The organism is Bradyrhizobium sp. Ash2021 (genome assembly GCF_031202265.1).
Classification (GTDB): Bacteria; Pseudomonadota; Alphaproteobacteria; order Rhizobiales; family Xanthobacteraceae; genus Bradyrhizobium.
The window spans coordinates 57,672-114,715 of the sequence record NZ_CP100605.1; the positions used below are offsets into that span (position 1 = coordinate 57,672).

A 57,044-nucleotide genomic window follows, 5' to 3' on the forward strand; every position below is an offset into this window, starting at 1 on the left:
CCGCGCACTGCCAAGTCCCGCTCTCGCAAGACGCGCGTCAGGCAAAGCTGGAACACCTTGCTCCGCCGCGTCAGCCGCTGGCGAGGCGCGCGCTTGGTGCGACGGACGCTGCCCGCAGCGCCGCGGGCGGTTCGGATCGTTTGCCTCGCGGCGCTCGTCCTCGCGGCATTCTCGCTGACAAACCTCGTCTATCACGTTGTCCGCAAGCCGAGCGAGCTGCTCTTTTTCGTCGGCGGGGCGCTCGACAAGGAACCGATCGAAACGTGGCGGCGGTACGAACCGCTCTTCCACACGTATTCCACCAGCACGATCACGCCCGAGCTGCTGGCCGCGTTGGCGCAGGTCGAAAGCACCGGCAATCCGGTGGCGCGCACCTACTGGCGCTGGCAGCTCACCTGGAACCCCTTCGCGGTGTACAAGCCCGCCTCCAGCGCTGTGGGCATGTACCAGATGACCGATGCGGCTTACGCCGAGGCGGCACGCTACTGTATCCGAGGGAACGCTGTCGTAGATACCGACTGCGGGTTCACTGGCCTCTATACCCGCGCGGTCCCGAGCCATGCCATCGAGCTCGCGGCCGTGTACCTGGACCACAATGTCGCGGCCGTTGTTGCCCGCGCGCCAGACGCGGCGGCAAGCCCGCAGCAGAAGCAGGATCTCGCCGCATTCATCCATCTCTGCGGCGCAGGTCCCGCCTCGGCCTTCGTGCACCGTGGTTTTCAGATGATGGCCGGCGAGCGCTGCGGCGATCACCTCGTCGCGGCCTATCTCGCCAAGGTCAATGCGATGAAGCGGCAGTTTCTGCGCCTTGCTGCCAACAGCCGGAATTAGCGTCAAATGGATGTGTTACAGTGCCAGCCCACCCAATCAGGCTGACGCGACCCGGATGAACGTCCGGTAGTCCGCGTGATCACGCCGCATTGAGCACGCCTGCCGATTGACGTTAACTCTCATGAGCTTTGTTGGTTGTTACTCGGCTTTCGAGGTTGAGGTGTGTTAATCGGCCTGGGGTCCCGACGCCGATCGGCGAGCTAAGCTATTGATCTGCCTAGCGGTGAAGGGGCGCATTGCCTCATCAATAATGTTACCGGAGAACTGACCGTCAGGATTAGGGCGGCGATACCGAATCGGATCGGTGTCGCCGATGGCAGGACGGATCAGCATGGGTGCGCGGCGCGAGATCACGGCGGCGGTGGTAGACCGCTATCGATCTGCGGGGCGGGCAGATAAGGGGCGCATTCTCGACGAGCTTTGCGCGGTGACGGGCTGGCATCGCAAGCACGCGGTTCGGGCGCTTGCCATCCATGTCGCAATTTCGCCGGAGGCCCGGCGGCAGCGAAGGCCGACCTATGGCGCCCCTATCAGGGATGCGCTGGTGGCGCTGTGGGAGGCCTCGGATCGGATCTGCGGCAAGCGGCTCAGGGTAATGATTCCGACGTTGCTGCCTTCGCTGGAGCGGCATGGCCGGCTCAAGCTCGACCATGCCGATCGAGCGCTGGTGCTCGGCGTCAGCGCAGCCACGATTGATCGCCTGCTGGTCGAGACCAAAATTGCCGCAGCCGGCGGTAAGCGCCGGCGGGTCGGCTTTTATTCGGCGGTACGGCGTGAAGTTCCGATCCGGACGTTCAACGACTGGCACGATCCGCCGCCGGGGTTCTGCGAGGTCGACATGGTGGCTCATGGCGGCACATCTGTAGCTGGCTCGTTCATTCAGACGTTGACGATGGTCGACGTCGCGACCGGTTGGACCGAATGCATGCCGTTGGTGACGCGCGAGAGCGGCCTCGTCGTGCGAGCCATGGAGTGCGCACAGAACCTGTTTCCCTGGCTCATTCGTGGCGCCGACTTCGACAACGACAGCGCGTTTATGAACGATGTCGTCGTGCCCTGGTGTCGCATGCAAAAGATCGAGGTGACACGCTCGCGCGCCTACAAGAAGAATGATCAGGCGTTCGTCGAGCAGAAGAATGGCGCGGTCGTCCGGCGACTGGTGGGATACGGTCGCTTCGATGGCGTCGAGACGACACGCGTGCTGGAACGCTTGTATGCCGCATCGCGGCTGCACACCAACTTCTTCCAGCCGTCCTTCAAACTGAAGGACAAGCGACGCGAGGGCGCGAAAGTGATCAAGCGCTATCATGTTCCGGCCACGCCCTATGCGCGCGCACTGGCGCATCCGAAGTTGAGCAAAGGCGTCAAACGGCGTCTTCGAGAGCTTTATCGCACGCTCGATCCCGTGGCCCTGCTGGCCGAGATGAGGGACGCCCAGACGGAGCTCGGCACGCGCGTCGGCGCCCGAGCGGGCAAGCTCGCGGCAGCAGCCAGCCCACCGGCTCCGGCAACGAACGCGGCAGCGTTCGCGAAGGGGCTCGGCAATGATGTGCATCTGGGGGAGCAGCGCATCATCCATCGGCGCATGCACAAGCCATACAAAAAGCGCATGAAAATGCCATCGATGCTCGATCCGCACCTCGCCGACATCGAGCGCTGGCTGGCGGCCGAACCTCGTCTGACCGCGCTGGCCATCCTCGGTCGTCTCGCCGAACACTCCCCCGAACAATTCGGGCCGCCGCAGCACACCATCGTGCAGCGCTTGTTGCGATCACTCAGACGCAACGCAGCCGAGGTGATCATCCCGCGCATGGCCGGGGGTACGGCACCGGCCACCATTGGTGATCCCGGGACTGGGGCCGGCGCTGCGTGTGATGGGCACTCCGCGACGTCCCCAGTCCCTCCGATCCTGCGAGCAACGACGCAACCTCGGCCCGGCCGACAGTCGGAGCTACATCCGTCAAGCGAAAGTAACATCCTCAGATGAGGCAATACGAGGGGTCACTCTTGGACGCTTATTCACATTCTAACGAATGAAGCTCAATATTGAGCCGCCGCGCTGGGAGGCGAACATGCGCAGGTATTCGGCTTCGTTATTGCTCAATCGAGTACCGCGCCTTTCATGAGAAATCCTGTCCGCTGAACGACCTCGCGAACCATCGCTCCATGGCTGCACTGGACGATGTTCTTCCGAATGCGCAGAAGCGATGGGCTAGAGATTTGGGCCACGGCTGGTGCTGAGTATCACCGGAACTGTTTGCTGCCACGGTCGGCGCATGGTGTCGGAACCGCGCGCTACCCGGCGAACTCATGAATCACCCCCCCAAGTAGGCCAGAACAGCGTAGCAGCGCCTTCCTCAATCATCGTAAGAATACCGCGCACTCTGACGATGGAACGGTTACCCGGCGGACCAGGCCTGGTATCGCGCCTTGTTTTCTTCGTTTGGCGGATACAGCCCCGGCAACGGAACTCCCTTTTCGATTTCGCTCATGATCCAGGATTCCAGTTTTTCCTGCTCAACACAGAGTCCGATCACGTCGTCGGCGAACGCTTTCGGAATCACGACGGCGCCGTCGGCATCAACGACAATGACGTCATCAGGAAATATCGCAACGCCACCACAACCGATCGGCTCCTGCCAGTTGACGAAGGTGAGGCCCGCGACCGATGGCGGCGCTGCGGCCCCGTCGCACCAGACGGGCAATCCGGTCCCCAATACGCCCGCAAGATCGCGCACCACGCCATCCGTGACCAGAGCGGCAACGCCGCGCTTCTGCATTCGTGCGCACAAGATGTCGCCGAAGATACCTGCGTCCGTGACGCCCATGGCGTCAACCACGGCGATGCAGCCCTCGGGCATCGCTTCGATCGCGCTGCGCGTCGAAATCGGAGAAGACCATGATGCGGGCGTCGCCAGATCTTCCCGCGCCGGCACGAAGCGGAGCGTGAAAGCCCGGCCCACGATTCTCGGCTGACCGGGTTTCAAGGGTTTGGTGCCTCTCAGCCACACGTTTCTGAGTCCTTTTTTCAGGAGCACCGTGGTGATCGTCGCCGTCGTGATCGACTTCAGCAAGTTGAACTGCTCTTTATCTGTCTGCGCCATTTAAAAACCTTTCCTTGATCGATGTGCCAAAAGAGGGATTTGCCGCCCGCCACCGACGCGACGTCAAAACGCGAGATCGTGGGTTGGAACTACTTCCAAAGCCGAATTTCATGAACCTCGGGGCGACAAGCGAACGCTTGCCGATTAGAAATTTCCGGCGCGCTTATCGTGTCGCGCGAGCCGGGCCAGCAAGTAGTCCACTTCCTCGCGAGCCGTCTTGCTCAACGCGGTGCCCGGCTTGCGCTGTGTATCCGAGGCGATCGCGCCGCGCTTTTGCAGAATGTACTTCCGCACGGCAAGCCCGATGCCCTGCTGCTGCTCATACCGGATAAGCGGCAGATGCGCGTCAAACAGATCGTGCGCACGGTCCCGATCGCCGGATTTGGCATGACGCACGACGTCCACGAGCAATTCCGGGAAGGCATACCCGGTCATGGCGCCATCGGCTCCGCGCTCCATTTCGAAATCCAGAAACAGGCCTCCATTGCCGGTCAGGATGGACACCTGCCGCATCGAACCATCACGCTCGAATGAGCGGAGTGCGGAGATTTTCTCGAGACCCGGCCAGTCTTCATGCTTCAGCATGATGCAGGAAGGATGGTTCTGGACGATCTGGCGAATAACCTTTGGAGTCATGACGACAGATAGCGCCAAGGGATAATCCTGAATGACGAACGGAACATCGTCGCCGATCGCTTCCACCGCCTGCGCGTAGTATCCGACGATCTGATCATCCGTCTTCAGCGAGGACGGCGGCGCGATCATGACACCGGCCGCGCCGTGATCCATTGCGACCCTGACAAGAGAGCGCATTGCGGAAAATCCAGGTGCGGAGATGCCGACAATGACCGGAACTTTTGTTCGCGACATCACCCGCCTGGTGATGGCGAAAGCTTCCTCCTCGCTCAACTTTTGCGCTTCGCCTAAAATGCCGAGGATCGTAAGGCCGTTGGCGCCACGCTCCATATAGAAGTCAGTCACCCGATCGACTGACGCCATATCGACGGCTCCGGTCGTATCGAAGGGTGTGACCGCAATCGAATAGACGCCCTGGAATGTTTCGGCTTGCTTCATCGCCGCTCAACCTCTTTGTTAAATGCTGGGGATCAAGCCGCCGTCGACCCGAATGACGGAGCCGGTTACGTAGGACGAGCACTCACTGGCCAGGAACGCGACCACATTGGCGTATTCCTGCGGCTCACCATATCGTCCCATCGGAATCGAAGCCGTGCTCTCGGCCGCCACCTGATCCGGGGCGCGCCCTTCGCGTTTCGCTTTCTGCTCATCGAGAAATTTGATGCGGTCGGTCGCGATGCGGCCAGGCACGATGATGTTGGCGGTTACTCCATCAGACGCGATCTCCCGCGCCAGCGTTTTGGACCACCCAACCAGGGATAGCCGCAACGCGTTCGAAATTCCGAGATTTGCAATTGGCGCGACGATACCGGACGACGTGCTGGTAATGATGCGGCCCCATTTCCTTTGCCGCATGACTGGCAATACACGATCGGTAATCGCGATCACCGACAGCACCATGTTTTGAAAGCTCTTATTCCAGAGCGCCGGGTCTTGACCAAACGCCGTCGTTGGCGGAGGCCCGCCTGTATTGTTGACAAGGATATCGACCGGACCCCAGTGAGCCTCGATCGCTTCAATCTTCGGATTGATGTCCTGAAGGTTGGCAAGATCCCACTCCAACCCGAACGCCTCACCGCCCTGCGGCGTGATTGCGCTGACCGACCGGTCCAGCGCGGCACGATCGATGTCGCCGAGCACGACCCGCGCTCCCTCCCGGACCAACGTCCGCGCGATCGCCGAGCCCAAGCCGCCGGCGGCGCCGAGAACGAGCGCTGTCTTGCCATTCAAACCAAGGTCCATATTTCACCTAACTCCACACTTCGACGTTTGTTGGCGCGTTGCATCGGCGTGTCGCCTCGCGATGCTCCGAATAAGGGGATCTGACAGGAGTCCAGCCACTCGCAACGTCGAGAAGGCGCCCGGTGACCCTCAGCGCTTGCAACCAAGCTGCTGCCGGTCCTCCCACCGCCCTGCCGAGGTCTTGACGATCGCCTTGTCGTACAGGTAGGCGGTCGTGCAGGTGTGTTGGGGCGTGAGAAAGAGCCGATCTCCGACCTTCAGGCCCTCGGCCTCGACGATGGTGTGCTCCTCGCTCATCGACACGATGCGGCCGTCCCAGCGGAAGCGCTCCGACAGTGGCTTGTCAGGCGAGATGGCCTTGGACCCGGCGTCGAAAGTTGCCGTTCCCGCATGAACCGATATCACCGTCGTGAGCACAAAAGCCGCCTGCTCCCATTCCAGATCAGACAGCTCAATATCGTGTTGCGCGCTCGAATACGTCCAACTGCCCGGGGATACATAGCGCACCAGGTCGCGCGGCCAGAGATCGAAAGTATAGCTGCCGCCGGCCACCAGATCGGCATCAACCCCCTTCTGGCGCAGCACCGCCTGCAAATTGGCAATTTTTTCGGCGTTGCTCATAACCTGGCGACGACGCGCGTCGCGGTCGCCTTTGATATGTCCATCATAGGCGTGCCAGCCCGCGAAGCGACCGATATCATGGAGCGCGAATGCGAGATCGAGGGCCGCGGCTGTCATTGGCGCCCCGGTTCGCCCCATGCCAGGATCGAGGTCCACCCGCAGGTCCACATTGGTGTAATTGTCGCCTAACTGGGCATTCCAGCTGTCCAAACCTCGCTTGGAATCGACCATGCCGGTCAAGCGCGCGCCCTCATTGTTGCGAGCGCACGAGAGAAACCGCGCGACATTGGCCGGATTTACCGACGGATAGGCCCAGGTGACGTTCTTCGCGCCAGCTGCCACAGCCATTTCTACTTCGGCCGGAGTAGCGCACTTGAATGCCTCCACGCCCAGATCGAGCAACAACTGAACGATCCAAGGTGCGCGATGCGTCTTGACGTGAGGCATGAGTCGCTCGACGCCTCCGCACGCTTCGATCGTCCGCTTCAGGTTATGACGGATACCTTCTTCAAAAATGACAAAGCAGGGCGTCGAGACGTAGTCGTCCGGAAGCCGGTATTGCGGTGGCGAGATCTGGTTTTGATCAAGACGGCTATCCACTAGTTCTTCTCCCGTTCAGGCTTTCACAGGTCAACCGATCCGGATGTCACGCGAGCGGCCCAAAAAGTCCCTGCATTGCTGGCGGCTGCTGAACGCCGAAGTTACGAAACCCGCGATATCACAACCGCCTTGTCAGGCTCCCGCTTCGTCTTTGACTCGCGAAGCCACAACATCGGCCATCTCTTCAAGCAGGCTCGCATGCTGGTCCCACGGGATTCGATCGACGCTCATTTGCGGCCGCCCAGGACTATCCACACGGCTGTCATCCACCGCCTGCCCGGTTTCGACCGCCGCGGATAGAAAACGGTGATCCATGACGCGATTGAAATGACGTAAGAGATCGGGACGCAGTTTCGGACTCATGCAGGCCATGGTGGCGAGGAGTCCATAGCCCCCCCAATTCGATACCCCGGCAACAATAAGGTAGTCGGCTGGCGTCGTTGCGGCGATCACGCTGCCGTTCGGAATCTCGCGCTCGACGATGTCCTTGGGCAAAGACCCCATGCCAATCTCATTCCCGCCATCTCCGATGCCGATAGTAAGCCAACGGGGCTTCCAGGTCGGATCCTCGAAAAGAAGATGGAGCGGCGCGGTTTCACGGGACATATCCCAGCCGTGCTCGCGATGAGGCTTTCCGTCCGATGCCGGCGAGACCCTCTCGATCGCAATGAGATGAGTGAGCGGCCGATCGCCTTCCTCGAGAAAACGCCGCAAGCGACGAACCGAGCTTTCCGCCGTCGAGACGACTTCAAGATTGACGGGCGCAGGAAGGGCGTCAACCACGGCCCACACCGCCTTCGCACATGGCGCATCGGTGATCACGGTAACGGCCACGCCGGCACTGGAGAGCCCGGCAGCCAGATGCGCCATTCCTCCCAAACCGTCTGTCTCCGGCGACGGCGGCGTAGCGTGCTTGATATAGAAACCGGTGACGATGCCGACATGCGCGTTGGGCGTGTTCAGGATCGACTCGGCCGCCCTGCCAAGATTCCCTTTCGCCCATTGCGTCATCCGGACGATGTCGCGCTTGACCTTGCGTCCGACGATTGCCTCGATGCGATTGACTGACTCGTTCATTGCGTAGCGCCTCCAAATATATCCTACGTATATCCAATCTCATGAAATGCACAAGCCGGCCGCCCTGCATTTTGCTGCAAAAAGATGGAGAGCAATTACTTAAGGGGAGAGCGGCGCCGCGGCGTCCTTGCTGCATGTCGACCATCGTCAAACGAGCCCGCGCGCCTTGTTGCGGGCTCGCTTTTGCGCCAACTCAGATCTCAAAGAATTTCAGACGCGTACTTGTCGTACAACCGCTGCACTTCGCCGTTAGCGGTAATGTAGCCGCACCATGTGTCGAGAAAGTTTTTCCAGGCGACATCACCGTATCGGATCATCCACGTGTTGGGACGCTTATCGAAAGGCTTGCTGGAATCAATGATCGCTGCCCAGTCCGGGTTGCGCTTCGCAAGAGCGTATGCCTCGCTGTCGCCGACGATACACGCATTGGCGCGGCCGGCGCGCACAGGCTCGGCAGCCATGGAATATTGACCTGTCACCGCAATAAACTTTGCCTTTGGAAAAAGGCGCGGCATCCGCTGCTCGTCGCTCGATCCCCCGTTTACGGCGATCGTTACATCCGGATTGTTGAGATCGGCAGCGGACTGAAACTTGTCTGCGTCTGCCTTGCGGATGATCGCCAGGCTTCCCTTTGACCATAGAGGCCCGACATAGTTGCATACCGTCGCACGCGGCACCGTATAGGTCGCAGACGAGCCAAACAGATCGTAGTCACCCGAACGAAGCGCAACGGTGGCATTTGCAAATGTCACCTCGTGCCAATTTACGGTCATCTCCAGGTCCTTTGCCAAAAGCTCGACAAGTTCCTTGTAAATTCCTTTCAACTCCCCGGTTTTCGCGTCCTTGTAAAACCACAACGGCAGCTGCGCGAAGCCTACCTCGAGCGCCCCTCCCTTCTTGATCTTTGCCAATACGGACTTGGCGTCGACCCCTGACTCAAGAAGTTGCGAGTTCGCCTCGCGCGCCATGCCTGCGATAGTCGCCGCCCCCGCGCCGGCGGCCAATACTCCTGTCAACAAGTTGCGCTTTGTGACGTTCAAGAAATTCTGCATTGCCTGCTCCTAGATGTCTGCACCCAGCAGGCCGTGCAACGGCCTGATGTGATGTCATCGATGATTTGCGATTCCGAACTTGGTTTGAAAGTGAACGTAGGCGTAGTTGGCGGCTCTGGAGATGGTGAAGATAAGCAAGAAATACACCAGCGCGATTGTGCTCAGCACTTCTATCGGCTCGTACCACTGATTCACGATCTTGAGGCCCTGGTACATCAAGTCGGAAATCGCGATGACCGAGACCAGCGTCGATGACTTCACGACGACAGCAAGCTGATTGATCACCACGGGGGCAACAACCAACGCGACCTGAGGCGCCTCAATGCGAGACATGATGCGCCATCGACTCATTCCGACCGCCAGCGCTGCTTCGCGCTGACCTTTCGGCAATCCCTCAAATCCCGACCGGAACGTTTCAGCAAGATATCCGCTTGACTGCAAAGCCAACGCGATTATTCCGGCCCCAACAACGGTCTGCGGAAATCCGAAAACCTCCGGCCATACATAGTTGACCCACAGCAACTGCACTAGAATTGGTGTCGCGCGACAGAATTCGATGTAGCCGACCGCGACAATCTTCAAATAGCCGCCCCGCAGTCGAATGAAGCAAGCTACCATGCCGAGCAGCAGCGCCAGGAGGAACGCCCAAAAACAGACGTACGTCGTAACCCAAAGCCCAGAGAGGAGCGCGTCTATATTGGCTAAAACAAAGCGGTTGAAGTTTTCTATCATTGACGCCTCACGCCCATCCCCGACCGCGCCATTTCTCTGTAAGCTGCTGGAGCACCTGGGTCGCAAGAATAATGACCGCGCAGTAGAGCAGCGCTGCACCGGTATAAAGCGGGACCGGCCGCATCTCGGCGACGCTGACCATCGAGACCTGGTACATAATGTCCTGCACGGTTATCAACGACACGATCGTCGTTGATTTGAAAAGCGACACCAGTGAGTTGATCGCCTCGGGCAGCATCCTGCGCACAGCCTGGGGCAGCATGATCCGGCGCAGCATCGTAAAACGCGACATTCCGAGAGAGAGCGCGGCCTCGGTCTGGCCGGACGAGATGGACCGCAATCCCGCGCGCACCGTCTCCGACATGAATCCGCTACAGGCGATTCCGAGTCCTATGACTGCCGCTGCGTGAGGGCTGAGTTTGAAGTGGGTACCCAGCATCTTGCCGATGATAAGGGGGAGAACGAAGTAGATCCACACAAGGAGCACGTACTCCGGCGTATTTCTAAAGAATTCGGTATAGGCAGTCGCCGCCCATCTCACGGCAGGGCGCTGGCTGAGGCGCGCTGTTCCTACGACGAACGCGATCAAGACGGCGAGAATTGCGCTCTCAATAAAAATATAAACATTCTGCTTGAGTCCAGTCAGCAGCGTTACGCGATACTCCCAAAACAGGGCAGGGTTAAGCGCATCGTGAAGGGCGGCAAACATGATGACTAGCTAAGCGCCGACGATATGAACTGCTGGCAACGCTCGCTGGACGGTGAGCCGAACACCTGGGCGGGCGGGCCGTCCTCTTCAATTTGACCATTGTGAAGAAAAATCACGCGATCGGACGCGTCGCGCGCGAACCCCATTTCATGCGTCACCACGAGCATCGTCATCCCTTCGCGCGCCAAGTCGCGCATAACCTCCAGCACCTCGCCCGTCAGCTCCGGGTCAAGTGAAGACGTTGCCTCATCGAACAACATCACCTTGGGCTGCATTGCCAGCGCGCGTGCAATCGCCACCCGCTGCTGCTGGCCTCCCGACAACTTCGCCGGATATTGATCTTGCTTGTTCAGCAGATTTACCTTGGCGAGAAAATGCCGCCCGATATCTGTGGCTTCCTTGCGAGGCATGCGCTTGACCTGGATCAGCGCCTCGATCACGTTTCCCAGCACCGTCATGTGCGGCCAAAGGTTGAATTGCTGAAAGACCATGCCGAGCTTGGTTCGCAAGCGCGCGATGTCCTTGAAAGCAGGCCTCGCCCCGCTCCGCCCGCCAGACGTGGTTCCAGCGCTGATCGATTCTCCATCGATGACGATGTTTCCGGAGGTCGGACGCTCCAGGTAGTTCAAGCAGCGCAGAAATGTACTCTTTCCAGATCCACTCGCTCCGATCAGGCTGAGCACAGATCCCGCGGCCACATCGATCGAAATACCTCGCAGCACTTCTAACTCTGCGAATGACTTATGGAGGTCCTCCACCTGAACAATCGGCCGCACCTGATCCACGACTCCCCCCCAATAACCGGAGCATCCACCATCCGCGCGCCAACGACATGCGCACCCAATCTCATTGGCCCGCAATGCGGCTTGACTATTCCAGGATATATGTCACATATATTGTTGTCAAGACGCCGAAATAAGCAGCGTTGCACCATTTTCTCTCAGTCTTGACTGAACAAAGAGCACATCGGGCAACTGAAATTCATGCGAGATTGACCGCTCAACAGAAGGCATGAAGCAAACCAAACCGAGTAAGCAGTGTAGAGAGTGTGGCTGAGCGGGCAGCCGCATTGGCTCGACATGAAATTGTCTGTGCCGCTTCTATGAGGTCCTCTTACAGGGCCTTTCGATCTCAGCGAGGAACGTAATGACGCTTTCTAGAGCCGAAGACCTGCTACCGACCGGGGGCCACTACTCGATGGGACTGCGCGCGGGCGACTTTGTATTTACGGCAGGCCAGACTCCACGAGATCTCAAACGAAATGTGATAGGGAGCAATATAGAAGAGCAAACGGTTGCGACGCTTGAAAATGTCCAGCGCGTCCTGTCGGAATTCGGAGCAACGCTCGATAACGTCGTCAAGGCAACTGTGCACCTCGCAAACCTGGCTGACGCATCCCGGTTCAACACTGTTTATTCTCGGTATTTTCCGCAGACCAGACCCGTCCGTACCGTGACCGGCAGCCAGCTCAACGGAGTTTTGGTGGAGATCGATGTGGTGGCGTTCCTTGGCCCGACGGCAGACACGAAGGCCGTAAACGAGAAAAACGCCTGAGCTGCGGATTGGCATGAGCCCCTTTCGCAAGTCCAAAGCACTCATCAACCGGAGTTGTTCCCCGCTCACTTGGACCAAGCGGGAAATCTGGTTGTCGCCTCAAGATTTGAGTCGTATGCGAAGCCGCCAAGGGCAAATCGAAGACGAAAATCTAGAAACTCATTCATGACAGGGTTGCGATGAAACGGTTGAAAAATGGCGCCAAACCTTCGGTTCGTCGAAAGACAGCCCGCGGCGCCGTTACCTCTCCCTCTAAAGCCACCGTTCCTTCGGACGCGAAGAAGCGTCGCAATGCGTCACAAACCGAAGCGGCGGTTGATCTCATCCGATCAAGAATTATCGATATGAGTCTCGAACCGGGGAGCAAGCTGGACGAGCCGCTTCTCATCAATCATTTCAAGCTCGGCCGCACGCCAGCTCGGGAGGCGATCAACCGACTCATTGCCGAGGGCCTGGTCAATATCTTTCCAAATCGCGGGGGCACGTTCGTTCGCGGGTTAGACTTCGGCGAGATCGGCGAGGTTCTCGTCGCCAATCAGCTGGTTGAGTCCGTTCTCGCCCAACTCTGCCGGTTTGACGATCCCGGCCTTGTGCAGGACCTCGAAGAAATTCAAGCCAGATACACTGGCGAAGTTCGAATGAAATCGTTCCTTGGTATTACATCCACTAACCAAGAGTTTCACCTCAGAATGCATCGCTCGATTGGAAATGCCCTCTTCTATGAATTCGCGCTGTCAACCCACCGCCACGTGAGACGGTTGCTCGTTCTGGTTTATAAAATGGAGAACACCAAGAAGAGCCTGCTTGAGTCACGACTGCAGATCAACTTGAACGAACATCTGCAGATCATCGACGCCATTCGTCATAGTGATCGCGGCGCATTGAACGAGTTACTTCCCGCCCACGCCCGGCAGACACAGACCCGACTCCAGGAAATTCTGAACGACAAGACGGTTCCGCCGCTCTCGCTGGATCGGTTAACCAGCGACATCTTTGGCATGATGCCGTTCTCAAAAGCTACCCGAGGTTAAACGGAAACTTCGGGATCAGGGTGTTGTCTCCTGCACCACGTCCGCCAGATCGGGACTGTCTTCGTCGCCAGCGGATGGTCTCTTGGCCGCGTCCCGCGGGACATGTACCAAGATCGTTGGCAGGTCCGGTGATCGAGGTCACAGCGTCAGTTTGCCGCAATCTTGCCGAAGGCTGCCCGAGCGCGTGGAGCTGGCAGAACTTTCGCACCAAACTTGAAGCTTGCCGGCGCGATTGTCGAATAGCACCTCATTCGGCAAGCGCTGACTGTCCATATCGACCGTATCAAGATTGTCTGCTCCAACTGTCGCAAGACTGTTAACGAGCGGGCACAGCGACTGGAACCGGGTTAACCAGGTCCAGTGCCTCCACTGCATCAGGCTGATCACCTTCGATAGCAGCTCGGAAGACCCGAACATCAGGCGCCCTTTGAAGGCGGCGCGCGCCTTTCGGATAGCAGCGGAAGAGGCGCTTGTGCTGGCGCGACTGGCCGCCCAGGCGCCTAAGCCAGATTCCGTTCATGGAGCCGCCTCATGCAACGGCGATTTGGTACGATCTGCCGGGGGCCTTGGGACTAGGCGCGGGAAAAAAAACCGCTTTACAGCGGGCATCAGGCGCATCGTGTCGGTGGGCGTAGCAACCAGAACCAGTGGTAAGCCGTGCCTCGACGGGCTCAGCGGGCTCTAACCAACGTCCGCTTCATCCCTCAACAACGGACATCCCGCTTGTGAATTGGGATGTCGGTTTCGTGCCAATGAACGAACCCGCTCTCGCGGGAGGGTGCGGCGGCGAGGTCGGGCGCATTGCGTCTGGCACAGTAATCATTTGATCGAACGCGGGTGACGGGCGGGCGCTCCGTCTTGAGGATCGAGGGGTCAAGCACTCCAACCTCTAGACAGGAGCCCCCAATGAGCGAGAAGCCCATCAGCCCGCTGCGCCAACGCATGCTCGAAGACATGAACATGCGCAGGTTGGTGCCCGATACGCAACGCGAGTACATCCGTGCCGTCAAGAGGCTCGCGACCTTTCTCGGCCGTTCCCCCGACACCGCGACCCCGGAAGAGCTGCGCGCGTTCCAGCTGCATCTGACCGAGAACGGTGCGCAACCACCGAGCATCAACGCGACCGTGACTGCACTGCGGTTCTTCTTCAAGGTGACGCTCGACCGGCCGGAGACGACGCGCCATCTCGTGTTCGTCTACGAACCGCGCAAGCTGCCACGCGTGCTCTCGCCCGAAGAGGTGTTGCGGCTGCTGGAGGCCGCACCCGGGCCCAAGCACAAAGCGGCGCTCAGCGTTGCCTACGGCGCTGGTCTGCGCGCCATGGAGGTCGTCGCACTGAAGATCTGCGACATTGATTCCAAGCGCATGATGCTCCGCGTGGACCAGGGTAAAGGCCGCAAGGATCGCCATGCCATGCTGTCACCGCAGTTGTTGGAGCTGCTGCGCGACTGGTGGCGCATCGCGCATCCCCAAGTGTGGATGTTCCCCGGCCGCGACCGCATCAACCCGATGACGACGCGCCAGCTCAATCGGGTCTGCCACATGGCCGCCGGGCGTGCTGGACTGCCCAATTGGGTGGCACCGCACACGCTGCGACACAGCTTCGCCACGCACCTGCTCGAGCAGAACATCGATATTCGTGTGATCCAGCTTCTGCTCGGAAGGGCGGCATACTGCCCGCGAACAACAGGCTGAAGCACGCATCACTTACCGATTTCATCCTCGCTTCGGCGAGACGGTAGGCGTTAGGCGGCGGCTTGAGCGAGGCGGCGCCGCGTTTCTCGTTGTGCACCAACTTGACGGCACCTTTGCCTGCCTTCCGGCGTGGATGACTGACGAGGCTACGTCCCGGTTCGAGATCAGCGTTGAGCCGCATTTTCCCCTGGATGTTCTTTGCTCCCTACGCAACGAGGTCGATGCGCTTCTAGGCTTTCTGGCGTCCGAATCAAAAACGGAGCGACCAGACAATGACGCACCGATCCGAGAATCTCCAGACAAGCCTGTTCGAGGCCGAGCGACCGTGCGTCGAACTGCGTGCAGCTCAAAAGAGCGAGCTCGCGATGGTCATCGAGGTGCTGCTGCGCGAGATCGCAGCGGCGCTGGCAATGGCGGTAAGCGGGGGGAGCGGCGATGACCAAGATCACGACTGAGCATCTCGCCCGCAACGCCTGCGTCTACATCCGGCAATCGACAGCAGACCAGCTCGCGCATAATCATGAGAGCCGACGGCGCCAATACGGCCTCGTCGATCGCGCCAAGCAGCTTGGCTGGAGCAACGTCGAAGTCATCGACGACGACCTCGGCCGCTCCGGCGGCGGCATCGCGCGTCCCGGCTTCGAGCGGCTGCTTGCAACGATCTGCGACGGCCGTGTCGGCGCTGTGCTCGCGATCGAGGCGTCGCGTCTTGCCCGTAATGGCCGCGACTGGCATACGCTGATCGAGTTCTGTGGATTGGTCGGCACGCTCATCGTCGATGAGGACGGAATCTACGATCCTCGCCATCCCAACGATCGGCTGCTGCTTGGCATGAAGGGCACGATGAGCGAGCTTGAACTCTCGATGTTCCGCCAGCGTTCGCAGGAAGCGCTGAAGCAGAAGGCGCGCCGCGGCGCGCTGGTCCTCGGTGTCGCCGCCGGCTATGTGAAGATCGGTCGCGATCGCATAGAGAAGAATCCGGACAAACGCGTGCAGCACGCCCTGCAGCTGGTCTTCACCAAGTTCGCCGAGCTGCAAAGTGCAAGACAGGTGCACATCTGGCTGAGAGAGGAGTGCATCGAGCTGCCGGTCAAGTCGCGCCAAGGCGAGGCGCACGGCGTGGTGTGGCGACTGCCGGCCTACAACATCGTACACAACATCCTGACCAATCCGATCTATGCAGGTGCCTATGCGTTCGGGCGCACGACGAGCCGTGTGAGTGTCAAAGGTGGACGCAAGCATGTCCGGCGTGGTGTGCAAAAGCCCATGGCCGAATGGGATGTCTTGATCAAGGATCACCACGCGGCCTATATCACCTGGGACGAGTTCGAGCACAACCTCGAGGTAATCGCCAACAATGCGACCGGCATGAGCAGCGCACTCGCTCGCGGAGCAGCTCGTAAAGGCGAGCTGCTGCTGCCCGGACTGCTGCGATGCGGCCACTGCGGCCGCAAGCTCCATGTGCACTACAGCGGCAAGATCGGCCGCTACAATTGCTACGGTGCGCGTACGAACCACGGTGCCGCGCGCTGCATTTCGATCAGTGGCTTGAGCATCGATGCGGCGATCAGTAACGAGGTCCTGCACGTCCTGAAGCCGCTCGGCATCGAAGCAGCACTCAAAGCGATCGAGGCGCAATCGCGCACGACGACCGCGGCCGAGCGCCAGCTGGAGCTGTCGCTGCAGCAGGCGTGCTACGAAGCCGCGCACGCGCGCCGACAGTACGACGCCGTCGACCCGGCAAACCGGCTGGTCGCCGGTGAGCTGGAGCGCCGCTGGAACGAGGCATTGCAGGCTGTCGCAAAGCTTGAAGGAGAGATCGCCGCCCTGATTGCGCGCCGTCCGCCGCGGCTCGGCGAGCCGGAGCGCCAGCAATTGGTGGCGCTCGGTGCTGATCTGGAGCGCGCCTGGTTGCATCCCGCTGCAACCGCCGCAACGCGCAAGCGTATCCTTCGCGCGGCACTCACGGAGATCGTCGTGCGCAAGGACGGCGCAATCATCCATGCGGTCCTGCACTGGCAAGGCGGCGACCATACCCAACTGCAAGTCAAACAGCGCCTGAATGCGGCCGGCCGGCACAATCCACGCATCCCCGACGACACAATCGCACTCGTGCGTGAGCTGGCGCGGCTGATGCCTGATCGGCAGATCGCGCGCCTGCTCAATCGCACTCGCGTCGAGACCGGGCACAGCAATGCCTGGACGCAAGAGCGCGTGCGCGGCTTCCGCAATCACCACGACATCGCCGTCTTCCGCGATGGTGAGTGGGCGGAGCGCGGCGAGATTACGCTCGAAGCGGCAGCAAAACTCATCGGCGTCTGCAACATGACGGCGCTGCGTATGCTCCGCCGCGGCGACATCAAAGGCCGACAAGCTTGCGCGGGCGCGCCTTGGGTGATCAGGGCCGAGGACTTGGCAGGTTTCGCCAAGGGAAAGCGTCGGAAGCCTCCGCTAACACAAAATGCCACGCAGCACGCCTTTGACTTTCAACGAGTTAGCCGAGGTGCATTATGAATCATGACTGCTCGGGCATTCCAAGCTCGACACCACGGCGCGTTACACCCAAGTGGCCACCAACATCATCCGTGAGGTCATGAGCCCGCTGGACAGGCTCACGCCACTGGTGCCGAAGAAGGACGAGCCGCCAGCCTAACGGGCCCACATGGCCCGTCCAGCTCTGGAGGTCGCGGACGTCTTCCGCGACCACGGGGCCGCGTGGCGTCATGCCAACCGCGGTCACGTGAGCCTTCTCCAACTCAAGGTGATGAGCGCCATCGAGAACTGCCGCACGGCGGCGCTGGGCGGACACGTCGCGCGCTGCGAGGATTGCGCCCACACCACGATCACCTACAACAGCTGCCGCAACCGGCACTGCCCGAAGTGCCAGGGCGCGGCAGCGCGCCAGTGGATGGCGGCGCGCGAGGCCGAACTGCTCCCGATTCCCTACTTCCACGTCGTCTTCACGCTGCCGTCGGCGGTTGGCGACGTCGCCTACCAGAACAAGGCCGTGATCTACGATCTGCTGTTCAAGGCCTCGTCGGAGACGATGCTCAGGATCGCGGCCGACCCGAAGCACCTCGGAGCCCGCATCGGTATTGCACACCTGGGGCTCGGCAATGACCCATCATCCGCACCTGCACATGATCGTGCCGGGCGGCGGGCTCTCCATCGATGACAGCCGTTGGATCTCATGCAAGCCAAACTTCCTGCTGCCCGTGCGCGTTCTGTCGAAGCTGTTTCGGCGGTTGATGCTAGAGAAGCTTCTGGCAGCGCACCAGGCGGGCAGGCTGCGGTTCCTCGGCTCACACACGCATCTGGCCGATGCCAAGACGTTCGCGGCGTTCCTCGCTCCACTCAGCAAGAAGCGCTGGTTCGTCTACGCCAAGCGGCCGTTCGCCGGTCCGAGAGCCGTGCTCGCCTATCTGTCACGGTATACGCACCGCGTCGCCATCTCGAACCATCGCCTGATCGCAGCCGACCAACGCAGCGTCACGTTCAAGGTCAAGAATTACAGGATCGAAGGCCCCGGCCGGTACACGACGATGACGCTCGACGTCGGCGAGTTCATCCGCCGGTTCCTCATCCACGTGCTCCCCAAAGGCTTCCATCGCATCCGCCACTACGGCCTGTTGGCCAGCGCGAATCGCGCCGAGACGATCGCGCGAGCGCGCGAACTCCTGGGACTGGCAACGCCTGCAGCGGAAGCGGCGATCGAAATCGATGCAGCGGCGGCGCAGCCACTCGCCCAGCCTTGCCCCTGCTGCGGCGGCCGCATGTTCGTCATCGAGACCTTCGACGCCGGCTGCCAACCACGCTACCGGCCGACGGCAATGAGGATCGATACCTCATGAGCGAAACCGCAACATTCCGCACCCGAACCACCAAGGGCTTTCCGCGCTGGTCAATGACCAGATACGCCGCCGCTCGGCCGAACATCGGTCCGGCATCGCATTCCACACCGCGTGCATCCCCGAAACGTGTCGTCAACGCGGCTCAATCAAAGCCGATCAGCCAAACCAGCCGGCGCAATAACGTCATCCCCGAGCCCAGCCGACTTCCGCACACCCACATCCGCGCGATCAAATCTCCATAGGCCGCGGCAGCCGTCTCACCCAACCTCACGCGCGTTCCTTCATTGGAGGCTTTCGGACGACGGCCCCGGTGCAAGCCGCATCGTCCCGGATGGCCGTCATCCGAAACCCTTCACACAACCAGACTCTTGCAGCGCAGCAAATACCGGCCTCATTCGATCACCTCGTCGGCGCGGGCGAGCGGGGTTGCCGGCACTTCGAGGCCGACTGCCCCTGCGGTCTTGAGGTTGATGATTAGCCCGTATTTGGTTGGCTCCTGTACGGGCAGACCGCGGGGTTTTCCCCTCGAAAAAATACCTTCTTTTATCGGATTTCCGGCGTTGAATTCTCCCCGCCGTTACTACATGTCCTATAGCCGCGCGATCAGCTCCCTTGGCGGTTGAGAGCGGTTAGGCTCGGCGCCGTAATAGCCGCAACAGCGACGTCGGGCAGCCTCAGATCAAGGAGGCTGTTATGCCCTTCCAGATACTCAGGATTGAGTATGACTGTGCGGGCAACGTAGCTGCCCGCCAGACAACGAAGCCGGTCTTCGAATTCGATGAAGATGCTCTCGCTCTGGCAGAATTTGATGCCTGCCGGGCAGGAGATGAACTCGAATTTGACCCACAAAAAAACTGCTGGCGCACGACGACACCGACGGGAGGTCGACTAGAATTCTGCGTTGAAGAAATTAAGACCTAGTACCCTCTGAAGGCTTCTCCAAGTATTGACGTAGTAGATGCTGTAGTCCCCGGTCGGAGCGTGATGCATCATCTCGACAGAGCCGCGCACAACTGCGTAGAGTCCACCGGGTGCATCGCCGGCGGCGTAAATGCGAGCGCCATCTGGAAAATTCCGCATTACGGATTGCTGCAGAATGGAAGACTGTCCGAACTGTTGATGCGCTCAACCTCCTCTTTGACGCGTTCGATTGTTGGCGTGCTCTGTTGCCCGCGACGCATCAGGACGATTCCCTGAACGATGTCATTGTCATCGTCTTTCCCCGCGATGCCCAAGCGAGGCTTGTTACCGACAATGACCGTGGCCACGTCGCCTACCAGAACCGGATTGCCACCCACCTGGGCCAGCATCGTGTTCTTGAGATCGTCAATGGAACGAATAAGACCGACACCGCGGACCACCGCCGCCTGCAATCCTAGCTCCATAACATTGCCGCCGACATTGATGTTGCTGTTGTTCAAAATTTGCAGCAGCTGCGGCAGCGTGAGCCCATAGGCGACGAGTTTGTTGAAATCGACTTGCAGTTCAAACGTCTTCGTTGTCCCTGTCGCAAACCTAATACGACTGGCGATGAGGTGCGAATCGAGTGAAGCTTCTGCCCGATGATCGCGCTTTGCAAACTGATCTGGTACGGGCTGATTGGATTGTTCCGATCGCGAGCCTCGCTGGAAATCGAGATCCTGGTGCTTCGCCACCAACTCAATATCCTGCGGCGTAGTTCACCGAAGCGGCCGATCCTCGGAAGGATCGACCGGTTTGTATTTGTTGGGCTGTATGGCCTGGCTCCTAGCGTGCTGAGCGCCTTGGCCATTGTCAGACCAGAAACCGTCATTCGTTGGCACCGCGCAGGTTTCCGCTTGTATTGGCGATGGAAATCGCGGCCTCGTGGCGGCCGCCCGAAGGTGCCTGTGAACGTTAGGCAGTTGATCCGGGACATCAGCATCGCCAACCCGCTCTGGGGCGCTCCAAGGATCCACGGCGAACTCCTCAAGCTTGGCATCGAGGTCGGGCAGACGACGGTTGCCAAGTACATGGTTCGGGGGAGACGACCTCCGAGCCAGGGATGGAAGACGTTTCTTCGCAACCATGCCGACGGCGTTGCGTCGATGGACCTGTTTGTGGTGCCGACGATCTCATTCCGACTGCTCTACGGCTTTTTGGTTCTGCACCATGGTCGCCGTGAAATCCTATGGATTGGAACGACCGCGCAGCCGAATGCCGAATGGCTCGCTCGCCAACTTACTGAAGCCTTCGGGTGGGAACACGCGCCGCGATACATCATTCGTGACCGGGATCGCGCATATGGCGATATTGTGGTCGGCGACTTCGATCAATGGGAATTCGAGATCGTCCGACCGGGCCGCGATCACCATGGCAGAACGGATATTGTGAAAGGCTGATCGGCTCGATCCGACGCGATTGCCTTGACCATGTCGTCGTATTTGGCGAGCCGCATCTTCGGCATTTACTTCGATCTTACGCAAACTACTACAACCGCGCATCAGAACACCCATCTGTCTATGTTGTTGAAGAGAAGAGACTTTGCTGATTGGGATGCGATCCCGCGGGGTATCTTGGGTTCTGTCGCGCTCGTTCGGCGATAGATTGAGCAGCAGTTGTCATCAGCGAGGCGCGGGCGAAGATCCACGGGCCGTCCGACAGCGGATGGAAGGCTTCGATCTCGCCGGCTTCAGCGGCCAGGCGGAGCGTCTTGGGTGCGATCTTCAGGAGCTTTGCGGCGTTGCCAAGGTTGAGCCAGGGTTCGATCCCGTCATCGGCCGGCTTGAACACCGGGATGTGGTGATAGGGGCGTTTGGCGACTTCAAACGGGGATGTCGGGTTGCTCAGCGATGCTACGAAATAGGCTCCCAGGCGTCGCCCGTGCATGGAATATGCATTGGGTGGCGGTACCGGTCTGGGTGTGGTCGTCAGTGGTGTCGCAATCACGCCCGGCTCGACGATGGCTACCCGGACGTTGAACGGGCTCAACTCTTGCGCGAGGCATTCACTCAGCCCTTCGAATGCCCATTTTGAAGCAGCATACGCCCCTTGCGGCGACATTCCAAACTGGCCGGCAACCGAGGTGACATTGATGATGCAGCCGCTCCGCCTTTCCCTCATGGACGACATGACCGTTTTGATGCATCGCAGGCCACCAAAGAAGTTCGTTTCCATGACCTGGCGGAACACGGCAACAGGCATCAGCTCAATTGGGCCTCGAGCGCCTATTCCCGCATTGTTGACCAGGACGTCGATCTGGCCTTTTTCGTGCAAGATGTGGTTGAAGGCATCGTCTACGGAGCTGTCACTGTCGACGTCAAGCTGCACAATGGTGACGGGAAGGTTTTCTTTCGATGCAATCTCTCGCAGCTCGCCGCCGCGATCCAGGTTTCGCATACCCGCGAATACAGTATGTCCAGCTCTCGCCAGGGTAATCGCGGTTGCCTGACCAATGCCGGTGCTGGTGCCGGTAGCGACAACAATGCTCATTCAAAATCCCCTTGCCCAATACTGCGACTTTTCACGGATGCCTCTTCTACAGCATGGAGGCTCCACCGACGAGCCGGGTCGCGCGGCGCTAATGCTCGCGACCGCCGGCGATGGGTTCGTCGTCATGGCAGCGCTCCTCTTGTCCCTTCTCAGGCGGCGCGTGCCTTCTTGAGATCATTCAGGACAGCGATCGCGATGGCCGGATCGAGCCTCTTGCGGTAGTCCGGATCGACGGACGCGTGCGCGATACGTCCGCCCTGCTCCACGACGTAGACCGCGGGCATCGGCAGCGACCAGATATCGTCGCCGTTGCGCGCCGGCAGGTCATGACCGAATTTCCGGTAGAGCTCCCGGATTTCGGGAGACAGTTCGAACCGGATCCCGGTTGCGTCCGCGAGACGGCCTTTCGCGTCGCTCAGCACTTCGAAGCCGAGCGCGTTGTTCGCGACGGTCGACGAGGTGTGGTCCGGCGTCTCCGGGGAGACGGCGACCAGCCGGGCGCCGAGCCCTTCGATTTCGGCTAGCCGGCCCTGATAGGCCCGAAGCTCGAGATTGCAGTACGGACACCATCCGCCCCTGTAGAACACGACCACCAGCGGTCCCTCGGCGACGAGAGACGTCAGGTCCGTCTCACCTCTCCGGTCGTTGCCGAGCGTCATCGCTGGGAACTGGGCTCCCTCCTTAAGCGAGCGGTCCGCAAGCGACTGTAAGGCCGCGTTATCGTCATCGACAAGCTTCGCCACCTCTGGTCCAATCCGTTCGAGCCAGGATGCCTTGAAGGTTTCCAGTTCGGTCTGCAAAGACATTAGTTCCTCCCGCGGAGCGTTGCCGGTTTTAGATTCGTGCGGCTGCGGAGCCATTCAGGCCTCCGTACGCTTAGGCAACCTGCCACATGCCTCGTCTTGAATAATTGCCGTTGGCCTCATAACATTGATACGTTTTTCGTATGGATGGAATCAAATGGACCTCCTCTCTCCGATGAAGACGTTCGTCCGTGTGGTGGAAGCCGGCAGCTTCACAGCAATCGCGAGCGAGCAGAACACGACACAGCCGACGATCAGCCGCCAGATCGCAGCGCTCGAAGACCATCTCGGCGCGCGTCTCCTGACGCGGACGACCCGTGCGGTGACTCTTACCGACGACGGACGGGCCTTCTACGAACACGCGCGGCGGGCGCTCGGGGCCGTCTCCGAAGCCGAAGGCGCCGTCGGCAGACGCCGGGCGAAGCCGTCGGGGACGCTTCGCCTGACTACGCCCGTCGTGTTCGGGCGTCTTCATATCGTGCCGCGCCTTGCCGCCTTCCTTGCTCGGAATCGGGAATTGTCGATCGACCTGGTCATGAGCGACACGTTCACCGATCTGGTCGAACATGGACTCGACGTCGCGATCCGCGTCGGCGAGATCACGGACCCTGGGCTCGTGGCAAGACGGATCGGAATGGTCCGGCGCATCACCGTCGTGGCGCCGGGATATTTGAAGAGGCGCCGCACGCCGAAAACGCCGGACGATCTTCTGGATCACGACTGCATCGTCTACTCGCGGCTTGCCACAGGCAACCGCTGGTTCTTCGAAGGACGGCAAGGACCTCTGACGGTCGATGTCAAGGGACGCTTCAGGGCGGACAATTCCGAGGGCGTACGCGAGGCCGTCGTGAGCGGGCTTGGCATCGCCGTGATACCGGCCTTCGCCTTCGCCGACGAGATCAAGTCGGGAGCCGTCACCGTGCTCCTCAAGGACTACGAACCGAAGCGCCTTCCGCTCAGCGCGGTCTACGCTTCCCGCCGGTTCGTGCCGCTCAAGGTCCGCGCCATCATCGACCATCTCGCGCACGAGTTCGCGCTGGACCCCAGCCTGTCGATGCATATCGTCTAGGTGTTTAGTCCCAAGCTTTGATGGCGCATTCTTATCGTACGATTCGAAGGATGCGCTATGGGACAAGTTTTGCACGGCTGCGCCACCACGACGGAGGCAATCCGTCGAGCAATACAAAATAGTCAAGAGAGCCTGAGAGCGCTCGCCAGGCGCTATGGGAGGCTCGGTCTCAAGCTGTTCGGCAGCATCAACGAAACGACTTTTCGGAAGGTCGTCCTCGCGCTTCTTTTCATTTCAGGAGCGGTTTTGGTTTTCTGAGGTGAACGCCACCAGGGACATAGTTCCGTTATGACACGCGATCCGTCGTGGAACTTGCGTATGGACACCGATCGACAGACATCTCCTCGTTTCACAATCGCCATCCTCTCGCGCGGCGACGCTGCGGCGCGCCGGGGCACGACGCCACAGAACAGCCAGCCGCTTCGTCCGCTTCTTCGAAGCACTTGCCGCTATCGGCATCGAGGCCCGCCCCGTCATCTACGAAGAAACCTTCGCCGACGCTGTCCGGGACCACTGCTGGCGGTGAACGGCGTTCTCGTCTGGGTCGACCCGAGCCATCAGGGCAAGACACGCGCGACGCTAGGTCCATTGCTGCGCGAGGTCGCCGCGCGAGGCCCATAGGTGAGCGCACGTCCCGACGTCATTCTGAAGATGGGCGTCAAGGATGTGCTCTATCGGACGCGCCGCATCTGCACGGCGAGGCACGCACCCACGCTCATGCCGTCGTCATCGACGACCTCACGCAGGCTGACTTTGACGGCGCTGCTAAGGGCGGAACCTTCCTTCAACGAATCGTCATCCAGTCGAGCTTCACGCAGCTGATTGACACTGCCGCCGCCAGGCGTTTTAATCAGCGCACGGGGATTTGCGATCTCCCCGCGAGGCGACATGCCCAAGAATCGCGTCCTGTTCACCAAGGGCGCAGCATGTCATCTTACACCTCGATCTCATCCGAAAAATTGTCTCGACTGATCGGTACCGCGGGGGCACCGACTCTCGTTGACGTGCGCATCGACGAGGATTTCGCGGCCGATCCGCGTTTGATCCCGGGCGCAACCCGATTCGCCTACAAGGACGTTCAGGATTGGGGGCCGCGGCTGATCGGACAGTCCGTCGTCGTGGTCAGCCAAAAGGGCGAGAAGCTGAGCGAAGGCACGGCGACCTTCCTCCGTCACGCCAGCGTGGGCGCAGAGACCCTCGAAGGTGGTCATCTCGGCTGGAAGGAGGCCGAGCTTCCGACCGTTCGCTCCGACAGGATACCGAAGCGCGACGGACGCGGCCGCACCATGTGGGTTACGCGATCGCGCCCGAAAATCGATCGCATCGCCTGCCCGTGGCTGATCAAGCGCTTCGTCGATCCGTCCGCAGTCTTCCTGTTCGTGACGGCGTCGGAGGTTGAGCCGGTCGCCGAGCGCTTCGATGCAACGCCGTTCGATATCGAGAACGTATTCCGGAGTCACCGCGGCGAACTCTGCACCTTCGACGTGATGGTCAAGGAGTTTGGTCTCTCGACTCCACCTGTGCCTACCGTAAATCAAATCCGGCCATATTGATGGTGCAGCCCGCCCAGGATCGGACGGCTGATAATGCGTCCGACTGCCTCAGCGGCGCGTGATGTCGGCGCGTCCTTGTTCAATGACAAGTGAGTGCGCGTACCGTTGTACAACCCAGCTTGATAACACCCACGGGACCGGTTTTCGCGAGCTCTTGTATCGGTGGCATCCATGGTTCGGTCTGCCGGTCTTTGTCCATCAGAAGCTCGACAAGGCGGGTGACCTTGTATTCCGCTGCACGCTGAGCGGCTCCGATGCGACTCGGTGGCTTGAGATTCCTGCCTGGATCATCGGGCGCTTTTGCGGATATTTGACGATCGGCCGCTCGCCGTTTTCGAAAGGCGGCGTCACCGTGCCCGCCGCAAAGGCTGGAATACTTTTTGTCGGCAGTTCGTGTCCGCCGGCAAGGAACGCCCCCGTACCTCAAAGAAGATCTCGTCTGTTCATCATCTTGCGGCTCCGCCGTCCTGGTCCTCATTTGAAAAAGTAGATCAGTCCGATGCTCATCGAGAGGAGAAGGAGCAGCAGGTGCCGTGTCTTCTGCCGCTCATGGCGAATGAGGGGGCTATCCGACACGCTAAGGTAGCGCCCTATCGCTGCTACATGGCTTTTGACTCTATGCCGGCGTTCGCTCGCGCCGCCCGCTCCGCCCGCCGGTATTGCTCGATCCGGCTTTTGAGTCCCGGGCGGCTGGCGCTCTCCACCAAAGCCGCAAGATCGGCCGCGCGCGTATCCGTCGCGGTCAGGTTGAGCAACATCGATTGCGATACCGGCTCCAGCATTGTGACTTTCTCACCTATCGATTGAAGAAGACTCGGCCAATCCTCTTGTCTTGCTGTTGCCGTCGCAAGACCCATCCTGAGTGCTTCATCCGCCTTGAGCATCCGGCTGCTGGCAAGAACGGAACGCGCCGCGTCGGTGCCAATGCGGCCGACCAGCCGCCGCGTTCCGAGCGCAATGCCAAATCTCCAGCCAGGCATTCGAAAAACGGCGTCGGGCTCGGCAATACGCTCCGAACAGGCGCAGAAGATATCGCATCCCGCGCCGAGGACCTTGCCCTGAGCCAGGGCGAGCGTAACAAACGGCGCATGCGCGATGCGTTGCAACAGGAGCTCGATACGAACCAGCTTGAGCAGCAGGTCGCCGTCGGTTTGCTGTTCAAGATCGCCAAGGTCGAAGCCGGAGCAAAAATTAGCTCCCTCGCCTTTGAACGTTACCAACGTGGTGCCGTCCGATTCAGCCGTGCTTAAGGTGGCAATCAAGGCCTCCACCAGCGTGGCGCTCAGGGCGTTCGATTTTGCCGGACGCTTCAGCATCATGTGCAGGGTGGATCCGTCGCGTGTGACCGCGAGTTCGTGAACGGAAGATGTCATATCCATACTCTTCAATGTGATTGGGCGCGCCGGCCGTCAGGATTTGTCAGTACCAAAAGACCGCCCTCCAAGATCACGCCCATCCAGCCTTCAAAGGCCCACCATGCAGCTGCGGCGATAACGAGGCGAGACCCGACCGGCTATGTCGCGGAGTTATGGTGTGGGCACTATATTGGCAAGAAGCTAAATCGTCGACAGCGATGGGTTCGGCAACGAACTCCATTCCGAACGATGTCGGAATTCACGCCATGACGGGCCAACTCCGGAACAATAACGTCGGCGGACTCATCATCAGCCCACCGACGAAGATCCTTATCTCCCACTGCGCTCACTGCGCGGGTTGGAGAGAAACGGATCGCCTGTCTTCGATCACCGCGGAATCGCTTGAAACCGACGAATTATAGTTTCTGCGGTACGTGTCCGGAAGAAAGACAGCGCAGATCGTGGCGATCGTCGCAAGTGCGGCGAGATAGATACTTACCGCGAGCGTCGTTCCGTACTGATGGAACAAGTATGTCGCGATAAGAGGGGCCGGGCCGCCAGCCGTGATCGACGACAACTGATATCCGAGCGACGAGCCGCTATATCGCACTTCAGGCGGAAACGCTTCCGCGATAAACGCCGGCTGTGGTCCATAGGAAATATCGTGAACGACAATCGACATCACGATTGCGAGCACGATGATAGAGCTGTTTCCAGAGTTCAGCATCATGTAATAAGGGAATGCGAAAATTCCCAGAGTCACCGCACCGATAATATAGAGTGAGCGGCGGCTGATAATATCCGATAAATATCCGAATAGTGGCACGCTGATGAGCGAAGCGCTGCAGGCCAGCAACAGCGCGTTAAAAAGGAAATCCTTTGAAAGGTGCAATGTGCCGACGCCGTAGGACAGAACGAAGGTCGAGAACAGATAGAAGGCCGCGTGCTGACCGGAGCGGATGCCGCAGACCAGCAGAATTTCGCGCCAGTACTTCCTGATCGCGACGCTGACCGGCGCCTTCTGGATCGTTCCGGTTTGCTCCATTCTCTTGAAGGCGGGCGTCTCGTGAATGCCGACGCGGATGTAGAGCCCCACGCCGATCAACACGATGCTGAGGAGAAACGGAATTCGCCAGCCGATGGTTTCGAACCATTCGGTCGTGCCATATCGGCTCACCGTCGTGAGCACGATCAGCGCCAACAACAACCCGAGTGGAGATCCGAACTGCGGCCAGCTTCCAGCCAGCCCGCGCTTCCTGTCGAGCGATTTCCATTCGGTGGCAACCGCAACCGCGCCGCCCCACTCACCGCCCACGCCGAATCCCTGAAGCAACCGCAGGAAGGTGATGGCGACAGCGCCCCAGATGCCGATCTGGTCGTATGTCGGAACGAGGCCGACGAGTACCGTGCTGACACCCATTAGCAATAGCGTGGTGACGAGCATCGCCTTTCGTCCAATACGATCCCCGAAATGACCGAAAACAGCCGCCCCGACCGGACGGATCACAAATCCCAGGAAGAAGGTGGAGAGTGAGAGCAGCGTCGCGGAATAAGGATCGGTTTGAGGAAAAAACAGCTTTCCCAATACGGTCGCCGCGACCAATCCGTAAATATAGAAATCATACCATTCGATCATCGAGCCGACCGTCGAGGCAATCACTGCCCGACGTGCGTACCGCTGGGTATCCTTGTCTGCTGCGGTGTCTTGCACTTTCATATTTTCCCTCCCGTTGTCGCCAATATTTATTCTGATTTTTATTGATGGATCTTTTCAGAGCCTCGACCGAAAGCGTGTTCTCTCCGTCTTCTTAAAACTTCTTCGCTGCCGCCACTGCTCGCGCGGCGGCGCGATACCCATGTTGCCGGTGTCGCGTTCGCGAACGTGGAATGCATCAGGCAACGTCGCGTGTTTTCGAAGCCAAGCTCCCTTCGGTACCGAGCCACTCGCCGATGACCTCGGCGGTATGTTCGCCGAGTACCGGAGGCGCCCGATAAACCGCGAATGAAAAATCGGTAATCTTGACCGGAAATCCCACGGTGCGCGTTCGGACATTGTTCGGCAGATCGAGCGGCTTGATCAAATCCATGGCCTGAACGTGCGGATCGGCGAGAATGTCCGGATAGGTATTGATCGGAGAGCACGGGACGCCTCTGCCGTCGAATTCAAAGAGCCATTCCGCGACGTTCCGCTTGACGAATTGCTCCTGAAGAATTGTCGCCAGCTCCGTCTGCCGCCCGGCCCGATCTGCTTGGGACTTGAATCTCACATCGTCGGCAAGGTCCGACCTTCCCACCGCGTAACAGACTTCGCGCCAGAGAATGTCATTGCCCGCGGCAATGATGAAATACGCATCGCTGGCCTGAAACGCCTGATACGGCGCGTTGCGGGGATGCGCGGAACCAAGCCGTTTGCCTGGTGAACCCGTGCCGAAATATTCGCTGGTTTGCAGAGCGGAGACGCCAAGCAAAGCGCCGAGCATCGAACAGTCGATGTACGCGCCCTTTCCTTCCACTCTAACTCTCAGCAACGCCGCCAGAATGGCGTAAGCACCGTACAAGCCGGCACAAAAATCACCGACCGGCACGCCGCATTTAACGGGGGGCTCGCCCTCATTACCGGTGACGCTCATCAACCCGCTCATGCCTTGCACGGTGACGTCGAAGGCGCCTTTCTTGGCGTACGGACCTTCCTGGCCGTAACCCGAAATTGAGCAGTAGATTAGTTTATCGTTTTCGGATTTGACGTCTTCATAACCGAGACCGAGGCGGGGCAACACGCCGGGCCGGAAGTTCTCGATCAGGACATCGCACTCCTTGATGAGAGTTTTCGTCAGCGCGATTCCGTCACTGTCTTTCAGATCGACGCAGACGGACCGCTTATTCCTGTTTACTGAGGCAAAGTTTTCACTGTACGTATTGCCCTCGTCGTTGCTGGTTAACGGCGGCCAGTTTCTCATGCCGTCGCCACCACCGGGATTTTCGATCTTCACGACATCAGCGCCGAGATCAGCCAGCAGCGAGCCCGCAAACGGGCCCGCTGCAATCTGACAGAGTTCGAGAACTCTGACGCCGGCAAGCGGGCCGGCGCCTCTTGCTCCAGTGAGCTTATCGTGCATCATCGCTACTCAGCGGCAACGCTGTGCGGATGGCCTTCCTGCTCGCGCATCAAATCCTGAAAAATCACGCGCGCGCGGCGAATGGCAAGATCCGGTTTCAGGAACACTTCCTGATAGCCGTCATCAGGGTATTCGAACATGCGCTGCTGCTCTTCCAGAGCGAACTTGTCCTCCTTCACGACATCGGGGAACATTTCGGCGATGTGCGTGGCGGTCTGCTTGTCTGGGAATCTCTGCGACTTGTGATGCGCCGGCACGTTGATCATCACCCACCAGACGTGGCGCTTCTCGTCGATTGGGGTGTGGGTGTGAACGAGAACGTACCCTCGCTCTTGGGTATTCAGATCGAGCGTGCCCGGAAACTCGCGGACCTGGTCTCGCGCGGAAAGCTGGCCGACCGGGGCGTTCCGCATGACAACACGCGTCGCGGCCGGGCTCATCATGCAATGGGTGTGATGCCGATCGACGGTGTCGTAGTGAAACCAGTCGACGAGATAAGGCGGCTGTTTGTAGTTGGTGACTTTTCGAATGGTCATCGCATAGCGATTGCCGCCTTCTTCACCCTCTTCCAGATCGACGGGAATACGGCTGTTTTCTATGTCGCCGATATTGCCGTCGTGAAGCGGATAGAAATGGGTGATGTCGAGAAGATTTTCGATTAGGAGAAGATAGTTGGCGGGAATCTCCATCGGTCCGACAATTTCGGTTTTCCAGTCGTCTGAGCCGACTTCCGGCAGGCTCGGCGGCTTGCGCGTCTTTGAAACTTCTACGTCTCCCGGCCAGAGCCATACCAGGCCATCCTGCTCGATGATCGGGAACGGACGAACGATGGCCTGCGGAGAAATCGGCCCCGTCGGGTGGGATGGGATCATCACGCATTTTCCCGTCATGTCGTATCGCAAGCCGTGATACGCGCACTCCAGCGTGCCGTCCTTCATCATGCGTCCCTTCGACAGCGGGAATCGCTTGTGGGCGCAACGGTCGTCATAAGCGACAAGTTGTCCCTGCTTGGTCCGCCAAGCCACGATGGGCTTTTTAGCGACGACGTGGCCGGTTAGCTTTTCCTTGGGAAAATCCGATGCAGTCCCAATCATGTACCAGCAATTTTCGATGCAAGCGTAAGTCGCGAGCGGCTGAGCGTTATTTGCGGCCATCTTTGTCCTCCGAACTGTCGTGACACGATTTTCATGTTAAAGATCGAGCGTTAGCGATGGACTCTCGGCACGCGCGCAGCAAATCATCAAGTACTTCTTGCGCTCCTCGGCGCTGAGCACGCAGTCGCGGTGTTCCGGCACGCCCTCCACGTATCGCGTGATACACGTTCCGCAAAAGCCTTCGCGACAATCTGTCTCGATGCTGTAACCACGCGCGCGCAGCACATCGACGATCGATTCCGATGCGCTGACATCGAGAACCTCGCCGGTTTTGCGGATGGCTATTTTGAACGGATGATTTTCGTGGACGGTGTCAGATTCCGGCGCTGAGAAGTGCTCGAAGTGAACCGCATGCGGCGGCCACGCGCCGAGGTTCTCCTTGATCGCCGCCATGAAACCGGGCGGACCGCAGAAGTAGATGTGCATTCCCGGAACGTAAGCGGCGACGAGCGCCTTGATGTCGAGACCTTGCGAAGGATCGCCATTGTCGTGGTGAAGCCGAACCTTTTTGGCTTCCACACCCGGACCGAGATCTTTAAGAAACGCCGTGTTCTCGGGGGTTCGCGTGCAGTAATGCAGAACGTAATCCGCGCCCTTAGCCTCGAGCTCGGGAACCATCGACATCATCGGCGTGACGCCGATACCGCCGGCGAGCATCATATGCAGGCTGGTTTCCGATCCGGCCAATGCAAAATGGTTTCGGGGCCCTGAGATCTCGATGAAATCGCCTTCCTGAATCTTGTGCATTGCAACCGAGCCACCGCGGCCGTTCGGCTCCAGAAGAACGGCGATGCGATATCTGGCTCGTTCGTTGGGAGAACTGGAAAGCGAATACTGGCGGACGATATGGTCATCGAGATGAACATCGATATGTGCACCCGCAGCAAACGGCGGAAGCTCATGGCCAGCGGGATGAACCAGCACAAAGGAGCGAATAGCTGCGGCTTCGTCCTTCGCGGCGGCAACTCGCACTTTATACTTCAACCGCAGAAGTTGCGGTTGCGAGGAATTTCCGATGTCTGCTCGCTCGTTCATCATCCAAAAAACGATAGGAGCTAGACCTATTCAAAACAAACGAGTAATATTGGCATTGGCCCATCAAATTTTTTGAAGAAACCTGGCATTGAACCTCAGACAATTGGAAACCTTTTTTTGGGGTGCAAAGCTCGGCAGCTTCGTCGGAGCTTCCAATCGTCTCAGAGCGACGCAATCGACGGTGTCGATGCGAATTCAGGAGCTTGAGCGCGAGCTTGGCGTTATCCTGTTTGAGCGAAATCAACGAAGCTTGCGTCTGACTTCCAAGGGACGCGTGCTGCTTCCGCTGGCCGAGCAAATGATTCAGCTCGAAGCGGAAATCCGTTCCGTCATCGTCGCATCCGAAGCGTTTTCAGGCACGCTGCGGATTGGCGTTGCCGAAGTGATCTCGGTGACATGGCTTCCGCGCCTGATCAAAACGATGCGGGAAACCTATCCCAAGATCAGCATCGAGATGGACGAAGCGCTGACGCTGCCGTTGATCGACGAGTTGCGCGCTGGCGCGTTGGATCTGGTCTTGGCTCCGGGCTTGCATATCGAAAACACATTCAGGTCGAAACATCTTGGCACGATGGAGTTTTGCTGGATGGCAAGCCCTTCGCTTCCATTGCCCGCAGCGCCGATCACGCCGCGCGATATGATTGCCTGGCCAATCATTACGTTATCTTCTCAGTCGCACCACCGCCGTTCGATCGACGAATGGTTTCAATCCGAGGGCGTCGTCTTCAAGCGATTTGATACCTGCAAGAGCCTGAACGTGGCGGCGTCGCTAGCAGCCGCCGGCTTGGGAATTACGTTTTTGCCGAAACGATGTTACGATAAGGAGTTAAAGAACGGCACTCTTCGCATCATCGAGACGAAGCCGTTGATGTCGGCGGTGTTGTTCAGCGCGACCACCCTTATAAACGGCACGCAGCCGCTGGCTGAAATCGCCGCCGCACTCGCAGCCGACATCAGCGATTTCGAACAAAAATCCCCGTCTTAGTGCGTGCGTTCAATTGAAGCGCCTGAAGTCTCAGGATTAATAAGCACTGGTGATCAATAGCTCGCGCGACGCGCGTGACCGCGAGACGCGCCAGTCGTCTCTTGAGCGACCCTCCTGTTGCGAAGTGACTACGGGCTCGCTTCCTTGGATGAGAACTGAGAAGCGTTACGTGGCGTCAGCTTGCGGAGTCGAGAAAACAAAGCCGCCAGCGTGATAATAGCTCCTAATCCGTAGAGTTCGTCGGTGTCGACGTTTTCGTCGGCCGCGCCCATGTTGTTTGGGGCCAGCCTACAAACGACCGTCGCTATTCCCGCTTTTCGATAAAGACGTGACTCCGAGGCGCCAACACGCATATTCACCACAGGTTCGCGTCAATGACTTCCTCCCAGCATGCGCTGACCCATCGCACGATGGTTGTGCGGATCGGTCCATGATGGATTTTACCCGCGCAGATATTCGTCGACGCCTTCCAAATCGGTGATCTTCTCAGCAATTGCCTTACGTGCATCGGCCACGGAAAATCCCAACGGCAGCCGGATATACGCAGTGGCCTCGGCCTTGCCCGCGACAAGGTTCGGTGTCCGCACTGAATTGTACCTAAGGTCACGGGGATTTTTGGGAGCACCTCGCTTTCGTCGGCCACGACATCGCTTCGGATTTGGCGCGTTCAAGACGCATTGGACGTCCCGCTGTTTGGGAATGGGCCATTTGTCGCAACTGCGAGAAAATGATAGGGTCCCACGAGGAAGAGCGTTTAAAAGACATAGGCGGTTCTGACAGGGCCTCTCACGGGACTCGGCGAAATCTACGCCGAAAGAGTCCGCCGGAAAGGAGTTACTTTGATAAACTCCGAAACAGCAATATTCCTTGGCTTTGGCCTGGTGATCTTGTTCCTTGTGATCCGGAACGCTCGAAACCTGCGATGATGTAGAAGCCGAGAAACGAAGTAGTCAGATGATGTCTTGCGTAGACGGCTGTCCGGTTTCATGCAATCTCGTGGCGACGACGCCGCTTAGGGTTCCGGCGATCGGCCGGCAACACTCCAATTCCACCATTCCGCGAATCGGCGCACCTTGGCATCCGCGATGCCCCACCGGTCTGTCGACTTGACCAAGCTGTTACGGCGGGATATCTTTCAACCTCGCTGTGAAATATGAGCGCCCCCAAATCAAGCGAAGCAATAGCAATAAGCAGGCTTGAGCGGGCAACGATAGATGCGCAAACATCGATCGCTGCTCCTCGCGCTGCGGCATTGCTCGCGATGACAGCTTCGATCTCCGCGCACCGAGTCGCGTCGCCTTAGCAAGGGCGCGCCGTTGCTCGCATGGTCATACAAGACCAACGAGCGACCGTAGTCGCGTACGAGGAGCGGTTGATGAAAACCACGAACAGTCCCTTACGGCAAAGGACCGCCAGTCCGACGGTGAGTTCGCCGGAAACGCTGACGGGGCCATCTAAGGGTTGGTTACTGGATACTTGGAGGATTTTCAAATGACCGATCTCGCCGAAATTGACGATACGTACGCAGCTGTGTGTACCGAAAACCTAAACTCGGGAGTATTGGTAGTGAAGTCCGCCAAGGAGGGCGTTTGAAGTTATGACACCGGTCCGCTGAATCGGACGACCTATCGGTGTATCTTTTTTCAGGGATCGATGCGTTCTAACCCCGTTGTAGTAATCTGCATAGAATTTCAGAATTCGGCGCAGATGTGCCTCGCCCAAGACAATGATGTGGTCCAGACACTCGCGCCGGATCGATCCGATCAACCGTTCGGCAAAGCCATTCTGCCAAGGCGAGGCTGGTGCGATAGGCTTGTCCCGGATGCCCATGGCGCGCAATCGACGTCTGACAACGGCACCGTAGATCCGATCGCGATCCCGGATCATGTAACCCGGAGCTTCATCCCAGGGGAACGCCTCGGTGATCTGGCGAGCAACCCACTCCGCTGTCGGGTTGGTTGTCACGTTGATCCAGACCAAATCTCTACGATCAAGCCGTACAATCACGAAGCCATACAGCCGCTTAAAGCCGATGGTCGGGACCACGAACAAATCCATGGCGGCGATGTCCGGCGCGTGGTTTCGCAGAAAAGTTTGCCATCCCTGACTTGGTGGCCCGCGTCGCTTGGCCATGTACTTAGCGACACTCGACTGCGCTAATTCAAACCCGAGCTTGAGCAGTTCACCATGGATGCGCGGCGCACCCCAAAGTAGGTTCTCCCTGCTCATCTGCCGAATCAGCCTACGCAGCTCTGCATCAATTGGCGGCCGTCCTCCCTGTCTCTGTGATTTCCAACGCCAATAGTGGCAAAAGCCGGCCCGATGCCAACGCACCAACGTCTCTGGGCGGATGATTGTGAAAACCTGAAGGATCGATGGGAACCAGCGATAGGGCCGGACGAAGAACCACCGGTCGCTGTTCGTAAGCTGGGCCCTCCCCTTCAACTTGCGTCGCAAGACGGCCAGTTGATGTCGGAGCGCCGCATTCTCCGCCTCAAGCCGACTCTTCGACTTGAATGGCGAGGCCAGCACGGCCAGAACGAAGCAGATCAGCGCGATCATCGCGCCAACTTAGCAGATTCGATCAGTCGATAAACACGTATAGGGTTTTCGGTACACACAGGACGACCTGATGCCGGATGATTCCCACGCCGATATTATGAAAATCATAATCGGTGAAGACCGTTACATCCTGCTGCCTATCCGTCGAAGCGTGGCACAAGTTGCAGCGGGCTTTGGTGTTGAACAGTTCCCACCCACGCTTGGCTGAGTCGCCGATGGCGTTTTTGTCTCCCGCGATGAAATGATCGAAGGGAGCGTTGAACGAAATAAGCGTCCGCTCATAGGTGGCAATGGCGCGCAACATGTCCTGCTCATTTACGCCACGGCCGAACGCTTGCATGAATTGATTTTGGTAGTCCTTATCACGGGCAATTTTGCCGACGGCAGCGTCGATACTGGCCGAGCCCATCTCGAATGGGTTGGTGATCGGGAGAGCTGCCTGTTGCTCGAGTGTATTGACTCGGCCGTCCCAAAACTGCGTCTTATTGTAGAGCGCATTTAAGACGGTTGGCGCGTTGCGCTGACCGACGCGGCCGTTGATGCCGACCGATGTGGGCCTGCCGTCGGTGAAAGCGCGAGCCGGATCGTGGCACGTGGCGCAGGCGACCGTGCCATCGCCTGACAGCCGGCTGTCGAAGAACAACTTTTCGCCCAACCCGACTGTGGCAGGCGTGAGCGGACTGCCCGGCGGGATCACCGATGCGGTCAGCGCCGAGGGGAAGCCGACCTGATCTGGTGAGCGTGGTTGAGCCAACGGTCCCGCTTTCGGCAGCGGTGGTGCCTGGCCGGGCACAAGTGCGGGCGGTGGGCCGACGCCGGTGTCTTCACTTCCAACTGGCGCGGCCAGCACGGCGCTAGGGCACACAAAAAGAAGCGCGGCGATCAAGCATGCCGCTACCCACCCGTTGGTAGACATTGCGCTGTCCTTATCGGGCCTAAGCTGACGACTACACCCTACCACATCATCGAGAGCCGTGTTGTGCATCATAACAATTCCGCGGTCCGGCGAGCGCGCCAACCCGAACTCTCGGTCGGCAAGCCGACTGCTCAATTCGACGGCCGTCCAGGTCGCGCGTCGACCTGGACCGTCGCTGTCATGCCGGCGACTAGGCGAACCCCATCAGGTACCTGATCAATCCGGATGTGCACCGGCACACGTTGAGCAAGGCGTACCCAAGTGAAGATCGGGTTCACCGTGGCAAGCCCTTGCTGGTTTGGTTGCGCGTTTGAGACGTTGATGCCACGCGCGACGCTGCCGACCTTGCCGCGAACGATCTGCCGGTAGCTCATCAATTTGATCTCGGCAGGATCGCCCTCCTGCATGGAGGCAAGTTGCGTTTCCTCGAAATAAGCGTCCACCCAGAAGGAATCGGCGTCGACGATCGAGATCTCGTTCCGTCCAACGGTGGCATAGTCACCCAGCTGCGCCAGGAGATTGGTCACCCAGCCGTTCACCGGAGAACGGATCTGGGTGCGCTCCAGATTAACCTTGGCCTGATCGCGGTTGGCGACCGCCTGCTGATATTGCGCCTGGGCTGCGACGGCGTTCGCGTCGAAGGTCTGTTTCTGCTCCATCGAAACTGACAGGTCGTCGAGTTTGCGCCGGCGTTCTGCCTCGCGCTGTGCATTCTGGGCCATGGCCTGAGCCTGATCGACCGCTGCATCGGCCAACTGGAGGGCGATTTTGAAGTTGGTCGGGTCGATCACCAGCAGCAAATCGCCCTTCTGCACGAACTGATTGTCGGCCGCCGATAGCTCGACGATGCGTCCTGCGACCTCCGGCGCCATGGTGACGACATAGGTGCGCACCGTGCCGTCGCGTGTCCAGGGCGCGCCCATATACGCGTCCCACATCGCCCAGCCGAGAACCACGGCAAACACGGTCGTGGCGAGCGTTATCAAAAGCGGAACGGTTCGGATCGGCGCCTTGTGCATTTTGCGGACTGCCGGCTGTGCGGAGCGGACGACGTGAAGATCAGCATTCTTGGGCTCCGGTTTGGTTTCAGGATCGGACATGGCGACCTCAGCGTGAAACGACGAGTACGATTGACGACAGCACGATGATGTATACCGTGAACACGAACAGCGCCGGATGCCAGACGTAGGCCAGCAAGCCAAAGCGGCCCGCGACCCTGCGCAAGACCATGGTAACGAACCATGCCGCCACCATCATCACCGAGATCGGCGCACCGTAGACGCCGAGCAGATCGACCTCGACGAACTTCAAGTTGATGCTCCTGCGTCAAAATAACAGCGATGTCGGACCAAAGCGTCGCAGATCACGAGAACTCGGCCGCGCTCTCGCTGCGCAAGCGAGGTCTGCAGTTCGCCCTGCCTTAGCAATGCAAGCCGTTGATCACGCGCGGTCAGCCCTGCGGTTGCAGCAACGCTGTTCCCTTGCGCAAGGGCCTCGAGCGCGGAGTCGAGCTCCGAGACCAAGCCCAGTTGAGGTGCGATGCGACGAAGATGGATAATCTCGGTCCCGACTGACAGCGCCGTCAAGAGCTGCGCCCGCTGCAGCGGCTCGGCTTGGTCCGACAAAGCCGCGAGGCGGCTGTAGATGCGGCCTTCCCAATCGTCTCCGAGCCGGTGGACGGCGACTGTGGCGAGGCGGCGCAGGTCGCGCAAGCTCAGCGCCAGCAGCCGCTCGCTCCGCAGTGCCGGTGACAGCGGCGGCAGCAAGCGAAACGACAGCGCTGCGGCGCCAGACCCCGCAACGATCGCCAGCGCGGCGTTGTAGAATTGCACGGTGTCGTAGCTCATCTGGTTGGCCGGCGCGAGCAGCGGCACGAAATTGCCGGCCATTGGCGTAAACATCGAGACCCGCCATGGTTGGGCCATCAGGGCACCCACCGGAATCAGATAAAGCGCCATCAGGACGCTCAAGCCGGTGAAGCTCTCGACGTTCGGCAACAGCGCAAACAGGAAGATCGCGGCGCAAACCACGGCAAGGCCGGTGCCCGTCATGAAGTCGGCCGCCTGCGCGTAGGCCATCTCGGCTCTCGGCGCAAACAGGATGACCGAAATGGCTGTCCAGGTGATGGCCAATGCGCCGTTTGGCCATGCGGTCACGATCCAGAAGAGCTCGACCGCGCCGATCGTGATGAACGCGCGGGAGGCATTGAAGAATGCCGGCAACCAGTCGGGTACATGGAGCCTGACGCGGCGGTGGCGAGAGCGGGGGCGAGCAGGGTCGGCAACCAGCAACGCCAGTCCGTCGAGCAAATGGGCCAAGCCGGCCAGCACTCGGGCGGTCTGGTCGGCCAGCAGCCGCAGTGACGGCGTATCGGCCGGCATGGCGATCAGCCGCCGCACTGCCGCCTCACACAGGCGGCGCATCCCGGTCGGGTCGGCCAGCCAGGGTATCGCTTCGCCCTGCGACGGCGCGGACCGCAGCTCCAGTGGCACGCTGTTCAGCGCGGCATCGGCTTCCTGCCGAGCCGCGTCATCCGGCAAGCGCGCGAGCCGCCGCACCACGGCCGACCAACCGGCCAGCGCTTCAAACAGGCCATCCATTGCCGCCCGCAGCGCCCGCGAATGATAGTGAAGTCTCGAGGATTCTCCGATCGCCTGGTCGATCACAGGGTCGAGCGCGATGACCTGTCGTACGAGCTCGCGTCGAACCGGCTGCATGTCCGACAACGCCGACCCGGCCAGTGTCAATGCGGAGCCGAACCTGCTCGCGATTTGGGCTGACAGGGCCCCGAGCAGCGCCGCGAGCCGCCGTGGAGCGCCGCCGAAATCTGTTCCAGCAAGGACGATGCCGCCGCACACGATCCCGATCCAGATCTCGCTGACGCGGGTGACGGCGAAAGTGAAGGCGAGGCCATTCGTGCCGCCAGCCGCGCCGAGCTCATCGCTGGCGATGATCGCGGCCGTGTAGCCGGCCAGCGCTGCTCCGTAGGCCGCGAAATTGCGTAGCTGCGTCGCGACAAGCGCGCAGGCTGCTCCCCACAGCGCCAGACCGATGAGAAAACCAGCGCGGCTTTGCGGGAACCACGCCGTCAGCACCACGATCGCGACCCCGCCCACCAAAGTGCCGACCATTCGGAACCATCCCTTGCGCAGTGATGCGCCAAGATGCGGCTGGCACACCAGCGCCGCTGACGTGCCAGCCCAATAAGCGTTGTCGAGTTGGAGCCAGAACGCGACGTAGAGGGCCAGACAGACGGAGGCCCACAGTCGCAGGCCGAACAGCAGCGGCGGGCCGGCGGCCCTGACTGCGCTTGTCAGGGGCCCTAATCGCGTCGGAAAGCTCCTCGCGTCAATGCAGCCCGGCTCGTCAACCACGTTCGGCATTGGAAGTTGTCCCTGATCCGGTTGCGCGGTACGAGTCGGCCCGTTGCGGACTCGTCTCCACAATGAGGCGAGGGCTGAAGGGGTGGGCCTGAGCGCCGTCGAGTTTCGCCGCAACAGCCATGGCGAGCGCCACCAGCGCAAGGCCAGCGGGCAGCGCCAGCGCCCACAGCCCAACTACGGCCTGACACCCGGCACCGATGCCGCAGCCTACGATGAAGCCCGCGATCGCGAGTCCGGTGCGCCTCGCGCGCTCGCCTGCCTTCACCGCGTCGTTCCGACTGCGCCCAAGCAGAACCTCGCCGAGGTCCATCACGAAACGGGTAATGTTGGTCGTCATCACCGCGGTGGATGGAGACCCCTTTAGCGAGATCTGCACAAGAGCATTTTGCATTGCCATCGCGGAAACACCCAACATGCCGGCAACGATCGCTTTTGCAGCGTTTACATTGAGCAGCGGACCGCCACCGACGCAAAGGGCGAGAAAACCAGCAAGCAACAGGAATTGGAGAAGGAGCAGAGGCCGGAGCGAGGCGACGTGCATCCGCTCCAGGCCAGCCGCCAGTAGCCGAGTCACGGCAAGCACGACGATGAAAACGGGAACCGAGAGCACAAGAGCCAATGGTGCTTCGTCACCGGCGACGATGTGCGCGGCCAGAATGACAAGATTGCCGGTGATATGGGCGGCGAACAGGCCGCTGAGCCCGAGAAAGCTGATCACGTCCGTACTGCCGGCTATTACGCTAAGCACGCTCGGAAGCAGCTTGGTTCCGAGCGACTCGTCGACTAGTGGAGGCCGGATATTGGTTGGCTTGATTTCAAAGTCGTTCGCCATTCCGCTTGTCCTTTTGCTCATCGGCAAACCGGAAGGTTGCTCGCCAGATTCGCGATCCTCCGCGCCAGGGAGAGTTCGTTAGCTTCATCGCAAACCCATTGATGGCGCTGGTTGACGGATGGCTCGTACGACGTTCTCCGGCTTGGGGGCTCCTGATTCGAAATCGCTTACGTTAGCCAGCGTGACCTCGGCGATTTGTCGCAGTGCCTCGTGCGTCAAGAACGCTTGGTGACCGGTAATTAGCGTGTTCGGAAAGGTCGTCAGGCGCTCAAACACATCGTCCTGTATGATCGCCGATGATCTATCCTTGAAGAACAGAGACCCTTCTTCCTCGTATACATCGATTCCTAGATACCACAGGTGGTCTCGTGTCTTCAGCGCATCGATTGCTGCGCGGGCGTCTATCAGTGCGCCCCGTGAGGTATTGATCAACATCGACCCACGTTTCATCAAGGCAATCGTCTGCCTGTTAATCAAGTGCATAGTTTCGGGTGTAAGGGGGCAATGTAACGACACAATGTCTGATTCCGACAGCAGCGATGCAAGATCGGTGTACTTCATGCCCTGCTCCACGCAGCGCGGGTTGCTGCGCATGTCGTAACCGAGCAACCTGCAGCCGAAGCCTTTCATGATTTGCGCCAGCGCGGCGCCGATCTTGCCCGTACCAACGACACCAACGGTCTTGCCTGCCATATTGAATCCGACCAGGCCATTCAGATCAAAGTTGCCGTCGCGAACGCGGTTATATGCGCGGTGGGTATTCCGGTTCAGTGTCATCATCAGAGCGACGGCGTGCTCGGCGACCGCCTGCGGCGAATAGGCGGGAACGCGTACTACCGCCATCTTCAACTGATGCGCGCGCGCTAGATCTACATTGTCGTAGCCGGCACACCGCAAGGCGATCAGTCGCGTCCCGTCCGCGGCGAGCTGCGATAGTGTCGCGCTATCCAAGACGTCGTTTACGAATACGCAAACAGCAGGGCACCCGGCCGCCACAGAGGCAGTGCTCCGACGCAACTTCTCCCTGTAAAAGATAATCTCGTGGTGGAATTGCTGATTGGCTTCGTCCAGAACATGACGTTCAAACTCCTGCGTGCTGAAGAAGGCAATTTTCATGGGGCGTCTCCCGAGCAGCTCATGCAGGAGGGGAACGGAAGACGAAGGCAAACGTCACCTATCATCGCTCCGGCTCCCCAGTGATCCTGAAAAAGACACGCGAGGCGATCCACTTACATGCAACGCCCACTGCGATTCCGACAACGGTGTCGATCAGGCGCAACAATGGTTGATGCCATGCATTCAGGGGAGACATTCCCGCGACCACCATGACGACAGCGGTCGTTATGCCGGTCGTTACGATGTCGCCGCGTCGATTCAACAGCATCATCACCAGGGTTCCTAATCCGAGCAAGGCAGCCATACCCAGCGCGGTGAATGAAAAGAACCACAGGTAAACAAGGCACAGCGCAAAGCTCACGCATGTGGCGATCAAACGCGCCAGCCCCGCCGAGAAACTGTCTCGGCGGGTTTCGCGGAACACGAACACGGTAGCAGCCACCGCCCACATCCCTCCCAGCAAATCGGAGTCTCTGTCGCCAAGAGGCTGAAGCGCATGGGTAATGATCCAGTACGAGATCCCGCATGCGATGGCCATGTTCAGGGCGTAGACGACATCCCACAAGGAGAGTTTTTTTAGCTTACTCACTGCATGCACTCCTCGCAAAAGCCGGATATGTCCTGGAGCATTTTCACGGCTATGCCCCGGCGAGACCGTGCCCGACCATGTTCTCGGGGTTGACGATCTCATCGAAACGCTTCTCGTCGATGTAGCCGGACTGAAGGGCGGCCTCCTTCAAGCTCAGATCGTCGTCGTTGGCCTTGTGCGCGATCGCCGACGCTTTGTCGTAGCCGATAACCGGACTGAGTGCGGTAACCAGCATGAGCGAGCGCCCGACCGTCTCGTCGATGCGCTTGCGGTTGAGCCGCGTGCCCTCAACCGAGAAGCGCCGGAACTTCTCGCAAGCATCGCCCAGGATGGCCGCAGAATGCAGGAAATTGTTGATGATGACCGGGCGCATCGCATTGAGCTCGAAGTTGCCCTGGCTGCCGGCGAACGCTACCGCGTTGTCCTCGCCGATCACCTCGATGCACACCATCACCATCGCCTCGCACTGGGTCGGGTTGACCTTGCCCGGCATGATCGAGGAGCCCGGCTCGTTTTCCGGCAGCAGGAGTTCGCCCAGACCGCACCGCGGGCCGGAGGCGAGCCAGCGCATATCGTTGGCGACCTTCATCAAGGCAACCGCAAGCCCGCGCAACGCCGCCATGGCGGCAACCATCCCGTCGAGCGAACCCTGGGCCGCGAACTTGTTGGGCGCGGTGATGAAGGGATGGCCGGTCAGCTCGGCGATCTTGGCCGCGATCTCCTGGCTGAAGCCCGCCGGTGCGTTGAGCCCGGTGCCGACGGCGGTGCCTCCTGCGGCCAGCTCGAAGAGGTCCTTCTCAGAGAAGCGGATACGCTCCAGCGCGTCGCGGATCTGATGCGCGTAACCCGACCATTCCTGTCCCACCGTCAGCGGTACGGCATCCTGCAGATGCGTCCGCCCGGTCTTGACGACGTCGCTCCATTCCCTCGCCTTCGCCTCGATCGACTCAGCCAGCGCCTCCGCATACGGCAGCAAATGCTCCTCAAGCTCTAGCACCGCGGCGATGTGCATCGCGGTCGGGAAGCTGTCGTTCGACGACTGCCCCATATTGACGTCGTCGTTGGGATGGACCGGCGACTTGCTGCCAATCTTGCCGCCGAGCAGCTGGATGGCGCGGTTCGACAGCACCTCGTTGACGTTCATGTTCGACTGGGTGCCCGATCCGGTCTGCCAGACATAGAGCGGAAAATGCTCGTCGAGCTTGCCTGTGATGGCCTCGTCGGCAGCGCGTACGATGGCATCCGTTTTCCGTTGGGGCAGCCGGCCGGCCGCGGCGTTGACCAGCGCCGCCGCCTTCTTCACGTAGCCGTAGGCATAATAGACGCGCTTCGGCATGTGGTCGTCGCCGATCGAGAAATGGACAAGACTGCGCTGCGTCTGCGCGCCCCAGTAGCGGTCGGCCGGCACGTCGATGCCGCCCATCGAGTCGGTTTCATGACGTTTGCCGGTCGCATTGATGCCGATCGGGGTATCGAGCAAGATGGGAGTTACTGCTTCGTTCATTGTATCGTCTCCTTCAATGAATCGTGGGTTATCGGGGTTGGGCGGCCTTGACCGGCCGCCCGGGCACTCCATCAGTATTGAGGCTTGTAGAGCTGACCCTCGATCCAGGCGCGGATGTCGCGCGGGCGCTCTACTTGCGCCAGGCCCTGGTCGAACATGAACTCCGCGACGCGGACTGCCGTGGTCACTTCCTGCTCCAGGATGCTGTCCTGACTGGGAAACAGCATGCCTTTGGCGCGCAGCTCAGGGCCGACCTGGTCTGCGCATGCCTGAGCGGCCGCGATGAAGCAGGCGTCAGTGATTCGCCGCGGCCGCGCCACGTAGGTGGCGAGGCCAACCGCCGGGAAGATGTAGAAGTTGTTGGCCTGACCGGGGTGAAAGGTTTTGCCGTTCACCGTCACATCCGGAAACTGTACTCCGGCCGCAAACAGAGCCTTGCCCTTTGACCAGGTGTAGGCCTGCTCGGCAGAGCATTCCGCCTTTTCGGTCGGGTTGGAGAGCGCGAAGATGATGGGCCGCTCGTTGAGCCGGCTCATCGCCTCGACGACCTGCTGAGTAAACGCGCCGCCCTTGGTGCTGACGCCTATCAGCACCGTTGGCTTCAACGCTTCGATGGTTTGCACAAGATCTTTCGACGGCGCAGCCTTGTGCGCGTACACCTTCTGATCTTCCGAGAGGTCGGAGCGGGACGGCTCGAGCAGACCATCGATGTCGAACATCGAGATGCGGCGGCGCGCTTCGTCCTGGGACAACCCTTTTTCCTGTATGGCAGCTGCGATAAGACCGGCGATGCCGATTCCCGCCGACCCGGCACCCAGGAACAGGATGCGCTGGTCAGTCAGCGGCGCGTCAACGATCTGCAATGCAGTTATCAGTCCTGCAAGCGCCACGCTGGCAGTGCCCTGGATGTCATCATTGTAGCACAACACCTTGTCGCCGTACCGCTTGAGCATCCGAATGGCGTCGGTGCCCTTCCAGTCTTCGAAATGGATGCAGCAGTCGGGAAAGACCTCCTGAACCGCTTGCACGAATTCGTCGGTCAGCTCGTCCAGTTCCTGATCCGACGGAGGCGGCTCCCGTAACCCGAGATAGAGCGGATCGGCGCGCAGCACCTCGTTGGTCGTGCCGATGTCGAGCAGCACCGGAAGCAGGCTCGTCGGCGGCACCGCTGCACACGCCGTGTAGAGCTGCAGCTTGCCGATCGGAATGCCCATGCCGTTGGCGCCTATGTCACCGAGGCCGAGGATGCGCCCGCCGGTGGAGACGCAGATGAAACGGATGTCCTGCTGCGGCCAGTTGCGCAGAACCTCGGCGATGCGACCCTTCATGTGGCGGCTGATGTACATGCCGCGGGCGCGTCGATAGATGTGGCCAAAAGTGAGACAGGCATAGGCCACGGTCGGGTCATAGAGGATCGGTATGAAGCGCGCGGGATCAGACATCACCGCGCGGTAGAACAGCGTCTCATTCCGGTCCGATAGGCCGCTAAGATAGACGTAGCGTTCGAGGTCGGTCGGCTTTGCCTCCAGGTGTCCCAGCACGCGCTCGACCTGACGGTCAATGGTTTCCACCGAATTCGGCAGAAGACCTTCAAGCCCATAGCGGCTGCGCTCCTCTAGCGTGAAGGCCGTACCCTTATTGCGGGCGGGATCGCCCAGCAACGCAATACCCTGCAGAATATCCAGGTGCTTGTTCTTAGCGGTAATCTTTGCTCGTTCATTCATGTCTTTCTTCTCCTGTGTTGAAGAGATCGCTTTGGCGTTAAGGAGTTCTGGCGATCGGCAGAACAGAGAGCGAGCGGACACCCTGCGCGCCATGGATGAGCACGCCCTCGATGTCCGCGGTGGCGGATGGGCCAGTGTGGAAGCTGGCATAGTGCCTGTCGCGGAATTCCGGCCGGCGATAGGCATGATGCAGATTGACGGCGATGTCGGCGGGATCGAGCAGCACGATCAGGTGCTGTGCGAGGTAAGCAAGCGCGTTGATGCTTAGGTCCGTTTCGGTCAGGAGCACGGAGCCGGTCTCGGCCACGGCGAAGGAAGCGCGGACGATCGCGAGATCCACGTCCGCCAGATCCTGCGGCGCGCCGACGCCTGCGATATCCCGGTTGCCGGCGATCTCCGGCACCATCGAGCAGACGATTTTGGCGCTCGCGATCTTCGCCCGCACGGGGGCTAGAGGATCGCCCGAGTCCGGAGGATCGAGAAATATGCCTCCCATACGTTCCAAACTGGGCTTGAACGTAGAGAGAAGCGATGCCGGTGCATTATTGTCGAACAGTGGAACAACCGGCAGCGGTCGGTCAACTTGCGGCAGGTTGGCCTGGATCGACGCCAGGATATCGTCGCGGCTGGTCATTGTTTGCCTCCGCGGTTCGCCTTGTACCAGCTGTGGAATGTTTGCTTTGGCGGATGCGGCACCTCGCGGTGCTTTCCCCAGGCATTAAGGCCGTTGTAGATAACGAAGCGCGGCAGGTGCGCCAGCGCAACATCGGCCGAGGCGATCGCGGCACGATAGGCTATGGGACGAGACAGCAACTCGCCGGCGGCCTTCATCGCGGCCTTCTTGACCAGCGGGACATCGTGCCGCTTCACCAATTCCCTTCGCCAGGCATAGATCTGCTCGTGGATATTGATCTTCACCGGGCAGACATTGGTGCAACTGCCATTGAGCGATGAGGCGAAGGGCAGGTTGCTGTATTTGCGTGCGTTGAAGGTCGGATCGATGATGAGGCCAATCGGTCCGGAATAGGTTGCGCCGTAGCTCAAGCCGCCGCTGCGCCGGTAGACCGGGCAGGTGTTCATGCAGGCGCCGCAGCGAATGCATTTGAGCGAAGTCCAAAACTCTTCGAGGCCGAGCCGCTCGGAGCGGCCGTTATCCACCAGCACCACATGCATCTCGCCGCCTGCCCGCGGGCCGCGGAAGTGCGAGGTGTATTGGGTCATCGGCGAGCCCAGCGCGCTGCGCGACAACAGGCGAACAAGCACCGCCAGGTGTTCCAAACGGGGAATGATCTTCTCGATGCCGATCGAGGCGATATGCAGCTTCGGTACATTGGCCGACAAGTCGGCATTGCCCTCGTTGGTGCAGACGACAAACGTGCCGGTCTCCGCGACGACGAAATTGCCTCCCGTCATGCCGGCGTCGGCCGCAAGGATCAGCGGGCGCGTCGCCTCACGCTGCGCTTCCGCGAGATAATGGACGTCGCTGTTGTCGGGGTCCGTGCCGATCGTGTTGGCGAACACGTTCGCCACATCGGTCCGAAGCTTGTGCACGGCCGGCACCACGACATGGCTCGGGTCTTCCTTGTCGAGCTGCTGGATGCGCTCGCCAAGGTCGGTCTCGACCACCTCGATCCCGACCGAGGCCATGTAAGCGCGGAAGCCGCACTCCTCGGTCAGCATCGATTTGCTCTTGATCAGCGATTTCGCGCCGTGGTCGCTGAGGATACCGTGAACGATCCGATTGTGCTCGGCCGCGTCGCGTGCCCAGTGCACATGAATGCCATTCGCCCGCGCACGCGTCTCGAACTGATCTAGGTATTCATCGAGGTGGGTAAGCGTGTGCTCCTTGATGGCAGAGGCAAGCGCCCGGAGCTCTTCCCATTCGGGAATGTGGTGCATTTCCCGATCGCGCTTCTGACGAAGATCCCAGAGGCGCTCGTCATGCATCTTTTCGTGCTCGGGCGCGGCAATGAAGCGGCCGGCCGCTTCCGCCTGGTTGACCGGCCGATTGCCGTGGACCTTCGCGCCGCGCGGCTGCGGTTCAGGCCGCGAGCGAAGTGGCTTCGAGGCGCCCTCGGCGTGATCGAGGCGGTGGCCGTTGCGGTAGATGCCATAAGCGTCTTCGCCAGCCAGCACCTCGGGATGCAGCATGGAGTTATCGAGCAACTGCTCAGGAGAGATGCTCATGCGTTGGCTCCGTTCAATATTTCGGCGATGTGGATGAACTTGAGCGGCACGCCGATGCGCTCGGCGCAGCCTTGCTGATGCATCAGGCATGAGCTATCGGCCGATACGATGTACTCGGCACCGGCGCGGGCATGATCGCTGACCTTGTCGTATCCCATCTTGGTGGAAACGACTTCCTCGAACACCGAGAAGGTGCCCCCGAAGCCGCAACACTCGTCCGGTCTCGCCGGCTTGACGAATTCGATCCCGTCCACCTTCGACAGCAGGTCCATTGGCTTGGAGAAAAATGGCTCATGCAGCTCGGAGGGTGTCGCGTGCTTGAGCCGGCGCAAGGTGCCGCAGCTGTTGTGCAGGCCGACACGATGCGGGAACCCGGCCCACGGAAACGCATCCACCTTCAGGATGTCGTGGAGAAACTCGACCAGCTCGTAGGTGCGGGCACGAACCACCTTCACCTCGGCGCTCTGCTCGATGGCGTCGAAATTGTCGCGCACATGGTGAACACAACTACCGGACGGCCCTACGACGTAATCGAAGCCGGAGAAATTGCGCACGAACAGGGCCTCGGTAGCGGCACATTCGGCGTTGAACCCGCTATTGGCCATCGGTTGTCCACAACAGGTCTGGTCGCGAGGATATACGACCTCGTGGCCGAAGCGCTCGAGTAACTCGAGGGTCGCGATGCCGACTTTCGGAAAGAAAGCATCGATATAACAGGGGATGAAAAGTCCAATTCGCATGTGTCACTCCATTGTCTTGCTAAGCACGGCGCAGATGTCTCAGTTTCAAGTGCCTTCCGTTCTAATAAGGGTCTGCCGGCCCCGCGACTTTGCCTCTGAACACGGTCAGGCTGATCACGGTATAGAGCAGCATGAGCGGGAACACGAAGAGACCCGCTCCCCAAAACATGAAGGCAAGGCTCGAGTGAGGGGCGGCCGCCTGTTCGATCGTGATCGAGAACGGGATCATGTAGGGCCAGAACGAAATCGCCAGCGTGCAAAAGGCCGCCACGAAAATGACAGCAACCATAGGGAACGGCAGCGCGTGCTCACGACGGCGGTGAACGCCGGCGACGAGCACGATTGCGGCCCAGGCGCCGACCGCTGGAAAGAAAAACAAGGAAGGTCGGTCGAGCCATCGCGCCATCACCGCAAGGTCCCTGGCCAGTGCATAGGCGAACACGGCGATGAGGAAGACGAGCAGCGCTACCGACAGATATGGGATGAGGCGATAGGCCTGGTCGCGGACCTCGTCGTTGCGTTTCCCCACAAGCCACGAGGCACCAAGCAGCGCGTAGCCGATACACAGACCGATGCCACAAAGCACCGCAAAGGGACTGAGCCAGCCGAATTCGCCGCCAGCGTACCGGACGCCGGAGATCGGCAGACCCTCCACGAGAGCGCCCACCATCAGGCCCTGCATGAATGATGCGATGAGCGAGCCTCCTGCAAAGCTTGCGTTCCAGATCCAGCGCAGTCGCTTGGCCTCGTACCGAAACTGAAAGGCCACGCCGCGCAGGATCAGCCCCGCCAGCATCAGTAGAACCGGGAGATAAAACGCCGACATCAGGATTGAATAGACGACCGGAAAGGCGCCCCAGAGGATCACGCCCGAGACGATAAGCCACGTTTCGTTGCCGTCCCAGATTGGCGCCACCGCGCTGATCATGGCATGTCTTCGCGGCTCGCCGCCGGCTACACCGAAGAGCATGCCGACCCCAAGGTCGAAACCGTCCAGTAGCACGTAAATGAGAATGCTAACGGCCAGGAGTGTCACCCAGAACATGATCATGGCCATTCTCCCGCCTGAGCGTGAAAGGCATCCACCGTGACTGACTCGTCGACGACGGATAGGGGCCGGCTGGGAATGGCGGCCGAGGGCGGCCGCACGAGGTGTCCGACCGGTCCCGCGCGCAGCAGCCGGTAGATGTAGAAAACGCCGAACGCGAAGATGAACGTGTAGATCGAGCAGAAGACGATGAGCGAGATCGTCGCCGCCCGCGTCGTCAGGAACGGCGTCAACGCGTCCGCAGTTCTCACCACGCCATAAACCACCCAGGGCTGGCGTCCCACCTCGGCCACGAACCAGCCGGTCAAGGTCGCAATGAAGGGCAGCGGAAAGCTGAGGAACGTGGCCCAGAGCACCAACCGATTGCGCTCGAGACGTCCGTCTCGGCTCAGATACGTTCCGGCCCAGGCCAAGGCCAACATGAGCAGGCCACAGCCGACCATGATCCTGAAGCCGAAGAAAGGAATGAGTACCGGCGGCCAGTCGCTCTCGGGAATGCTATCGAGACCAACTTCCGCGGCGTCGAGACTGTCGGAGTCGATCAAGCTGCCCAGGGGTGCAGGTAAGGTGATCGCGAAACGATTGCGCCGCTGCGCTACGTCCGGCCACGCGAGCAGTACTTCGGATGCCGGCTTTTCGTTGTGCCATCGCGCCTCGATGGCGGCCATCTTCGAGGGTTGGTAACGGACAATGTATTCACCATTGAGGTGTCCGAAGAAGAGCTGAATTGGCATGAGCACGGCGGCCAGATACAGGCCCATGCGGAGCATGATCTTCGCCTCGGCGGCGAACGTGCCACGCAGCAGATACCACGCGCCGGTCGCAGCAACGCAGAATGCGCCGGTCAGGTAAGCGGCAAACAGCATGTGTGGAAAACGCGACCAGACCACCGAGTTGAAGATGATCTTGGTCCAATCATTCGGCACGAACATGCCGTTCTCGACGACATAGCCGACCGGAACCTGCATCCAGCTGTTGTTGATCATGATCCAAAACGCCGACAGCGTGGTGCCGAGGGCCACCATCGCGGTCGAAAACAGGTAGAACCAGGGGGCAACCTTCTGACGGCCGAACAGAAGCACGCCGAAGAAAGTCGCTTCCAACGCAAAAGCGGTGAAGGTCTCGTATGCGAGCAGCGGCCCCTGGATCGGGCCCGACATGCGGGACAGTTCGCTCCAATTGGTGCCGAACTCGAACGCCATGACGATCCCGGAGACAACGCCGAATCCGAAAGCCACACCGAAGATTTTGAGCCAAAACTCGAACAAGAGGCGGTAGGTAGGGCGCCCCGTCGCGAGATGAAGGGATTCCAGCACGGTGAGCCAGGCTGCCAGCCCGATCGTGAAAGACGGGAAGATGATGTGAAACGAAACGGTGAACGCGAACTGCAGCCGCGAGAGAATGAGCGACGTGATGTCCATGGTGCGACGCGCCCCTTACCGCCAGAGATTAGTCTTTCGCAGCGCGTGTAGCGCTCCATCGGAAGGGTTTCCCGCCGGGTAATCGAGAGCAGTGCTCCTGGCGCCCACCTTATCTTCAGGTGCCACGGCATCCTCAAGGTCCAAGATCGCAACGTCGGCGCCGGCCTGAGATGCCTTCACAAAGCGTTCCGGGGGGGTTGCCGGCGTGAACAGCCAGCTTCGAGTGCGGATCGGTGCCTGGCTAGTCATGCGGTTGCCTTTCTGGATAAGTTGCGGCCCACATCACTGGCCTCTCTGCCAGGCGCCTTTGCGTGGCTAAGCAGTTTCACCAAATCCCGGACCTGGATGCTTTCGAGCGAAAGCACGGCGTCCTTGATCTCCCGACTTAGCTCCGCATCGATGCGACCGACTACGAGCCCGTCGAATTTCTCAACGGATTCCTCCCACGTGAACGGACGGGAAGCGAGACCCGGGTAATCTTGGACCTCGTGCTCGATCACTGTCCCGTCTTGCAGCCGGATGATGATCTTGGCGGGCATCTTGCGGGGGTATTGAGCCGTGAACTCATGATTCGGACGGGTCGAAACCTTCTTCAGCAACGCTTGGACGTCGGGCTTGGTGATGCGGTCCGGCTTGAATTGTGCCGGCGTCACATCACCATCGATGAGCGCGACCGAAAGCAGGTACGGAAGGCTGTGATCCGCCTGCTCCTTGGTACGGATGATTTTGTCCACGCCGTAAAGGCCGCCGCCGGCGAAGTCGAAGGCGAGTTGGAACACCTCTGCCTCGATCGAGACAATCTTGTTGGGATCGAGTTTTTTCTGCCGGGCCAGTTCGACCATACAATGGACTGCGGACTGCGTATGGATCATGGAGTTGTACTTCTTGATGGTACTCTCCGTGACGCCCTCATATCCCTGCTTGTCCCAGTCGATGTCGATCTTCACCCCAAGAAGATGATCGATTCCCAGCGGACCCTCGATCACTTGCAGCGGCCCCTCGACGCCACGACGGGCAAGGAACAAAGTGTTCATGGCGCCGAGCGCCGACTGCGCCGAGGCGAGACCCTTCCATTGCGACAGCGGTTTTGCCCGAACGACGGCGAATGATGCATCGCTGACCGCGGCCATCGCCATGGCGTGGCCAATCTGCTGCTCGCTCAAGCCGAGCAGTCGCCCAGCCGCAGCGTTGAGCGAAAAGGCCAGTTGCGCCGTGTGGTCTAAGCCGCGCGTCATGAAGTTGGCATGATCAACGAACCGCGACTGGACCGTGTAGCCCAGGGCCACCCCGAGCATCAGGTCTCGGCCGCTGCCGCCGACGTAGTCGGCAATCGTCAGCGCAACGCCGAAATTGTCCGCCGTATGGCAAGTTTCGGTCTGGGCCAGGAAGTTGTCCATGATATCGACGTAGCGCACGAGTGCGGTGTGCCAGAATGCAGCGTAAATTGGGTTCGCCTTCCCACCACCGATCAGCGTGGACGGGCCGGTGCCACCAAACTCCGCAATCTGTTCGCGACAAGCCCGAACAGGACCGGCCCCAAGGGCGGCGATGCAGCAGCCCAACGAATCCAGAATGTGAACCGGCAGTTGTTTGCGCGACTCGGCCGAGAGGTCGTCGAATTTGGCGCGAGCAGCGTACCTGGCGAGAGCTCCGACTTGGGTCATGACTAGAATCTCCTCTTTTAGTGGACAGGCTGGCGTCTTTAGGAAGTCAGGGCGATGAAAATCCCCATCGTAACAATCGAGCCGATGACGCTGAGGAATACGGCGGAAGCTGCCTCCTCCTGCGCGACGCGGTATTGCAGGGCGAACATGATCACTATCGGCATGGTTGGAATCGCCATCGCCAGCACCGCCTCACTGACAGTGGGTTCGCCGTAGCCGACCCATCGCAATCCACCCAAGACGAGGGCGGGCTGCAGGATGTTCTTCAGGAATACGAGCAATAAGACGTGCGAACTGGCTTTGATTCTGCCGGATGCGAGCACGATGCCGCTGGCAAACAGGGCGACGCCCCCAGAGGCGTTTCCCAGGAGGAAAAGCGAGTGGACGATGAGCTGAGGAACGTGGAGCCCACTCAGCACGACCACGAAAGCGAGAACCGGCGCCCAAACCATCGGCTGTTTGACGGTTTCCGCGAGTTTGGCTACGGGTGATGCCAAATGCTCTTTGTCCTGCGCGGCCAAGCTCGTTCCCTGTGGACCTTTCCCGGCCGTATCCAGTGTGAGAAGAAGAATCGTGACTGGCACGACGGTGAGGTTGATGACGAGACTGGCTATCGCGATCGGAATGGCGCTAAGCCCTCCGAACAGATCGCCGAGGACGGCTGGACCGACGAAGGGTACTGCTGGCGCGGAAGCCGTCAGCGCGTACAGGGCGCTGATGCTTGTTGGGAAGCGAAAGATGATACGGTGGAACAGAAAGACCACACCGTAGAGGCCAATGATGGCGAGGCACAAAGCGATGACCAGCGGGATGTCCTGACTGAGTGCCGCGCGCGACGTCGTAACGGTTCCGGCAAAAAGCGTCAGCGGGACGGCATAAAGCAAGACCATCCGATTCAGGATCGAGGCATCGTTCCGCCCAAGATCGCGACGCCATGCCGCTATGAAGCCGAGCAAGAAAGTAACGACCATCGGAAGGAGTGCGCCCAATATGGTGTTCAGCATTGGCGTTGTCCTCGATCGCGGAGCGTTTCAAATCAGCTGAAACGCGAAGACGCTTCGCGTGTTCTCGACCGCCGGGCGGCGCCGTTTTAGCAAACCCCGGAACCGAGCTTTTGCGCCGGCGTATCAATTAGGCAGCGACCGGATTCTCTTTGAAAAGTTCGGCGACCAGAGCCGAGTCGAGATAAGCTCGAACGCGCACGATCTTGTCGGCCTTGAAAAAAAGGATCCAACAGTAACGGTTGTCGAATCTCATGCCGTTCCGTGCCGTCGCTAAGGAATGAAGCTCGACCACTGCCTGGTCGCCTTTGACGATGAGATATTCCAGATGGAGCTGAGTTCCCTGCGGAAGCACGCAGCCCAGTTTCGTAAAGGTACCGGCAATAAAGTCTGCCTTGCTGCGATAGCGACCGGCGAGCGGATGAGTGCCCATCACGGTCCAATCGACGTCGTCGGCGACGTGTGTGAAAAAGGCGGCTCCGTCGCCGTTCTCCAAACCTTTAAATACTTCACGAACGTAGTCAGGTGTAACAGCCATCTGATTTCTCCCTGATGTTCCGTGTATTGGTTGACTCTTTAACGACTGCGGTGGTCCGAGCTTTGGCTCGGCCGCCATCCGCCGCCTACCGAAGGAATTTACGTAGAGACCGTGGGAAACGCTTGTTAGCTGTTGTAAGATGCCGTTTGTTGTCGCCAGCAGCAGTTCGCAGAGCTTGTCGGGCTGAGGTTGGTATCCAATAACGACAGTCTCCATCGTGATTGGGCGGAACCGGTCATTGGCTTAAATCCAAACCCGGTGGTCAGGCGGCTACGAAAGATGACGCCATGATGGAACAGGCCACTGCGACCAGAAATGTAATATCGTTTGGCCCGTTCAGCCTGTTTGTGGCCGAGAGGCTGCTCAAGAAGGGGGACGAGCCGATACCGCTCGGCGGCCGCGCGCTCGACCTCCTGATCGCACTCGCGGAGCGGGCCGGAGAAGTTGTCACTCACAAGGAGCTAATCTCGACGGTGTGGCCGGATGTGACGGTGGAGGAAGCCAACCTCCGCTTTCAAATGGCCGCCCTTCGGAAGGCGCTTGGTGACGGGCGAGACGGCGCTCGCTACATATCCAATATTGCCGGTCGGGGTTATTGTTTTGTTGCGCCAGTCACACGCTCGAGCGCCAAGCAACCGGTTCCGGTCACCGCGATCGCCACCACAGAACGAGTTCAAAAGCTGCCGCCGCGACCGGCGCGGATGGTCGGCCGTGATGAGACCGTTCGATCCTTGGCGGAGCAAATCCAGATGTGGCGCTTCGTCAGCATCGTCGGTCCCGGCGGCATCGGAAAGACGACCGTGGCAATCTCTGTCGCTCATGCGCTGGTTGACGGATTCCATGACGCGGTCTTCATCGATCTGGCTGCGCTGACCGATCCGCAACTCGTGCCGACTGCGATCGCATCGGCGCTCGGGTTCATGGTGCAAACCCGGGACCCGGTCGTTGGTCTGCTGGCCTTTATCGGCGACAGGAAGATCCTGCTCGTGCTCGACAATTGCGAGCACGTGATCGCCGTTGCGGCGGCACTGGCCGAACGCGTTGTCAGCGAGGCACCACAAGCGCACATCCTGACGACCAGCCGCGAAGCGCTCCGGGTAGACGGTGAACATGTCCACTTGTTGTATTCACTTGACTGTCCGCCCGAAGATGCCGGCCTGACGGCCATGGAGGCGCTCCAGTACCCCGCTGTCCAGCTCTTCATGGAGCGGGCGGCGGCGAGCGGCTATGGCGCCGCGCTGAGCGATATCGATGCGCCGATTGTCGCCCGGAGCTGCCGCCGGCTTGACGGGATCGCACTTGCCATCGAGCTCGCGGCCAGTCACGCCGGCTCCCTTGGGATTCGTGGAACCGCGGAGCTGCTCGACAACCGCTTCAGCTTGCTCTGGCAGAGCCGTCGCACCGCGCTGCCGCGGCACGAGACGCTGAACGCGATGCTTGACTGGAGCTACAGCCTGCTTTCGGAGCGCGAGAAGCTGGTCCTGTGCCGGCTGTCAGTCTTTGTCGGGGACTTCACGCGTCAGGCCGCTGGCTCTGTTGCATCGGAGGCGGACGAGGCGGAGGTTATCGACGCGGTCGCGAGCCTGGTTGCGAAGTCCCTGGTATCCACGACGGTCATCAACGACTCGACATACTACCGGCTGCTCGACACCACGCGCACCTACGCCGCTGCCAAACTCGCAGAGCGTGACGAAGCGCATCGCATCGCCCGGCGCCACGCGATTTTCTATTCCAGGTTTCTCGAACACGACGAGATCATCCAGTCATTGTTCGGCGAACATGATCTTTCGGGATATGCTCCGCATATCAGCAACGTGCGGGCGGCGCTCGGATGGGCGCTATCGAACCATGGCGATGCCCCGGTCGGCATCGAGCTCGCCACCTGGGCCGCGCCGCTGTTCTTCGGACTGTCGCTGCTCGAGGAATGCAGGGGTTGGTGTGAACGGGCGCTGGCCACTCTCGACGACGCCAGCCGCGGCACCCGACAGGAGATGATCCTTCAGGAAGCCCTGGCGATGTCGTCGATGTTCACCGGGGGTCACACCAATCAGATTCGCGCCGAATACGAGCGTGGACTTGCGCTGGCGGAAGCTTTTCGGGACCGTGCACGCCAACTGCGCCTTCTCGCCGGTCTGAACATTTTTCTCACACGACTCGGCGACATCCGCGGCGCCCTGCCGGTCTCGGAAAAGGGCGGCGTCATCGCGCAGGCCGCCAAGCACCCGTTCGGTACCGTCTGGGCGGAATGGGGAGTGGGCAATACTCACCACTTTATAGGCGACCAAGCCGTCGCAAAGCTGCATTTTGAGCGCGGCATGGCACTCGAGATTGAGCTCGGTACTTCCAACGCCCACCTCCTCGGTTTTGATCCGCGCATCTTCGCGCTCGTCGGCCTTGCCCGCACCTTGTGGCTGCGTGGCTTCTCCGATCAAGCGCTTGGAATCGTGCAAAAGGCCATCAATGAAGCGGCAAGCCGAGGTCACCCAGTTTCTGTCAGCGTTTCGCTGGCCTATGTCTCGATGTTGTTGCTGTGGACCGGTGATTTGCCAGGAGCCGGCGAACTC

At 60.0% G+C, this 57,044-nt stretch carries 53 protein-coding genes and 7 pseudogenes (1 of these 60 only partly in view); 19 read left to right on the forward strand and 41 right to left on the reverse strand.

Annotated features, from left to right (window positions below; all coding sequences use genetic code 11):
* The first annotated feature begins 96 nt into the window (after positions 1–96).
* Together NL528_RS45165 and NL528_RS45170 are read left to right on the forward strand one after the other, a co-directional pair.
* Positions 97–831, forward strand: a complete 735-nt coding sequence (locus tag NL528_RS45165) for a transglycosylase SLT domain-containing protein (protein ID WP_309185698.1) — start codon at positions 97–99, stop codon at positions 829–831.
* Between the two features lie 313 nt (positions 832–1,144).
* On the forward strand, positions 1,145–2,818 hold the full coding sequence (locus NL528_RS45170) for a transposase family protein (RefSeq protein ID WP_309179520.1): 1,674 nt from the start codon (positions 1,145–1,147) through the stop codon (positions 2,816–2,818).
* Between the two features lie 412 nt (positions 2,819–3,230).
* Here NL528_RS45170 and NL528_RS45175 read toward each other — a convergent pair whose 3' ends face one another.
* The 9 genes from NL528_RS45175 to NL528_RS45215 all read right to left on the reverse strand — a co-directional run bounded on the left by NL528_RS45175 (position 3,231) and on the right by NL528_RS45215 (position 11,389).
* Positions 3,231–3,935, reverse strand: coding sequence for a ribonuclease activity regulator RraA (locus tag NL528_RS45175; protein ID WP_309185701.1), 705 nt, complete (start codon positions 3,933–3,935; stop codon positions 3,231–3,233).
* Positions 3,936–4,079: 144 nt separating this feature from the next.
* Positions 4,080–5,009, reverse strand: a complete 930-nt coding sequence (locus NL528_RS45180) for a dihydrodipicolinate synthase family protein (RefSeq protein ID WP_309185702.1) — start codon at positions 5,007–5,009, stop codon at positions 4,080–4,082.
* Positions 5,010–5,027: 18 nt separating this feature from the next.
* The gene (locus NL528_RS45185; RefSeq protein WP_309185703.1) at positions 5,028–5,813 is read right to left on the reverse strand and encodes an SDR family oxidoreductase; all 786 of its coding nucleotides are present in this window, start codon (positions 5,811–5,813) and stop codon (positions 5,028–5,030) included.
* Between the two features lie 129 nt (positions 5,814–5,942).
* Positions 5,943–7,034, reverse strand: coding sequence for an alanine racemase (locus tag NL528_RS45190; RefSeq protein WP_309185706.1), 1,092 nt, complete (start codon positions 7,032–7,034; stop codon positions 5,943–5,945).
* A gap of 132 nt (positions 7,035–7,166) precedes the next feature.
* Entirely contained in the window at positions 7,167–8,045 is an 879-nt protein-coding gene (locus NL528_RS45195) for a glutamate cyclase domain-containing protein (RefSeq protein WP_309185708.1), read from the reverse strand.
* A gap of 266 nt (positions 8,046–8,311) precedes the next feature.
* Positions 8,312–9,163, reverse strand: coding sequence for a transporter substrate-binding domain-containing protein (locus NL528_RS45200; protein ID WP_309185710.1), 852 nt, complete (start codon positions 9,161–9,163; stop codon positions 8,312–8,314).
* A gap of 54 nt (positions 9,164–9,217) precedes the next feature.
* A complete protein-coding gene (locus NL528_RS45205; protein ID WP_309185712.1) occupies positions 9,218–9,895 on the reverse strand; it encodes an amino acid ABC transporter permease in 678 nt (225 codons plus the stop codon).
* Between the two features lie 7 nt (positions 9,896–9,902).
* A complete protein-coding gene (locus tag NL528_RS45210) occupies positions 9,903–10,604 on the reverse strand; it encodes an amino acid ABC transporter permease (protein WP_309185713.1) in 702 nt (233 codons plus the stop codon).
* Positions 10,605–10,609: 5 nt separating this feature from the next.
* Positions 10,610–11,389 carry an amino acid ABC transporter ATP-binding protein gene (locus tag NL528_RS45215; protein ID WP_309185714.1) on the reverse strand — a complete coding sequence of 260 codons (780 nt, stop codon included), beginning with the start codon at positions 11,387–11,389 and terminating at the stop codon, positions 10,610–10,612.
* 361 nt (positions 11,390–11,750) lie between these two features.
* Here NL528_RS45215 and NL528_RS45220 point away from each other — a divergent pair, with 361 nt between their 5' ends.
* Together NL528_RS45220 and NL528_RS45225 are read left to right on the forward strand one after the other, a co-directional pair.
* The gene (locus tag NL528_RS45220; protein WP_309185715.1) at positions 11,751–12,158 is read left to right on the forward strand and encodes a RidA family protein; all 408 of its coding nucleotides are present in this window, start codon (positions 11,751–11,753) and stop codon (positions 12,156–12,158) included.
* Between the two features lie 179 nt (positions 12,159–12,337).
* Positions 12,338–13,189: a GntR family transcriptional regulator gene (locus NL528_RS45225; protein WP_309185717.1), complete on the forward strand. Its 852-nt coding sequence runs from the start codon at positions 12,338–12,340 to the stop codon at positions 13,187–13,189.
* Between the two features lie 138 nt (positions 13,190–13,327).
* Here the strand turns inward: NL528_RS45225 and NL528_RS45230 are convergent, their stop codons facing one another.
* Entirely contained in the window at positions 13,328–13,606 is a 279-nt protein-coding gene (locus NL528_RS45230) for a hypothetical protein (RefSeq protein ID WP_309185718.1), read from the reverse strand.
* 489 nt (positions 13,607–14,095) lie between these two features.
* On the opposite strand from NL528_RS45230, the gene NL528_RS45235 reads away from it, so the two are divergent.
* The 6 genes and pseudogenes from NL528_RS45235 (at position 14,096) to NL528_RS45265 (ending at position 19,656) form a co-directional block, all read left to right on the forward strand.
* A complete protein-coding gene (locus tag NL528_RS45235; protein ID WP_309185719.1) occupies positions 14,096–14,884 on the forward strand; it encodes a site-specific integrase in 789 nt (262 codons plus the stop codon).
* Between the two features lie 272 nt (positions 14,885–15,156).
* Positions 15,157–15,339, forward strand: a complete 183-nt coding sequence (locus NL528_RS45240) for a hypothetical protein (protein ID WP_309180350.1) — start codon at positions 15,157–15,159, stop codon at positions 15,337–15,339.
* Positions 15,320–17,398 (forward strand): recombinase family protein, encoded by a 2,079-nt coding sequence (locus tag NL528_RS45245; protein WP_309180351.1) that lies wholly within the window; start codon positions 15,320–15,322, stop codon positions 17,396–17,398. Before NL528_RS45240 ends, NL528_RS45245 begins: the two co-directional genes overlap by 20 nt.
* Positions 17,399–17,546: 148 nt before the next feature.
* Positions 17,547–18,735: pseudogene (locus NL528_RS45255) on the forward strand (IS91 family transposase).
* A complete protein-coding gene (locus tag NL528_RS45260; RefSeq protein ID WP_309180344.1) occupies positions 18,732–18,977 on the forward strand; it encodes a hypothetical protein in 246 nt (81 codons plus the stop codon). The pseudogene NL528_RS45255 and the gene NL528_RS45260 overlap by 4 nt, the downstream one beginning before the upstream one ends.
* 451 nt (positions 18,978–19,428) lie before the next feature.
* Positions 19,429–19,656, forward strand: coding sequence for a hypothetical protein (locus NL528_RS45265; protein WP_309185721.1), 228 nt, complete (start codon positions 19,429–19,431; stop codon positions 19,654–19,656).
* 176 nt (positions 19,657–19,832) lie between these two features.
* Here the strand turns inward: NL528_RS45265 and NL528_RS45270 are convergent.
* Positions 19,833–20,240: pseudogene (locus NL528_RS45270) on the reverse strand (efflux RND transporter permease subunit); the annotation flags it as partial.
* Positions 20,241–20,378: 138 nt separating this feature from the next.
* Between NL528_RS45270 and NL528_RS45275 the strand changes: the two are divergent.
* A complete protein-coding gene (locus tag NL528_RS45275) occupies positions 20,379–21,095 on the forward strand; it encodes a hypothetical protein (protein ID WP_309185723.1) in 717 nt (238 codons plus the stop codon).
* Positions 21,029–21,244: an integrase core domain-containing protein gene (locus NL528_RS45280; protein ID WP_309185725.1), complete on the forward strand. Its 216-nt coding sequence runs from the start codon at positions 21,029–21,031 to the stop codon at positions 21,242–21,244. The genes NL528_RS45275 and NL528_RS45280 overlap by 67 nt, the downstream gene beginning before the upstream one ends.
* On the opposite strand, the gene NL528_RS45285 is transcribed toward NL528_RS45280, so the two are convergent.
* Together NL528_RS45285 and NL528_RS45290 are read right to left on the reverse strand one after the other, a co-directional pair.
* Positions 21,214–22,185, reverse strand: a complete 972-nt coding sequence (locus NL528_RS45285) for an SDR family NAD(P)-dependent oxidoreductase (RefSeq protein WP_309185726.1) — start codon at positions 22,183–22,185, stop codon at positions 21,214–21,216. The two genes, NL528_RS45280 and NL528_RS45285, sit on opposite strands and share 31 nt — an antisense overlap.
* Positions 22,186–22,334: 149 nt before the next feature.
* The gene (locus tag NL528_RS45290; RefSeq protein ID WP_309185728.1) at positions 22,335–22,991 is read right to left on the reverse strand and encodes a peroxiredoxin-like family protein; all 657 of its coding nucleotides are present in this window, start codon (positions 22,989–22,991) and stop codon (positions 22,335–22,337) included.
* 154 nt (positions 22,992–23,145) lie between these two features.
* Here NL528_RS45290 and NL528_RS45295 point away from each other — a divergent pair, with 154 nt between their 5' ends.
* From NL528_RS45295 to NL528_RS45305, 3 genes and pseudogenes are all read left to right on the forward strand, one after another.
* On the forward strand, positions 23,146–24,057 hold the full coding sequence (locus NL528_RS45295; RefSeq protein WP_309185730.1) for a LysR family transcriptional regulator: 912 nt from the start codon (positions 23,146–23,148) through the stop codon (positions 24,055–24,057).
* A 57-nt stretch (positions 24,058–24,114) separates the two neighbouring features.
* A pseudogene (locus NL528_RS45300) lies at positions 24,115–24,216 on the forward strand (IS481 family transposase); the annotation flags it as partial.
* Positions 24,217–24,375: 159 nt separating this feature from the next.
* A pseudogene (locus tag NL528_RS45305) lies at positions 24,376–24,747 on the forward strand (hypothetical protein); the annotation flags it as partial.
* On the opposite strand, the gene NL528_RS45310 reads toward NL528_RS45305, so the two are convergent.
* A complete protein-coding gene (locus NL528_RS45310; RefSeq protein WP_309185878.1) occupies positions 24,729–24,953 on the reverse strand; it encodes a hypothetical protein in 225 nt (74 codons plus the stop codon). The pseudogene NL528_RS45305 and the gene NL528_RS45310 sit on opposite strands and share 19 nt — an antisense overlap.
* Before the next feature lie 30 nt (positions 24,954–24,983).
* Here NL528_RS45310 and NL528_RS45315 point away from each other — a divergent pair.
* Positions 24,984–25,580 (forward strand): annotated as a pseudogene (locus NL528_RS45315) (chromate resistance protein ChrB domain-containing protein); the annotation flags it as partial.
* A 629-nt stretch (positions 25,581–26,209) separates the two neighbouring features.
* On the opposite strand, the gene NL528_RS45320 reads toward NL528_RS45315, so the two are convergent.
* The 6 genes and pseudogenes from NL528_RS45320 to NL528_RS47435 all read right to left on the reverse strand — a co-directional run.
* Entirely contained in the window at positions 26,210–26,983 is a 774-nt protein-coding gene (locus NL528_RS45320; RefSeq protein WP_309185731.1) for an enoyl-CoA hydratase/isomerase family protein, read from the reverse strand.
* 328 nt (positions 26,984–27,311) lie between these two features.
* Positions 27,312–28,568: an MFS transporter gene (locus NL528_RS45325; RefSeq protein WP_309185732.1), complete on the reverse strand. Its 1,257-nt coding sequence runs from the start codon at positions 28,566–28,568 to the stop codon at positions 27,312–27,314.
* A 289-nt stretch (positions 28,569–28,857) separates the two neighbouring features.
* The gene (locus tag NL528_RS45330) at positions 28,858–30,084 is read right to left on the reverse strand and encodes a CoA transferase (RefSeq protein WP_309185733.1); all 1,227 of its coding nucleotides are present in this window, start codon (positions 30,082–30,084) and stop codon (positions 28,858–28,860) included.
* Positions 30,085–30,086: 2 nt separating this feature from the next.
* Positions 30,087–31,235, reverse strand: a complete 1,149-nt coding sequence (locus NL528_RS45335; protein ID WP_309185734.1) for an aromatic ring-hydroxylating dioxygenase subunit alpha — start codon at positions 31,233–31,235, stop codon at positions 30,087–30,089.
* Between the two features lie 36 nt (positions 31,236–31,271).
* The gene (locus NL528_RS45340; RefSeq protein ID WP_309185735.1) at positions 31,272–31,895 is read right to left on the reverse strand and encodes an iron-sulfur cluster-binding domain-containing protein; all 624 of its coding nucleotides are present in this window, start codon (positions 31,893–31,895) and stop codon (positions 31,272–31,274) included.
* A gap of 90 nt (positions 31,896–31,985) precedes the next feature.
* Positions 31,986–32,273 (reverse strand): annotated as a pseudogene (locus NL528_RS47435) (hypothetical protein); the annotation flags it as partial.
* A gap of 85 nt (positions 32,274–32,358) precedes the next feature.
* Here NL528_RS47435 and NL528_RS45345 point away from each other — a divergent pair.
* Positions 32,359–33,255 (forward strand): LysR family transcriptional regulator, encoded by an 897-nt coding sequence (locus NL528_RS45345; protein ID WP_309185736.1) that lies wholly within the window; start codon positions 32,359–32,361, stop codon positions 33,253–33,255.
* Between the two features lie 440 nt (positions 33,256–33,695).
* Here the strand turns inward: NL528_RS45345 and NL528_RS45350 are convergent, their stop codons facing one another.
* The 20 genes from NL528_RS45350 to NL528_RS45445 all read right to left on the reverse strand — a co-directional run bounded on the left by NL528_RS45350 (position 33,696) and on the right by NL528_RS45445 (position 54,480).
* Positions 33,696–33,842, reverse strand: a complete 147-nt coding sequence (locus NL528_RS45350) for a hypothetical protein (protein WP_309185737.1) — start codon at positions 33,840–33,842, stop codon at positions 33,696–33,698.
* Between the two features lie 958 nt (positions 33,843–34,800).
* Entirely contained in the window at positions 34,801–35,817 is a 1,017-nt protein-coding gene (locus tag NL528_RS45355) for an integrase core domain-containing protein (RefSeq protein ID WP_309185738.1), read from the reverse strand.
* 22 nt (positions 35,818–35,839) lie between these two features.
* Positions 35,840–36,703: a cytochrome c peroxidase gene (locus NL528_RS45360; protein ID WP_309185739.1), complete on the reverse strand. Its 864-nt coding sequence runs from the start codon at positions 36,701–36,703 to the stop codon at positions 35,840–35,842.
* Between the two features lie 161 nt (positions 36,704–36,864).
* On the reverse strand, positions 36,865–37,833 hold the full coding sequence (locus tag NL528_RS45365) for an HlyD family secretion protein (RefSeq protein ID WP_309185740.1): 969 nt from the start codon (positions 37,831–37,833) through the stop codon (positions 36,865–36,867).
* Positions 37,834–37,840: 7 nt separating this feature from the next.
* Positions 37,841–38,044, reverse strand: a complete 204-nt coding sequence (locus tag NL528_RS45370; protein WP_309185742.1) for a DUF1656 domain-containing protein — start codon at positions 38,042–38,044, stop codon at positions 37,841–37,843.
* Positions 38,041–40,116 (reverse strand): FUSC family protein, encoded by a 2,076-nt coding sequence (locus NL528_RS45375; protein WP_309185743.1) that lies wholly within the window; start codon positions 40,114–40,116, stop codon positions 38,041–38,043. Before NL528_RS45375 ends, NL528_RS45370 begins: the two co-directional genes overlap by 4 nt.
* Positions 40,100–40,948 (reverse strand): DUF1275 family protein, encoded by an 849-nt coding sequence (locus NL528_RS45380; protein WP_309185745.1) that lies wholly within the window; start codon positions 40,946–40,948, stop codon positions 40,100–40,102. The genes NL528_RS45375 and NL528_RS45380 overlap by 17 nt, the downstream gene beginning before the upstream one ends.
* Before the next feature lie 84 nt (positions 40,949–41,032).
* A complete protein-coding gene (locus tag NL528_RS45385) occupies positions 41,033–42,064 on the reverse strand; it encodes a 2-hydroxyacid dehydrogenase (RefSeq protein ID WP_309185746.1) in 1,032 nt (343 codons plus the stop codon).
* A 61-nt stretch (positions 42,065–42,125) separates the two neighbouring features.
* On the reverse strand, positions 42,126–42,653 hold the full coding sequence (locus tag NL528_RS45390; protein WP_309185748.1) for an FUSC family protein: 528 nt from the start codon (positions 42,651–42,653) through the stop codon (positions 42,126–42,128).
* A 49-nt stretch (positions 42,654–42,702) separates the two neighbouring features.
* Positions 42,703–44,157, reverse strand: a complete 1,455-nt coding sequence (gene fumC, locus NL528_RS45395) for a class II fumarate hydratase (RefSeq protein ID WP_309185749.1) — start codon at positions 44,155–44,157, stop codon at positions 42,703–42,705.
* A gap of 71 nt (positions 44,158–44,228) precedes the next feature.
* Positions 44,229–45,881, reverse strand: a complete 1,653-nt coding sequence (locus tag NL528_RS45400) for an NAD-dependent malic enzyme (protein WP_309185859.1) — start codon at positions 45,879–45,881, stop codon at positions 44,229–44,231.
* Between the two features lie 37 nt (positions 45,882–45,918).
* Positions 45,919–46,515, reverse strand: a complete 597-nt coding sequence (locus tag NL528_RS45405; RefSeq protein WP_309185750.1) for an LUD domain-containing protein — start codon at positions 46,513–46,515, stop codon at positions 45,919–45,921.
* On the reverse strand, positions 46,512–48,068 hold the full coding sequence (locus tag NL528_RS45410; RefSeq protein ID WP_309185753.1) for a lactate utilization protein B: 1,557 nt from the start codon (positions 48,066–48,068) through the stop codon (positions 46,512–46,514). Before NL528_RS45410 ends, NL528_RS45405 begins: the two co-directional genes overlap by 4 nt.
* Positions 48,065–48,808 carry a (Fe-S)-binding protein gene (locus NL528_RS45415; RefSeq protein ID WP_309185755.1) on the reverse strand — a complete coding sequence of 248 codons (744 nt, stop codon included), beginning with the start codon at positions 48,806–48,808 and terminating at the stop codon, positions 48,065–48,067. The genes NL528_RS45410 and NL528_RS45415 overlap by 4 nt, the downstream gene beginning before the upstream one ends.
* A gap of 61 nt (positions 48,809–48,869) precedes the next feature.
* Positions 48,870–49,859 (reverse strand): cytochrome d ubiquinol oxidase subunit II, encoded by a 990-nt coding sequence (gene cydB / locus NL528_RS45420; RefSeq protein ID WP_309185757.1) that lies wholly within the window; start codon positions 49,857–49,859, stop codon positions 48,870–48,872.
* Positions 49,856–51,277 carry a cytochrome ubiquinol oxidase subunit I gene (locus tag NL528_RS45425; RefSeq protein WP_309185759.1) on the reverse strand — a complete coding sequence of 474 codons (1,422 nt, stop codon included), beginning with the start codon at positions 51,275–51,277 and terminating at the stop codon, positions 49,856–49,858. Before NL528_RS45425 ends, cydB begins: the two co-directional genes overlap by 4 nt.
* A gap of 15 nt (positions 51,278–51,292) precedes the next feature.
* The gene (locus NL528_RS45430) at positions 51,293–51,526 is read right to left on the reverse strand and encodes an aldolase/citrate lyase family protein (RefSeq protein WP_309185761.1); all 234 of its coding nucleotides are present in this window, start codon (positions 51,524–51,526) and stop codon (positions 51,293–51,295) included.
* A complete protein-coding gene (locus tag NL528_RS45435; protein WP_309185763.1) occupies positions 51,523–52,941 on the reverse strand; it encodes an MmgE/PrpD family protein in 1,419 nt (472 codons plus the stop codon). The genes NL528_RS45430 and NL528_RS45435 overlap by 4 nt, the downstream gene beginning before the upstream one ends.
* Positions 52,942–52,979: 38 nt before the next feature.
* A complete protein-coding gene (locus tag NL528_RS45440) occupies positions 52,980–53,945 on the reverse strand; it encodes an AEC family transporter (protein ID WP_309185765.1) in 966 nt (321 codons plus the stop codon).
* A 127-nt stretch (positions 53,946–54,072) separates the two neighbouring features.
* On the reverse strand, positions 54,073–54,480 hold the full coding sequence (locus NL528_RS45445; RefSeq protein ID WP_309185767.1) for a nuclear transport factor 2 family protein: 408 nt from the start codon (positions 54,478–54,480) through the stop codon (positions 54,073–54,075).
* A 290-nt stretch (positions 54,481–54,770) separates the two neighbouring features.
* Between NL528_RS45445 and NL528_RS47440 the strand changes: the two are divergent.
* Positions 54,771–55,022: pseudogene (locus NL528_RS47440) on the forward strand (transcriptional regulator); the annotation flags it as partial.
* Here the strand turns inward: NL528_RS47440 and NL528_RS45450 are convergent.
* Complete coding sequence (locus tag NL528_RS45450) at positions 54,942–55,322, reverse strand: hypothetical protein (RefSeq protein ID WP_309185768.1); 381 nt, start codon at positions 55,320–55,322, stop codon at positions 54,942–54,944. The pseudogene NL528_RS47440 and the gene NL528_RS45450 sit on opposite strands and share 81 nt — an antisense overlap.
* A 45-nt stretch (positions 55,323–55,367) precedes the next feature.
* Here NL528_RS45450 and NL528_RS45455 point away from each other — a divergent pair, with 45 nt between their 5' ends.
* On the forward strand, positions 55,368–57,044 hold the 5' portion of the coding sequence (locus NL528_RS45455) for a transcriptional regulator (protein ID WP_309185769.1). The gene runs 567 nt beyond the window's last position; only the first 1,677 of its 2,244 coding nucleotides appear in the window; its start codon is at positions 55,368–55,370; the stop codon falls past the right edge of the window.

Excerpts from the sequence above, each read along its gene's own strand:
- NL528_RS45210 (WP_309185713.1), bottom strand. The coding sequence starts at position 10,604 with ATGTTTGCCGCCCTTCACGATGCGCTTAACCCTGCCCTGTTTTGGGAG.
- NL528_RS45320 (WP_309185731.1), bottom strand. The coding sequence starts at position 26,983 with ATGACATCTTCCGTTCACGAACTCGCGGTCACACGCGACGGATCCACC.
- NL528_RS45445 (WP_309185767.1), bottom strand. The coding sequence starts at position 54,480 with ATGGCTGTTACACCTGACTACGTTCGTGAAGTATTTAAAGGTTTGGAG.
- NL528_RS45355 (WP_309185738.1), bottom strand. The coding sequence starts at position 35,817 with ATGATCGCGCTGATCTGCTTCGTTCTGGCCGTGCTGGCCTCGCCATTC.
- NL528_RS45415 (WP_309185755.1), bottom strand. The coding sequence starts at position 48,808 with ATGCGAATTGGACTTTTCATCCCCTGTTATATCGATGCTTTCTTTCCG.
- NL528_RS45195 (WP_309185708.1), bottom strand. The coding sequence starts at position 8,045 with ATGACGCAATGGGCGAAAGGGAATCTTGGCAGGGCGGCCGAGTCGATC.
- NL528_RS45225 (WP_309185717.1), top strand. The coding sequence starts at position 12,338 with ATGAAACGGTTGAAAAATGGCGCCAAACCTTCGGTTCGTCGAAAGACA.
- NL528_RS45260 (WP_309180344.1), top strand. The coding sequence starts at position 18,732 with ATGAGCGAAACCGCAACATTCCGCACCCGAACCACCAAGGGCTTTCCG.
- NL528_RS45240 (WP_309180350.1), top strand. The coding sequence starts at position 15,157 with ATGACGCACCGATCCGAGAATCTCCAGACAAGCCTGTTCGAGGCCGAG.
- NL528_RS45380 (WP_309185745.1), bottom strand. The coding sequence starts at position 40,948 with ATGGCGAACGACTTTGAAATCAAGCCAACCAATATCCGGCCTCCACTA.
- NL528_RS45290 (WP_309185728.1), bottom strand. The coding sequence starts at position 22,991 with ATGTCTTTGCAGACCGAACTGGAAACCTTCAAGGCATCCTGGCTCGAA.
- NL528_RS45200 (WP_309185710.1), bottom strand. The coding sequence starts at position 9,163 with ATGCAGAATTTCTTGAACGTCACAAAGCGCAACTTGTTGACAGGAGTA.
- NL528_RS45440 (WP_309185765.1), bottom strand. The coding sequence starts at position 53,945 with ATGCTGAACACCATATTGGGCGCACTCCTTCCGATGGTCGTTACTTTC.
- NL528_RS45400 (WP_309185859.1), bottom strand. The coding sequence starts at position 45,881 with ATGAATGAACGAGCAAAGATTACCGCTAAGAACAAGCACCTGGATATT.
- NL528_RS45170 (WP_309179520.1), top strand. The coding sequence starts at position 1,145 with ATGGCAGGACGGATCAGCATGGGTGCGCGGCGCGAGATCACGGCGGCG.
- NL528_RS45335 (WP_309185734.1), bottom strand. The coding sequence starts at position 31,235 with ATGGCCGCAAATAACGCTCAGCCGCTCGCGACTTACGCTTGCATCGAA.
- NL528_RS45185 (WP_309185703.1), bottom strand. The coding sequence starts at position 5,813 with ATGGACCTTGGTTTGAATGGCAAGACAGCGCTCGTTCTCGGCGCCGCC.
- NL528_RS45265 (WP_309185721.1), top strand. The coding sequence starts at position 19,429 with ATGCCCTTCCAGATACTCAGGATTGAGTATGACTGTGCGGGCAACGTA.
- NL528_RS45410 (WP_309185753.1), bottom strand. The coding sequence starts at position 48,068 with ATGAGCATCTCTCCTGAGCAGTTGCTCGATAACTCCATGCTGCATCCC.
- NL528_RS45205 (WP_309185712.1), bottom strand. The coding sequence starts at position 9,895 with ATGATAGAAAACTTCAACCGCTTTGTTTTAGCCAATATAGACGCGCTC.
- NL528_RS45435 (WP_309185763.1), bottom strand. The coding sequence starts at position 52,941 with ATGACCCAAGTCGGAGCTCTCGCCAGGTACGCTGCTCGCGCCAAATTC.
- NL528_RS45375 (WP_309185743.1), bottom strand. The coding sequence starts at position 40,116 with ATGCCGAACGTGGTTGACGAGCCGGGCTGCATTGACGCGAGGAGCTTT.
- cydB (WP_309185757.1), bottom strand. The coding sequence starts at position 49,859 with ATGATCATGTTCTGGGTGACACTCCTGGCCGTTAGCATTCTCATTTAC.
- NL528_RS45405 (WP_309185750.1), bottom strand. The coding sequence starts at position 46,515 with ATGACCAGCCGCGACGATATCCTGGCGTCGATCCAGGCCAACCTGCCG.
- NL528_RS45280 (WP_309185725.1), top strand. The coding sequence starts at position 21,029 with ATGGGAATTCGAGATCGTCCGACCGGGCCGCGATCACCATGGCAGAAC.
- NL528_RS45285 (WP_309185726.1), bottom strand. The coding sequence starts at position 22,185 with ATGAGCATTGTTGTCGCTACCGGCACCAGCACCGGCATTGGTCAGGCA.
- NL528_RS45230 (WP_309185718.1), bottom strand. The coding sequence starts at position 13,606 with ATGTTCGGGTCTTCCGAGCTGCTATCGAAGGTGATCAGCCTGATGCAG.
- NL528_RS45295 (WP_309185730.1), top strand. The coding sequence starts at position 23,146 with ATGGACCTCCTCTCTCCGATGAAGACGTTCGTCCGTGTGGTGGAAGCC.
- NL528_RS45235 (WP_309185719.1), top strand. The coding sequence starts at position 14,096 with ATGAGCGAGAAGCCCATCAGCCCGCTGCGCCAACGCATGCTCGAAGAC.
- NL528_RS45425 (WP_309185759.1), bottom strand. The coding sequence starts at position 51,277 with ATGGACATCACGTCGCTCATTCTCTCGCGGCTGCAGTTCGCGTTCACC.
- NL528_RS45340 (WP_309185735.1), bottom strand. The coding sequence starts at position 31,895 with ATGATGCTCGCCGGCGGTATCGGCGTCACGCCGATGATGTCGATGGTT.
- NL528_RS45385 (WP_309185746.1), bottom strand. The coding sequence starts at position 42,064 with ATGAAAATTGCCTTCTTCAGCACGCAGGAGTTTGAACGTCATGTTCTG.
- NL528_RS45220 (WP_309185715.1), top strand. The coding sequence starts at position 11,751 with ATGACGCTTTCTAGAGCCGAAGACCTGCTACCGACCGGGGGCCACTAC.
- NL528_RS45430 (WP_309185761.1), bottom strand. The coding sequence starts at position 51,526 with ATGACTAGCCAGGCACCGATCCGCACTCGAAGCTGGCTGTTCACGCCG.
- fumC (WP_309185749.1), bottom strand. The coding sequence starts at position 44,157 with ATGAACGAAGCAGTAACTCCCATCTTGCTCGATACCCCGATCGGCATC.
- NL528_RS45180 (WP_309185702.1), bottom strand. The coding sequence starts at position 5,009 with ATGAAGCAAGCCGAAACATTCCAGGGCGTCTATTCGATTGCGGTCACA.
- NL528_RS45175 (WP_309185701.1), bottom strand. The coding sequence starts at position 3,935 with ATGGCGCAGACAGATAAAGAGCAGTTCAACTTGCTGAAGTCGATCACG.
- NL528_RS45365 (WP_309185740.1), bottom strand. The coding sequence starts at position 37,833 with ATGTCCGATCCTGAAACCAAACCGGAGCCCAAGAATGCTGATCTTCAC.
- NL528_RS45245 (WP_309180351.1), top strand. The coding sequence starts at position 15,320 with ATGACCAAGATCACGACTGAGCATCTCGCCCGCAACGCCTGCGTCTAC.
- NL528_RS45450 (WP_309185768.1), bottom strand. The coding sequence starts at position 55,322 with ATGGAATCCGTCAACCAGCGCATGAGCGACAGAGATTGCCACGGTCGT.
- NL528_RS45330 (WP_309185733.1), bottom strand. The coding sequence starts at position 30,084 with ATGATGCACGATAAGCTCACTGGAGCAAGAGGCGCCGGCCCGCTTGCC.